Genomic DNA, 56,582 nt, shown 5'->3' with positions numbered 1-56,582 from the left:
TTTCGACGCGCAGCGGCTGATGAATCGGTGAAGGTTGCAGCGAGCGGGTTCGGCAGCGTGAGTGAGGCAGGCCTGGATCTCACGAACCAGCGGGTTTGCGCTGATGAGTCAGTTTCTCCGCGCTGCGAAGCGCGTCGACGATCGTGGCATAAACACGCTGACGGGTCGCCGGATCAGGCGCGCGCAATGCAAACGATGGATGATATGTCGCCACCACCAGATGCTCGCCGTGCTCGATCGCCTTGCCGAGCGCGTCCTGCAACCGTGCGTGTGAATCGTCGAGTACGGCTTTGAGTGCAGTGGCGCCCAATGCGACGATCACACGCGCCCCTATGCGGTGAAGTTCCTGTTTGAGCCAGTATTCACAAGCATCGATCTCCCTTTGCCCCGGCGTCTTGTGCATACGACGCTTGCCACGCGGGGTCCACTTGAAATGTTTGACCGCATTCGTCACGTAGACCTCATTGCGCACGAGGCCCGCTTCTTCGAGCGCCTTGTCCATCAACGCGCCGGCCGGTCCGACAAAGGGCCTGCCCTGACGGTCTTCCGCGTCGCCCGGCTGCTCGCCGACCAATACGATCGCCGCGTGACGTGGCCCTTCGCCTGGCACCGCTTGCGTTGCATTGCGCCAAAGCGCGCAGCGTCGGCAATCGTCGAGGGTTGCAGGCTGCTGATCGCGCTCGACATCCGCGTCGGGATGCGTGTCGCCGCGCGTGCGCCGAGGGGGCTTGTCGTCTGTCGTGGACCGCATGTCTGCGATGCCTATGAATGACGGGTCGAGTCGGGCGGGATCGGGTTTTTGTCCTGCGAAGACTGCAACGCGTTTTCTGAGCGGCTATGTTTGCGTTTCTCTTCGATATCTCGCGCGTTCTGCGCGGTATCGGGTGGCGTGTTCGTGTTAGCGGCGCTTGCGCGCTTACTGGGGTTGCCATCCACAGTGCTCTGCGCCGGATGGTCTGCTGTGGGTTTCATCATGCCCTCCGCGGGGTAGAGTTCGGGGACGCCGGCGGCGTCAGCGCAACGTAGTCAGTCGCGACAGGCCACGCATGCGCATGGGGTCTTACCGTGGACGCCGCTTGCGAACGGTGCCCACGGTATCTCGTCACGACATGCCATCAAGGCTGCCGCTGACCGCCTTGATGCTGCGGCGTCTTCTGCTGATTCTGCTGTTGCTGGCCCTGCTGTTTGCCCGCGTTCTTCGGATTGCCGGGCTGTGTATTCGATTGCTTCGTATCAGTCATCTTCCACTCCTTTCGCCGGTTGAGCCGGCAGCTATTGAGGTCTTGCAGGCAGCGTTGCGCAATGCTCTAAAACCGTAAAGCGACGCTTGCTACCCCGGCCTACCCTCGTTGTATTCGACCCGTACACCGGCGGGCAGCCAAGGCTCCTTGTGACGACACCACAACTCGTAGCTCGGCTCATAAATGCCCACGCGATCGAACGCACCCAATGGCAAGTCGAGCTCGTCGCCACCGACATACTCCATGAACGCGACCGACCCGCACGTCGGGCAAAAATGCCGCCGCGCGCCGGGCGAACTCGGCCAGGCCTGAGTAGACCCCGAGAATTCCACCGCGCTGCGTTCGAACATCGCGTAGCCGCCAAAGACGTTGCCATGGATGCGCCGGCAAGTCATGCAATGGCAGAGCGACACCCGCCGCGGTCGCGCATTGACGCGAAAGCGCACCGCACCACACGCACATCCTCCGGTTTCCTCAACCGGTTCGCTACTGGTTGACATAGCTGACATAGGTTCCTCGCTGGCGGATTCCCCGTAACCGCCATCCACTTGCGCTACTTGTCGCTCTTCTTCGGGATCTTCGCGCCCGATTTGCGCGCCTGGTTCAAAGCGATCGCCACGGCCTGCTTGTGCGGCTTGCCGTGCTTCGTCTCGGTCTTGATGTTGCGCGACACCGTATCTTTCGAGGTTCCTCTTTTCAGCGGCATGATCTTCTCCTTTCGCTGTCAGTGAGAAATGCGGCGACGTGACAACGCGCCGCCATAGCAAGCGAGCATACGATGTGCCCAGCGCCGAATTGGGCAGGAATGACACTTGCTGTGAACCTGCGCGCAGACCACCGGGAGTACGTCATGAAGCAAATCGCGCTGGAACGGCTGCGGCCTTCACAGATGACGCACGGTATGCGGGAAGTCGCAAAGAAGTCCGAGCAATATCGAAGCCTGTCGGAGCACGACCGTCAAATGGCCATCGCAGAAAAGCCCGTGCCGATCGTGCTGGGTCCAAACGCAGTGCCGTATCTGACCGATCATCACCATATCGTCGCCGCGCTCCACGCGCTGCGGATAGCGGCAGTGCCGGTTGTACTGCTTGAAGACCTATCCTCGCTGACGCCCGAAAAGTTCTGGCTGACGATGGAAGACCGGCGCTGGACATACCCCTACGATGAACAAGGCTGCCGCCGGCCTTTCAGCGACATGCCGCGACATGTCTGGGAACTGCCGAACGATGAATATCGCAGTCTCGCCGCTTTTGCCCGCGACGCGGGAGCCTTTGAAAAAACCGACACACCGCTGGCGGAGTTTCGCTGGGCCGATCTTCTGCGCAGTCTGCTGCCTGCGCCGACCAACGCTGACGAGTTCGACGACGCGCTTCGCAAGGCGATCCAACTCGCTCGCAGCGATTTAGCGACCGGGCTACCGGGTTTTCTCGGCAAGTCATAGCGGAGTCTGGCGTAGAAAGGATCAACTGCCGAAATAGATCGGACAGAAGCTGACCGGACCGACACAAGCTGACGTCGAGGCAACGAACCAGCATCGCCATCGCCGATGTCATCGACGCGAAAATCAACGACTCGCAGCCGTCGTTGCAGACTCCGTTGCGCGCCATCAGACGCGGGCGTTGAAAAAGAAGAGCAGCGATCCTACCAGTGCATCATACGGGGCCCGAGAAGACTGCCAAGAAGCGCCGGCGCCGCCATGCCGAGCAGGTACCACGCCGCCCAGAACGGCACGTTCATCTCGGGGCAACGCAGGCAGTAAGCCGACGCGCCGATCGCGCCGGCAAGCAGCCCGGTCGCGGCCCCGGCGAGTTGCGGACGGGTAGGCGCCAAGCCACGCATTGCCCACAGCAATGCGCCGAGCGCCGGCATCGACAGCAATACGATGTTGAGCGAGCAGGTGCGCCACGTGTGTCCCAAAATCAGCTCCCCGCGCACTTCGGGAGCCGCCACCGCGAGCACCAGGAGCGCGGCGAGGCATACCATGCCCACGGGAAGCGCCAGCGCAACCCACGCGCGGCCGACGCGCACGCCGGGTTGTGACAGACGCGACGTCACACACACGGCGGCTGGCGTCATCGTGAGTGGCAATGCGAGCTTGGCCCAGAACGCGGGCATCGTCACGCGCGTCATGAGGCCTGCGGCGGCGCCGGGCAGGAGCATGAGCAGCAACAGCGCGGCGGCGAGGCTGATCGCGAAGCCAAGGCCAAGGCGGCTCGCCACCGCCGCACGCGACGGGGGGCGGGGGCTGTCCACCAGCATCGTGATGAGTTCGTCAGTCTTCATACGATTTTCCCCGGATTTTTGCCGCGAGTGCTTTGAGCGCGCGATGCACGCCGACCTTCACCGCCGATTCGGACAGGCCCGTTGCCGCCGCGGTCTCCGCCACTGACAAGCCCAGCACCTTCATCTGCTCGACCAGCCCACGCTGCCGCGGCGGCAAAGTGGCCAGCAACTGTTGCAGATCGCGCTGCGCTTCGAGCGTGTCGATCTGCGATGCCGCCTCGGGTTCGGTCGTGTCGCCTAGCGGCTCGAAAAGCGCCCCGTGGCGCAAGAGCGAACGGAAATGATCGGCGAGTTTGTAACGCACAATCGCGCTGATCCACGCGGTCAACGGTACGTCCGGCCTGAATGTGTCGAGCCCGTTATGCACGGCGATCAGGATTTCCTGCACGAGGTCTTCGATGTCCGCGTCCTGCTGATGCAGACGCTTGCGCAGACGCACGCGCAGATGACGCGCGAGCTCTTCGAGAAAGCGCTGATACGCGCGCTTGTCCCCGTTGATCGAACGCACGAGCAGCGCCGTGAGTCGGCGTTCGGCTTGCGACATCATCGACTTCGCGCCGTCGTCCAGCGGCGTGGACGACGGCTTGCGGCAACCGGCGCAAGGGGGCAATGTCATCGCCGGAAGGTCGCGGTTTTGCACGTCACGCTTGCAGTAATCCTTCCGTGCGGCGCGCGTACCAGCGCGCCAGCATGCCGTCCACGGCGAGCGGCCCCGAGCCGCCGAACACCAGCGAGATCAACCCGGCAACGTATAGCAGGTCGGTTTCATAGCCCGGCGCCCCGAATTGCGGCACCCCGCCCACTGCCGACATCAGCTTGATCGATGTGAATCCGTAGGGGAGATGCACGGTGAAAGTCGCGACGAGCAGCACCGCGATCATCGGTATCGTGACAAGCGGCACGAAGGCGCCGGCGAGAATGGCGCAGCCGCCAAGCAGTTCGATGACGATGGTGCTCCACGCCATCAGGTGCGGAGCCGGCACGCCGAGCGCGTGGAGGATCGCGACGAAGTTATCCGGGTGCTTGACGAGTTTTGCATAACCATGCGCCATAAAACCGTAGCCGACGATCAGACGGATCGGCAGCGGCGCGAAACGGCCAAAGCGTGGCGTAAGCCAGGATGGATTAACGAAGGCGGACAGCGCGCGAAGGAGGTTCATAAGCGGTCAACGTCACGATGATCGAGAGAACGGACGCACCGCCGCCATGCAAAACGGCGGACAGTTGCGGCGATTAACTGATAGATCGTCGCTGACCGGCAAACGGTTACAGCAGGCGCGGATTTTTATCGTGCCCGTGGACTTCGCTGCTGTTCGCGCACCTCATTCACATGAGGCTTCGCCGCGCAGCTCTTGCCTCACTCGGCATGAACGTGACGTGCCCCGGGGCGGCTGCGCCCCCTCTGGTCGCGCCCATTACCCACGCAATCGCACCTTCAATCGCGCTGACTCCCCGGCAACACCACACCCAGCACCTGCTTTGCCGTCTCGACAAGGACGCTCCCCTCATCGGGATCGCCCTCGAAAAGCGTCGACGCAAACGCCTTCGCTTGCGCGAGCGTCACATGAGGCGGCAATGGCGGTACGTTGGGATCGCTCTTCACTTCCAGCACAACGGGCCGGTCCGAGGCCAGCGCTTCGTCCCACAGGCCGCCGAGCTTTTCATCGTCGTCAGCGTAAAGCCCACGCAAGCCGATCAGTTCAGCAAAACGGTGATACGGCACGTTCGGTATCTGCTGCGATGCCTCGTACTTCGGGTCGCCCTCCATCGCGCGCTGCTCCCATGTCACCTGATTCAGATCCTCGTTGTTCAGCACCATGCAGATCCAGCGCGGGTTCTTCCATTGCTTCCAGTACTTCGCGACGGTGATCAACTCCGCCATGTTGTTCATCTGCATCGCGCCATCGCCGACGATTGCAATCACCGGCCGCTGCGGATGCGCAAACTTCGCGGCAATCGCATACGGAACGGCCGCGCCCATCGACGCCAATCCACCCGATAACGAACACATCATGCCGCGCCGTATTTTCAGGTCGCGCGCATACCAGTTCGCGCATGAACCGGAGTCGCTCGTGATGATCGCGTTTTCCGGCAAGCGCGGTGACAGTTCGGTAAAGGCCCGCTGTGGGTTCACGCCGTGCTCCGCCTTCTGCGCGGCACGCTTGTCGAGCGTGGTCCACCAATCCCCGGTCCAGCGCTCGAGCTTCATTCGCCAGGACTTCGCCGACTGTTCTTTTAGCAAAGGCAATAAAGCGCGCAATGTTTCCGCGCTGTCGCCGACGAGATTGACCTCCATCGGATAGCGCAAGCTGAGCATGTCCGCCTTGATGTCGATCTGCACGCCGCGTGCTTGTCCGTCCTTCGGCAGGAACTCCGCATACGGGAAGCCGGAGCCGATCATCAACAACGTGTCGCACTCGGCCATCATGTCGTAGCTCGGCTTCGTGCCGAGCAGCCCGATCGATCCCGTGACGAACGGCAGATCATCGGGCAGCACCGCCTTGCCGAGCAACGCCTTGGCGACGCCTGCTCCCAACCGGTCGGCGACGGCGATGACTTCATCGGTGGCGCCGAGCGCACCCGCGCCCACGAGAATCGCGACCTTTCTGCCCGCATTCAGGACATCCGCCGCACGCTGCAGATCTTCGCCGTAGGGCACGACTTTAGGCCTCGTATAGCCGACACCGGAATGCAGCGTGCCGTGCTTGCGAGCCGGCGGCTCGTATTCGAGTTCCTGCAGATCGTTCGGCAAAATGAGCGCGGTCACGTCGCGCCCGGCAATGGCGATCCGTACCGCGCGATCGACGAGATGGCGAACCTGGGCGGGCACACTCGCCTGCTGCACAAACGACCCGGCGACGTCCTTGAACATGGCGGCAAGATCCAGTTCCTGCTGATAGTGGCCACCGAGCGCGGCGCGCGCCTGTTGCCCGACGATCGCGAGCACCGGCATATGGTCCATGCGCGCGTCGTAGAGGCCGGTGATCAGGTGCGAGGCTCCCGGCCCCGACGTCGCGATGCACACGCCGAGTTCGCCCGTAAATTTCGCGTGCGCGCATGCCATGAAGGCAGCCATTTCTTCATGACGCGCCTGAATGAATTCGATCCCGCCTTCCTTCGACTTCGAAGCCCGGTTGAGCGCGCCGAACACGCCGTTGATGCCGTCGCCCGGATAGCCGAAGATGCGCCGCACACCCCAGTTGCGCAGCCGTTCGACGACGAAATCCCCTACCGTTGCAGTCATGAGCGTTCTCCAATGTCTGAGCCGTATACGCTCCGTTGCAAAAAACAATCCTGATGGAGCCACGCGAAACACGACGGCAGGTGGCTAATGCCAGCCGGGTAAGCCAAATGCAAGGCACGCTCGTTGCGGGCAGTCGTACAGGTCGTTCATCTCGGGGAGGCAGCCATGAGCACCGCACACAAGGACACGGACCCCTATCAGCACGCCAGCGGCGGGTGGGGATCGGTCAAGGCGGTCGCGGGCGCACTGGTTCAGGAAGGCGCGCCGGTTGGCACGAGCCGTGTGCTCGTGCATCAGAACAAACCGGACGGCTTCATGTGTGTGAGCTGTTCGTGGGCCAAACCCGCGCATCCGCATCCGCTCGAATTCTGCGAGAGCGGCGCGAAAGCGACCGCATGGGACACCACCTCGCGCCGCGTCGACCCTGAATTCTTCAAAGCCCACACACTGGCGGAACTGGAGCAATGGCACGATCACGCGCTGGAAGATGCCGGCCGCCTCTGCGCGCCGATGCGATGGGATGCGACACTTGATCAATACGTCGAAGTGACATGGGAGCATGCGTTCGGAGAAATCGGCCGCGAACTGCGCGCGCTTCAGCCCGATGAAGCCGTGTTCTACACGTCCGGCCGCGCGTCGCTCGAAACCGCCTACATGTACCAGCTTTTCGCACGCATGTACGGCACCAACAACCTGCCGGACAGTTCGAACATGTGCCATGAAAGCACGAGCGTCGGGCTGAAGGAAGCGATCGGCGTGGGCGTCGGCACGATCACACTGGACGACTTCAAGCATACCGATCTGATGTTCTTCTTCGGCCAGAACGTGGGCACGAACAGTCCGCGCATGCTGCATGACCTGCAGGAAGCGAGGGAGCGCGGCGTGCCGATCATCACGTTCAATCCGATTCGCGAGCCGGGCCTGGTGAGCTTCGTGAATCCGCAGTCGCCCGCGCAAATGCTCAAGCCGGGCGCGACGCAAATCAGTACGCAATATCATCAGTTGAAAGCGGGTGGCGATTCGGCGGCGATCGTCGGCATCTGCAAGGCCGTGATCGAAGCGGACGACCACGCGCGAGCGACCGGTGCAGCGCGTATCGTCGACGCTGCGTTCATCGCGCAACATACGACCGGCTTCGACGAATTCGCGGACTATGTGCGCCGCGCCAGCTGGGACGAACTCGAGCGTCTATGCGGCCTCACGCGCGCCGCGCTCACAGCCGCGGCCGACGAATATATCCGCGCGAAGGCGGTCATCATCCACTACGGCATGGGCCTCACGCAGCATCGGATGGGCGTGCAGAACGTGCGGATGGTCGTGAATCTGCTGCTGTTACGCGGCAATATCGGCAAACCCGGCGCGGGGCCGTCGCCGATTCGCGGACATTCGAACGTCCAGGGACAGCGTACGGTGGGCGTCACGGAGAAGCCGGAACTCGCGCCGCTCGACAAGCTCGCCGAGCAGTACCACTTCGATCCGCCTCGCACGCAAGGCATGGCGACGGTCGATGCATGCAAGGGCGTGATAAACGGCAAGGTGCGCGCCGTGTTCCAGCTAGGCGGCAACCTCGTACGCTCGGTGCCCGACCGCTACGCAATCGAGCCGGCGTGGCGCAAGCTGCGGCTGACCGTCAACATCGCGACCAAACTCAATCGCAGCCATCTCGTGCATGGCGAAGTGTCTTATCTGCTGCCTTGCTTGAGCCGCATCGAAATCGACGAGCGCATGGGCAAGCCGCAGGCGGTCTCGATGGAAGACAGCACCGGCTGCATGCACGGCTCGCACGGCGTCGCGCAGCCGGCAAGCGACCGGCTGTTGTCCGAGCAGGCGATCGTCGCGGGCATCGCGAAAGCGACGCTCGATTCGCAGTTGGTCAACTGGGACGCGTGGGGCAACGACTATGCGCTGGTGCGCGACGCCATCGCCGAAACGTATCCGGACATTTTCCACGACTTCAACGCGCGGATGTGGACGCCGGGCGGCTTTCATCGCCCACTGCCCGCACGTGAGCGTCAATGGAAAACGAAGAGCGGCAAGGCCGAATTCATGGTGCCGACCACGCTCGACGAAGACCCCGACATGCCCGCTCGCCAGCCCGACGACCTGCGCCTCTTCACGCTGCGCAGCGACAGTCAGTTCAACACGACGATCTACACGCTCGACGACCGCTTTCGCGGCGTACGGGGCTCGCGCATGGTGCTGTTGATGAACGCGCGCGATATCGAGCGGCATGGGCTCGAAGCGGATGCCGAGGTATCGCTTGAGGCGGTGTCTCCGGATGGAATGGAGCGCCGCATCGATGGATTGCGCATCATTCCGTTCGACTTGCCCGAGGGTTGCATCGCGGGTTACTACCCGGAATGCAATCCGCTGATTCCGCTGTCGCATCATGCGAAAGAGAGTAAGGTGCCCGCGGCCAAGGCGATTCCGGTGAAGGTGGTTGCCGCTCGTCGGCCCGCCTGATTGCGCACATGCCCGGTCCATGCCGGGAGAGAGGGGCGACAGCGCGCCGAAATGAATGCTGTCGCCGTTTTATTTATGCAAGGCCGCGCGCACGCTCGACACATCCCTCGCGGTCACCGGCGCCGCCGCATTGCCCCACGTGTTGCGGATGAACGTCAGCACGTGCGCGATTTCGCGGTCATTCAACTTCCCGGCGAAAGACGGCATCTCGCGAGGCTCCGGGCCGCCGTCAGTATGCGGGCTCGCGCCCCCTTCCACCAGCAAGCGCACCAGCGATGTCGTCGAAGGTGACAACACCGCTGGATTGCCCGCCAGACGCGGATACTTTTGCGGCACGCCCGCGCCATCCATCTGATGGCAACGCGCGCAATAACTCGCGTAAACACCCGCGCCGGGCCGTTCGACGTTGCCCGTTTTGAACGCCTGCGCAGTCTGCTGCGCGGCGCGTGACTGGCCGTTGAAATGGCCGCTTGGCGCGCGCGCCGGCAGGCTCTTCAGATAGACGGCAATCGCATCGAGGTCGGTATCGTTCAGATATTGCGTGCTGTCTTCGACGACTTGCACCATCGAGCCGAACGTAACCAGTCCGCCGCCGTGGCCATGCTTGAGGAAAGCGGCGATATCGGCCGCGGAGCTTCGGCCGAGCCCTGAGCCGGGATCGCCGGTCAGGTTCGGCGCGAACCAGTGGTCGTTCGTGCCGCCGGTCAGATAGGCCGCGCTCGACTCGCTGTAGCCGCGCTCCTCGTAAGCGGGGCCGCGCGGCGTGTGGCACGCGCCGCAATGTCCGAGCGATTGCACGAAGTAAGCACCGCGATTCCATTGCGCATCGCGCCCGGCTTCCGGTTTGAACACGCCGCGCGGCGCAAAGACCCAGTCCCAGAACATGAGCGCCCAGCGCTGGTTGAACGGGAACGGCAGTTGGGTTTCGGGCGCGGGCGTGGCTACCGGCGGCACCCCGTGCATGAAGTACGCGTACAGCGCGTGCATGTCGTCGTCGGTGATTCGGGCGAAAGAGGGGTAAGGCATCGCCGGATACAAGCGCTTGCCGCCGGGCGCGACGCCGTCACGCAACGCGCGTGCGAAATCGTCGTAGCTATAGCGGCCGATACCGGCATGGAGGTCGGGCGTGATATTCGACGAATAGATCGTGCCGAACGGCGAACCCATTCCGAGCCCTCCGGCAAAGGACGGCGACAAGGTCGGCGGGGCGCCCCGTCGGGTCACGTGCGGGGCGGCCGTGTGGCAACCGGCGCAATCGGCCGCCTTGGCAAGATACGCGCCGCGGGCGATTTCGGCGGCGTCAGCCGCACCGGCTGCCCCACCGGCCTGGTCCGCCGCGTCGACCCGCTCGACGCTCAACGCAAGCGCCAAAGCCGTCAACGGGCCGAGCCAGGAACGGCGCGTCATTCGCCGATGAATCGTCCAATATCGCCGTACGGCGCAATGAATGAATGGATACATCGCCATCACCACCACCTGCACGGTGACACGATTGCCAAAGCGACATCGGTCGCGATCAGCGCGAACAGGAACAGTGCGCTGCACATGGCCGCTACGCGACTCACGAACCATACGAGTTCAGTCCGCTTACGGCTCGCGCCTCTCATCTCCCGCGCGAGCCGCCGCAGATTGCGCCACGCGATAACGCCGCCGAATCCGCCCGCCGCGAGACACACCGCGCTGATCACGACGAGCGCAGGACGCATCCACGGCACGAGCGGCGCGGACAGCGGCGTGTCGAACGGATAGCAGCTTTGCGCAGCCACTGTCTCGGCGATCACCACTTGCAGAAGCCATGCGAGCGGCGCGATCAGGAGGCCGGCCAGGGCGTATCGCATCGGTGAATATGACGCTTCTGATGGCTTCATCTGCTCTGCCATGACCACCCCTGAAACAGGTAAGGCGTCAGATACAGCGTGCTGAAAATAAAGAGCCACACGACATCGACGAAATGCCAGTACAGACCGCCGATCGTCAAGGCGGCGCAGCGCTTGTCGTCGAAATAACCGAGCGCGGTCCACAGCAGCAGAAACAGCAGCACGACGATGCCCACGGCAACGTGCGCCATATGAAAGCCCGTGATGGTGAAGTACAGCGAGCCGTAAAGATGCGTGGTCACACCATACGGATGATCGCGCCATTCGAGCAATTGAACCCCCATGAACACGCCGCCGAGCGCGACACCCGCCGCCATCGACGCCACGGCCCAGCGCAGGCGCCTGCGCCGCACGCAGCGCTCGCACCACCATACGAACACGCTGCTCGATAAAAGAATCAAGGTGTTCGCGATGCCCAGGCCGAGCTTCGGCAGTCCTTCGGGTGGCCAATGCTGCGGGCTTTGTGAGGCGAGATACAGATACGAAAAGATCAGATAGCCGAATAGCGACCCTTCGGTGACGATCAGCATGAGACAGCCCCACCAGCCGCCCGAGCGCTCGCCAGCGCTGCCCACCGGCAAGCACAGCAGCGGTTCAACGGGCTCGCCCGACGGCTGATTCAGATCGATGGCGTCGCTCATCTCAGACTCCTGCGTCTTGCACGGCAACCGGCTCGCGCTGGACTAATGCACGTTCCGGCCACAACCAGACGACGATCGACACCGCGCAGCCCGCCAGCATCGCGCCTGCAAAGGTCCATGCACCCAGTGCGAGTCCCGTGAACACGAGTGCCGCGAATACCGCCAGCCAGAACGGCGCGTACGAATCGCCGGGCATCTTGAGAATCACGTCCGGGCGCGCTTCGAGCGCGGTGGTGCCGAGCGCTTCGCGGCCTTCGGCGAGCAGATAGCCTTCGTCGAGTTGCGAGTGCGCGTGCGACGCCATGCCCGGCTCGTCGATGCGGCCTTCCCATAACGGATGCCGGCTCGCCAGCGACGGCACGACCGCGAAGTTATACGGTGGCGGCGGAGAACTGATCGACCATTCGAGCGTGGGCGCATCCCACGGATTGTCGCCGGCGGGTATGCCGCGTTTCAGGCTTACCACGAGATCGACCAGAAAGATCAGCACGCCCGCCGCGAACAGGAACGACCCCACCGACGTGACGAGATTCACCGCATTCCATCCCATGTCGCCGGAATACGTGTAGATGCGGCGCGGCATGCCGAGCAGTCCCGCGATGTGCATCGGAAAGAAAGCGACGTTAAAGCCGATGAACAACACCCAGAAGCCGAGCTTGCCCAGGCGTTCGCTCATCATCCGGCCGGTGAATTTCGGAAACCAGAAATAGATGCCGCCGATCACGGGGAATACGTTGATGCCGAGCAGCACGTAATGCAGATGCGCGACCACGAAGTACGTATCGGTGAGTTGCCAGTCGAACGGAACAGCCGCCGTCATCACACCGGAGACGCCGCCGATAACGAACAGCAGCACGAAGCCCGCGAAAAACAGGAATGGCACGCGCAACACCGGCCTGCCCGTCCAGATGGTCGCGATCCACGCGAAGGTGGCGACTGCGCTCGGGACCGCGATCACCATGCTCGCCGCGCCGAAGAACGATAGCGCGAGCGCCGGGATGCCGGTCGCGAACATGTGATGAATCCACACGACGAAGCCGATCACCATCGTCGCGACGGTGGACAGCGCGACCGGCCCGTAACCGACCAGCGGACGCCGGCAAAATACTGGCAATGCGTCGGATACGATACCCATGGCCGGCAGCACGACCGCATAGACCCACGGATGCGCGAAGATCCAGAACAGGTGTTGCCAGAGAAGCGGACGGCCGCCGTTCAATACGTCGAAGAAATGCGTACCGATGCGCCGGTCCATCCACAGCAGAAAAAATGCGAGGCTCACTGAAGGCACCGCCAGCAGATTTCCACCCGACGCGGTCAGCGTGCCCCACACCAGAACCGGCATCCGATCGAGCGACATGCCCGGCGCGCGCATGCGCAACAGCGTGACGATGAAGTTCATCGAGCCGACCGTCGTCGAAATGCCGAGCAGCACCATGCCGAGCGCATACACGTCGATGTTCGGGCCGGTGCTGTATTCGAGGCCCGACAGCGGCGCGTAGTTGAACCAGCCTGCGTCGGGCGCCTGCCCCGCCGGAAAACTCGCGTACAGGAAGATGCCCGCGAACAAAAATATCCAATACGAGAGGGCGTTCAAACGCGGGAACGCCATATCGCGCGAGCCGAGTACGAGCGGCCACAAATAGTTCGAGAAGCCCGACAGCACCGGCAGCGCGTAGAGAAAGATCATCGTCACGCCGTGCATCGTGAAAAGCTGGTTGTATTGCTCGGGCGTCAGCACTGTTGCATCGGGACGCGCGAGTTGAATGCGCATGACCAGCGCTTCGATGCCGCCCATCAGCAGGAAGATGAAAGCCGTGACCAGATAGCGCAAGCCGATGGTCTTGTGGTCGACCGTCGAGAGCCATCCACGCCACCCGGGGGCCGCTTCCCAGATTTCACGCAGATGCCTTTCCTCGGGGCTCCCCGTGGCGAGGCGGCCACGCTGCGGCATGCGCGCAAGCGGCGGCGCAGCGCGCTCTGCGTTTTGCGTCACGGCGGTCACAGCAGGTTCGGACATCGAACACACTCCGTGCTTCAACAGGGTTTCAATGCAGCGTCGCCAGATAGGCCGACAGCGCGGCGGCCTCGCCCGCGCTCAGCGCGATATCCGGCATCAACGCATCCGGTTTGATTCGTTGCGCGTGCTCGATCCAGTCGAGCAGGTGATCGGGCGTATTGCTCAGCGCACCCGCCGCGATTTCGCGGCGCGAGATCAGATGGGTGAGGTCCGGTGCTTGCAGACCGTCGGCGTCGGTACCGCGAACTGTGTGGCACCCCGCGCAGCGCTCGGCGAACAGACGCCGGCCGGCTGCGACCGTGGCATCGCGCGCGGCTTCGCCCGCGGCGCGTCCCTGTGCATCGCGCCATGCGCTGAATTCCGCGGCGCTCTGCGCGATCACTTCGAAGGCCATATGGGCATGTTGCGCGCCGCAAAACTGCGAGCATTGCCCGCGATAGATGCCGGGCCGATCCGCCTGAAGCCACTGCTCGTTGGTTTGTCCGGGAATCGTCTGGGTCTTTCCCGCCAATTGCGGCACCCAGAACGCGTGGATCACGTCCGCGCTTTTGAGCTCGATCTTGACCGGTTCGCCGACAGGGATATGAATTTCATTGGCGGTGCTGAAGTTGCGGGCCGGGTCGGGGTCGTCGGCATAGTCGATCTTCCACCACCAGTCGTAAGCCGTCACGGTGATCGTCAACCGCGGATGCGTGGCGGGCGAAGCGACCGACTCGAGCGTGACAAGCACGTAGACCAGCATGGCGAGCAATGCGACCGAAGACACGCCCGTGCCAATGTAGATCCAGCGCATGCCGCCAGACTCAGCACTGAGCGACTGCATCGGTGCCGATGGGCGTCGACGGGTAATCGCGCCGAATAGCAGCGCGGCAATCATGAGCGTCACCCCTATCGCGATAGCGGCCAGCACCCAGCCCAATTGCCGGGTCGGCGTAGCTGCCGGGCCGGCCGCGTGGAGAAAATAGTTCAGCGGGGCTGAGGGTGCTGCGTCAGGTCCGGCGGAGGTCGATGCAAGGGCGGGGATCAGGTTGGAGGCGAGGATGGCTGCGAGTGTGAATTTGCCGAAGCCGGTGCGTAGATCTCGCCTGGCGGTCGATATCCCTGCGAACACTTTCCTCTCTCCTCGCATGCGCTGCTCTGAGTAGCGTGCGGCCGTTTGCAAGCGAGCCGACGCGATAACGCCGCAGCAAAAACCGGACCTCGCCCGCAAGGACGTCACCAGGATCATGACCGGCGGTCAGTTTTATTGCCTTTAGATTCGTGGTCCGAATTCAGACGGGAAAGATCGAGCAGATCGACCTCGCAGACTTTACGCTCCAAAATCTGCCGCTGAATTTGTAGGGACGGGCGAGTGAAGCGTCTTCGGCCCTGAACGCCGGGTCGCATAAGCGGGCCGTGAAACGGTCGCGCAACGCCTCACGCGACATCTTTTCCGTCACCTGCCCTTGCGGACTTCGATCGCCTCGTAGCCGGGGGATTGCCGAATTTGAACTCATGACGCGTCACCCGGCGCACGGATTGGTTCGAAATTAGCAACCCTCGTACCTGTGGTTTTGCGGCGGCGCGTCAATAGCGGTGTCGGCTGGCGGGCGTCGGCCCGATTCGGCTCAATTCCGTTCGGTGGGTCGCCATGGCATGAGCGCATTCCAGCGCAGTTTGACGGCGCTCCGTCGACGTCGGCGGCAGTTCACCGGTTCCGGGGAGACACGCCGGCACCATAAAAAAAGCCGCAGACAGCGCTGCGGCGAGAACACACACGCCGCGCGATGAGGCGCTGACGTTCCGTCAATGTCTCACGCTCGAACGCGTGAAACAATCCGGTTTTTCGTCTGACGTTATGGCGCTGCCCCGCGGGCCGCGTCCACGCTTGCATTGCAGATCAGAGGAAAATTGATGTGTTGCAAAAACCCCAAAAGATATTGATTGGCGGAATTTTGGCGGTTATATGTCCGAGGTCGCATGACGATATGTGCATACAAATAATTTGCTCACACCGTGACATATCGTGGGCAGGCGCGTGAAGACGTAAAAACCATGACCTGGCCAGCCGTTGAGTCCCCCTCATGACGCGCTACGAGGAGTGCTACGATGAGGTCCGCCGATCCCGACAGGTGGCGGGAAAGCGTCGCGACATTGACCAGCATTCTTTGGAGACTTCATCCCGAAGTAGCCAGCCTTCTTGAAGCAAGCTGAACCCGTTCTTTCGTAGTGAAGTAGTCAGGCAGTTCAATACTCGAATAACAAGGAGATGTTCAATGAAATTGTCGAAGCGCGTGCTCATCAGCCTGTTGGCTCTATCGGCCGCCGGTTTGGCCTCCGTTGCCGCCCATGCTGAAGATCTGCTGGACACCGTCAAGCAGGCCGGGGTACTCAAGGTGGGTCTGGAAGGCACCTATCCTCCGTTCGACTATCGGAGCAGCGACGGCCAACTCGAAGGCTTCGATGTCGATGTCGCGAAAGCGGTTGCCGCCAAGCTCGGCGTCAAGCCGCAGTTCATTCCCACAGAGTGGAGCGGTATCATCGCGGCGCTCCAGACCGGGAAGTTCGACGTCATCGTGAACCAGGTGACGATCACCCCGCAACGCAAGCAGGCCCTGGACTTCAGTCAGCCCTACACCTACTCGGCCGCGCAATTGATTCAGCGCGCGGACGACAAGCGCGAATTCAAGTCCCTGGACGAGTTCAAGGGGGACAAGAAGCTGGGGGTGACACTCGGGACCAACTACGATCAGATGGCGCGAGCCGTCCAGGGCATTAACGTGCAAACCTACCCCGGCGCGCCCGAAAAGCTGCGTGACCTCGCTAGCAAGCGTATCGATGCGACGATCGACGACCGGCTGATGCTGCCGTACATCATCAAGACCTCACAGCTGCCGCTTCGCCCCGGTGCGGTACTCAAGGGAGCCGATCAGGAGATGGGCATCCCGTTCCGCCAGAACAATCCCAAGTTTGCGAAAGCCATCAACGACGCACTCACTGAATTGAAGCAGGACGGCACGCTGAAAAAGATATCCGTTCATTGGTTCGGCACCGACGTGACCCAACCCGTTGCGCAGTAATTCCGCGGCTTTTCTGCATAGCCACGCCGATCCGCTGGTTTGATTGGCGTGGCGGATTGCACACTGATCGCGCGGCGACATCCCTCGATGTCGTGACTCATCACGCGGTCATATTAGCCAGCCCGCCGCGCAATCGGACCCGCCGTCCACCCATCACCGGCCGCACCTGGTAAGCACTGCGCGAAAGCCGGAAGTACCAGCGCAGCGCGCCTGACTCGCCTCCTCTCCGCCATTTGAAACCGATCGCTCGCTCGCACAAAGGCGACTGCCCCACGCCCGCCACTCAGCGCCCGTTCTCTTCGCGCACTCACGTGCGCCCCGCCGCCAATTCCCGCGCACTTTACCTGGGGCAGAACTCGGGCGCACAATCTGTCCGAATATCGCGGCCCGCGTGACTCTCGCCAGTTCCAACCGGCCACCGCCCACAGACTCACTCCCGCACGCACCGTGCGCCTATCCCTTCGGAACGCGTCCATGAGCAATAAGTCTTCAGGCAAACTGGAAGAGCTGCTGGCAGGCGGCAGCCGCCACTACCAGATCTTTCCAAAGCTGGATGAGCGGCAATTCGCACTTCTGGAACGATACGGCGAACGGCGCAAGCTGATCACCGGCGACGTGCTGTTCTCCGAAGGCGAGCGCCATATACCCATGTTCGCCATCGTCTCCGGCACCATCGAGGCGACGAGGGGCACAGGGGAGAACCTGCACGTTCTGGGCCTGCACGGCCCCGGCAGTTTCACTGGCGAAGTAGGAACGCTTGCCGGTCGCGCCGCGGTGGCGAGCGCCCGTGCCACCAGCGACTGCGAAGTGATCGTGATCGATGAGGAGTCGCTCCGCGCGCTCGTCATCGCTGAAGCGGAATTGAGCGAAACGATCATGCGCGCCTATATCCTGCGGCGCGTCGCGTTCATTCAGGATCAGAACGGCGGCGTGCTGGTCATCGGCAGTTCGGCTTCGCTGGATACGCTCAAGCTGCGGCATTTCCTGAGCCGCAACGCTCATCCTTTTGCTTACTTCGATATCGTCGAACACGAGGAAGCGAAAGCACTCCTTGAGCGCTATGGCACAACCGAAGCCGATTTGCCAGTGGTGGTCACGTTGCAAGGCAACGTGCTAAAGCAGCCGACCCATCGGGCCGTCGCCGACGCGATCGGGCTCAGCCCCGACCGCCTGAACGGCGAGCGGTTCGACGTGGTGGTAGTCGGTGCGGGACCGGGCGGTCTTGCGGCTGCGGTCTATGCGGCTTCCGAAGGATTGAGAGTGGCCGTGCTGGACACCAAGGCGCCGGGCGGCCAGGCGGGCACCAGTTCGAAGATAGAAAATTACTTCGGCTTCCCAACGGGTATATCGGGGCAAGCGCTTGCCGGGCGCGGCCTGTCGCAATGTCGTAAATTCGGCGCCGAGGTCGGCGTGCCAATCGAAGTACTCGGCATCGAATGTCACAACGGGCCGCCCTTTCACCTCCGGCTCAATTATGACGAGCATCTGTATGCCCGCTCGGTCGTGATCGCGACCGGCGCACGCTATCGCAAACCCTTGCTCGACCGCCTCGAGCATTTCGAGGGACGCGGCATCTATTACAGTGCCACGTATATGGAAGCCGCATTCTGTCCGCAGCAGGAGTTGGTCATCGTCGGCGGAGGCAACTCGGCGGGCCAGGCTGCGGTCTTTCTCGCGGGATTCGCCCGTCACGTGCACGTCGTGATCCGCGGTGACGCACTCAATGCGAGTATGTCGAATTACCTGATCAGGCGCATCGAGGCAGCCGCGAATATCACCGTTCATACGCGAACGCAGATCGTGGAATTGAACGGCGACACACAGCTCGAATCGATCAAATGGAACCGGCAAGGGCAGATCGAAGAAAAAGCGATCCGCCATGTCTTCCTTTTTCTCGGCGCACAGCCCAATACCGCGTGGCTCGGCGATTGCGTCGAACTGGACAGGAATGGCTTTGTGCTCACCGGGCCCGATGCAATCAACACGTGGTCGTCGGAGCGCCCCGCTCATTTTCTCGAAACGAGCCGGCCCGGCATCTTCGCGGTGGGTGACGTTCGCAGCGGGTCGGTCAAGAGAGTGGCGACGGCTGTCGGGGAAGGCGCTGCCGCGGTTCAGTCGCTGCACCAGTTTCTGGCGCTCGATGGGTAATCTCAGAAAGCTCACACCGAAATGGTTGAAGCCGGCCTCTGTGCGAGGCCGGCTTCAATGCCAGTGCTTTCCTGGCTGTCTATTTGCGCTGCTGCATGTTTGCCAGTTCTCCCGGTCCAGGCGCAACCTGCGTTCCATCGACTTGTCTTCGTCAATGCGCCTGGACGCAGTCAAACTGGCGGGCGTAATTTAGCACGTGACTATGCCGGATAGCTGTTTCCAAAACCGAGAAAGAGTCAACAATTGTAATTTCGCGCGGGACGCCCGCCGCCATCGGCAACGCGCAATCCCACGGCCTTCGTGCCCTTAAAACGCGTGCCTTAGCCCCACCATCCCGACGAATTGCGAAGGTCCGGACGACGGCGTCGTATTCTGCGAGTCGCCGACCACCGCGACCGCATCGACGATACTCGTCGCGCCGGCACCTGTTGCGACCAGCGACTTGCCACGCGCATGCTGATACGCCTCCAGCGCATAGAGCGTCGTGCGTGCGGAGAGGTTGTACGTCTGTTCGAGTGAAATCTGGTGATAGCGTGCGGGATCGCTGATGCCATTCGCCTTGCTGGCCTGCGTATAACTGTAGCCCGCGCCGACCGTCACGCTGGACGTGACCCGGCAGGTCGAAATTGCGCCGTACGTATTGAACACGGCCTTGCTCGTAAACAAGGAACCATTGCCCGGCGCGTATTGCACGTTCGAATAGTTGATACCGACCATCAGGTCCTGCAAGCTATAGCGCGCCGCCGCGGCAAACAGTTGTGCGCTGCGCGCGGTGGCGTAGCCGTTATTCACCGGCGAGTTGATCGCAAAGCTGCCGAGCGCCGCGCTCGTCGCGATGTCTTTCAGCTTCACGTAACCCGCTGCAATTGCGAATGGCCTGTAGTCGTAGCGAAACGCCGCGCTGAAATGGCTGCCGTTGGCAATGCTGCCCGGCGCGCCACCCAGGCCGTATTGCGCGCTCATCTGCAAGCCCGCCATAGCCGGCGATAGATAGGTAACCGAATTATTGAAACGCAGCGTCGTGTCGAGCGCGTCGATATCGCCGGGATGCGCGCCGGTCGCACCGGTGAGCACGCCGGTCGGGCCGAGTCCACCGACCATCTGGAAGTAAGGCGTGTATTGGCGGCCGAGCGTCACCGTGCCGTAGCGGTCATTCGCCAGACCCACATAAGCTTGTCGGTTGAACATGTAGCCAGCGCTGCTTTGCGCGCCGGTCAGTGAATTAAAGCCGCTTTCGAGCCGGAAAATCGCCTTCGTGCCGCCGCCGATGTCTTCCGCGCCGAGCAGGCCGAACTTGCTCGCCTGCAGGTTGCCCTGGCTCATGTAGAAGTTGGAGTGGCCGTTCTGGTTGCTGACATAGGCGAACGCGTTATCGACAACACCGTACAACGTCACGCTGCTTTGCGCCGATGCGCTGCTCGACACCACTGCGCCCGCCAACGGCAGGCAGGAAAGGACGAACGCGCGGGTTCGCGCGCGCTTCAAAGAGTTCATCGCTTGCTGGTCTCCGGATTGAATATCCGGCCTGATCCCTCAGGCCGGTGCTGGATGCTTTTTTGAGGGGTTCAGTGGGACAGGGAGATCCTCAGGCAGCGCCAGCCTTCGGCCGTGTGGTCGGCTGCGAGCGTGGCGCCGATACACTCGATAGCGCGCGCTTCATGCATCGGCATGTAGAGGCGGACTTGCGTCTGCGGCTGTTGCATCCAGCCTTCACGTTCGACCGCAATGCGCAACGTGTGCGCGTCGCCCTTCATCGTGACGTTCCAGCGGCCTTGTTCGCCGGTGCGCCAGGCTTCGCTCTCTCCGTCGTCCTCGACGCAGCCGCCGCGCGTCACGCCGGTGCCGGCGTGCGGCACCGCGATGAATGCGCGTTCGTCCGCGGGGTGGCCGAAGTGCTGTTCGGCGATATTCAACGGCACCACGCTGCCTTCACGCAGCAGGAACACGGGTTGTTCGAACGGCGCCGGCAGCGTCACCGTCTGAGCGCCGTCGAACACTTCGCCGCTCCAGTACGAGACCCAGCGCGTGCCCGCAGGCAGATACACGTCGCGCGTCGACTGGCCCGCATCGACCACCGGCGCGACCAGCACCGACGAGCCGAGCATCATGTCGTCGCCGTCTTCGAGGCAGCGCGGGTCGTGCGGAAACTCCGCGAACATCGGCCGCAAAACGGGTTCATAGGCGCGGTGAGATTGCCACAGCAGTTCGTACAGGTACGGGATCAACCGATAGCGCAGCTTGATCAGATCGGCCACGTGCTGCGTGACCTCGGGGTACATCCACGGTTCGTTGACGGTGCCGTCGTCATTCCACGAGTGGATGCTAAAGCGCGGCAGGAAGATACCGAACGCGACCCAACGCGCGAACAGCTCGGGGCCCGGCGCCGGACCCGAGAAGCCGCCGATGTCATGGCCGCTGTTCGACACGCCGGACATCGCGAGTCCAAGGCCCATTTTCAGGTTGAAGCGCAACGTCTCCCACGACGTGTAGTTGTCGCCCGACCAGGTCTGCACGTAGCGGTGCATGCCGACGCCGCCCGAGCGCGACACGAGGAATGGCCGCCGATCGGGCGCATGCTCGCGCTGCGCATCGTGCGACGCGCGCATCATCATTTGCGTTTGCAGCACCTTCGCCTCGCGCGCCGGATACGGTTTGCCGAAGCCGCGCGCCATCGCGTCAGGCGACCAGATCTCGAACTCGTTGTTGTCGTTCCACGTCGCCGCGATGCCGTGCTTCAGCAGGCTTTCTTTCACGCGCGCCTTCCACCAGTCGATGGTGTCGGGATTCGTGAAGTCCAGATACGCGCCGACTTCGTCCCAGTACTGCACCCATGCCGGGTCGCCGTCGCGCGACTCGATCAGCAGACCCGCGCGGGCCGCGTCTTCGAATGCCGGATGATCCTGCAGCAGACACGGCTTGATGTTCGCGCACAGTCGCACGCCGTGGTCGAGATAGCTCTGCACGAAGCCGTCGATATCGGGAAACTTCTCGTGATTCCAGTTGAACACGTAACGCTTCGGACCGATCGACGTATAGCCCGACGACAGATGGAACGAATCGCACAGCACGTCGTGCTCGCTGCATCGTTCGATGAATTCGCCCATGCGCTGCTGCGCGTCGGGCGCGTCGGTGTAGCTCATGGTCGAGCCGGAGTAGCCCAGCCCCCACTTCGGCATCCAGGCGGGGCGGCCCGTCAGCCACGTGAAGCGGCGTACCGCATTCAACGGCGTGCCAGCGGACGCGATGAAGTAATAGTCGAGGTCGCCATGCTCGGCGATGAGATGGCGGTAGTGGCCGTGGTAGTTGTCGAGCTCGCGGCCCATGTCGAAGCGGCAATCGGCGAGCGTGTCGTAGAACAGGCCGAAGCCGGTCGACGTTTGCGGCTGCCACGTCACGTAGAACGGAATGTGCTTGTAAAGCGGATCCGTCGTGCGCGCGCTGTAGCCCATCGCGTCGATATTGCGCATCTCGTAGCTCTGATGCGCACGATCGAGCGAGCCGGCGCGCTCGCCGAGGCCGACGTACATCTCGTCCTTGCGACGCTCGATGTAGTGATACACGCGCTTGTCCCACCAGCCGAAGTTGTAGGACTGCGTCTTGCGATCGCTCATCACGCGATGCCAGGCGCCGTCGTGCAGGATGTCCCACGCGCACAGGCCGCCGTCGAGCGTGACCGTCAGGCGCACGCGCGCCGTCTCGACCACGAGGTGCTGCGCGTCGTTCGACACCGCGAACGGCGGCGGCGTGAAGCCGTTGAGGTCACGACGCTCGCGCCCTTCCAGCGCGACATCGTCGGTGCCAGGCGCAATTGCCCAGGTGCGCGGGCCGTGCAATTCGCCGTCGGGCAGCACAAGCACGCGGATGATGTCTTCCGCTAGAACGAACAGCTCGATACGGCAGTTTTCCTGCGCGGTCAGAACAAGGTGGTTGTCGAGCTGGGACGACAACGCAAAACGTGGCGGGTGTTTCAGATTCGTCAGTGAACGCATGATGGGTCTTCGAATGAGGTCACGCAGGAGTGCCGGCGCCGGTGGCGATCGGACGCGGACGGCCGTCGGGAGAGACGCCGCGCATCAGGATGATCAGCAGCGTCGCGCCGATCAGGTCGAAAGCGCCGAGGGCGCCGAATAGCGGTGTATAGCCGATCGAGTCGGCGAGCGCGCCGACGAGCAGCGAGAAGCCGAGGCCGCCGATCCAGGCGGCCATGCCCGCAAAGCCGGCCACGGTGCCGACCTCGCTCGGGTCGAACACGTCGGCGGCGAGCGTATTCACGAGCGCCGAGATCATCTGATGCGCGAAACCGCCCACGCAGAAGAGCGCGATGGCCTGATACGGCGAAGCGACGAGGCCGATGGCCGCCGGCCCGAGCATCATGAAGGCGCCGAGCACGACGCCCGCGATGCGCGACCAGACCAGCGGCACGCGCAGGTGTTTCATCAGGAACGGCGACAGATAGCCGCCGAACAGCCCGCCCAGATCGGCGGCGAGAAAGGGCAGCCACGCGAACATCGCGATCTGCTTCAGATCCATGTGACGCTGGGTGGCGAGATAAAGGGGAATCCAGAAACTGAAGGTCTGCCACGCGGGTTCCGCGAAAAAGCGCGCTTGCGCAATCGCCCAGAAGCGGCGCGTGCGCAATACCTCGCGCACGCTGCGGCGGCGCGGCGCGGCAGGCGCCTGCCCGCTGACGATCTTTTCGCGCTCCACCTCGCTGATGCGCGAGTGATCCGCCGGCGAGCGGTACAGCAGATACCACGCGGCGGCCCACACGAAGCCGAGCGCGCCCGTCACGGCAAACGCGCTTTGCCAGCCATAGCGCAACGAGAGGAAGACGACCAGCGGCGGCGCGAGCAGCGAACCGAACGACGTGCCCGCGTTGAAATAGCCGACCGCAACGGATTTCTCGCGATCGGGAAACCATTCGGCAACCACCTTCATGCCTGCGGGGATGGCGACCGCTTCGCTCAGGCCCATGAGCCCGCGCAATGCCGCGAGCGAGAGCCAGCCGCTCGCGAAACCGTGGAATACGCCCGTCAGCGACCAGAGGCAGGCGAACAGCGCGAAACCGAGCCGCAGGCCGATCAGATCGATGATCACGCCGCACACCGGCTGCATCACCGTGTAGCCAATCTGGAAGGCGCCGACGACGTACGAATACTGCTGGGTGCTCATGTGCAGCAGTGTCATCAATTGCGGCGCCATCACGCCGAGCGAATTGCGCGAGAGATAGTTGACGATCGTGCCGAGGCACACGAGCGCGATGATCCACCAGCGCAGTCCAACGATTGTTTTCAAGGTATCTCCGAATTGTCGATGCCGCGAGTTGCCTCGAGCGGTATACGCGAATTCGAACTTTTCCTGTTCGTTTCGCGTCAGTCATCGTATCACTCGTCGCTTGACATCACACCAGGGAAAACCATGTGTGAGATTTACACTATTGATTATATTGAGATATCTACCTTATAAACCCGGTGTGCCGCAGGAACGAGATGTCTGATGACAAACACGATCATGCGCGAATTTGTTCCTTCAGATTCGCAAATGTTCACATTTGCGATGATTTGAGCGATCGGGCGTTGAGCGAGAGTCGTCTGGGGTCGGCATTCGCCAGCGACATTGGCGAGCGTGCCGCCACGCGGCCTGGCGCGTCGGAGAGATCGAGCGGGGGACGTCGGCGGCGTGCAGGCCGCCTACTAAGTGATCAGCCGCTCACGTCGCGACCGGTTGGCGTTCGGCGCAGCATGGCGCCATTGCCGTCGAGGCGGACGTGAGCGATTGCATTGGCCGGAACACGCGGCAAGTTCGCGACGCACGCGCCGGTAATGCAGCGAGCACCGCAGGATAAGCGAGGCTTTACTTTTCATACGGACAGCGAATCTTTAAGCAATCGAAGAGACCGCCGCTGCTCAACAAAGGCCGTTATGTCGGCCATGCCAACCCCAACGCTAACGCAAAGTCTCCTTATCCCCCGACTCCCGTTTGAACCCCGACAGCATCGAGCCGATGAGATTTTCGTGCGTCCATACGCTCATCACGAGCGCCGCCAAAATATGCACGCACACGCAGACCTGCAGCGCGATCGACAGACAGGTGTGAAGGTCCTGCGGCCAGTCCTCTCCCCAGAATGCGTCGAGGCGCATCATCCAGCCGCTCACGGCCAGCGCCAGAATCAGCAGCCATAACGTCAACGCCATCACGCCGCCAAGCGGATTGTGCGACAGATGATGCTGCGGCCTGCCAACGGCAAGCGAGCGAAGATATTCCATGAGACGCGAGTGCGTCGGCCACCATGCAGAAAACCGCGCGTTCATCGTGCCGATAAAACCCCACACGATGCGCGACACGACGAGCCCCGCGGCAACATAGCCGAGAATTCGATGCATCTGATCGGTCGAGCCGAACAGATTCCACACGACGATGCCCGCGACGCTCCAGTGCGTGAACCGCACCCAGATGTCCCAGATCTTGACGGGCATCGCGTACCGCCTGCGGTTAGTCGATTTCCGACTTCACGACATCCAGTGTCTTGGCGTCGAAGTAAATCTCGACCTTCTTGCCCTCTTTGTTGTGGCCGTAGATTTCATAGCAGTTGCCGTCGACCTTGAACTTTTTGATCTTGTAGCCCTGCCCTTCCAGTTGGGCGCGCGCATCCGACTCCTTCATCCATTCGCTCTTCGGATGGGCCACACAATCGGCCTTCGCGAATACTGCACCGGAAATGCCGAACGCCGCCATCAACACCAGAAACTTGAACATCGGTCACCTCGCCCGCTGATTTGTCGAGCGGTCAGCCTACTTCAAACGAGAATCGATCGCAAGTAAACTGTAAGGTTGAGCGGAGCGCGGAACGAAGGTGCCGCTCGCGATTGTCCCTGCCCAATAGAAGGGGAAAGGATACGAAAGACTGGGAAACAATCTGCTGGCGGCTAACAATAAACTCGAAAAAATGAAATCAAGCTTCGCCGACATTCGCGAGTAGGTGCCGGCGAATGTCAGCTTTCGTCATTGACGAATGCGTCGTCTCGACCCGGAACGGTCTGCGAATCTGTTCGATCGCATATAACCGCTACCACGGCTGACTGGAGCGGCCCCCTGAAACTCCGGACACAGTCTCCCACTTACAATAGCGGGTAGGCATACGACAGTGTTTTTGACTAACAACAAGCAAGAAGTGATGGAAGTGTTGACGGGACCGGAGCGCCGTCGTCGACGTTCCGTCCAGGAGAAAGTGGCCATCGTGCAGGAAGCCCTGGAGCCGGGAGCAACGGTTTCAGCGGTTCCCGACGACACGGGCTGAACCGAAACCAGGCGTTTGCGTGGCGCAAGCAATACGAGGAAGGCAGCCTGGCTGCGGTGAAGGCGGGGGAACCGTGGTGCCCGCCTCGCAGTTAGCCTCAGCGATGAAGGAAATCAGGGAACTCCAACGTCTGTTTGACAAGAAGACGCTGGAGGAAGAAATCCTGAAGGAAGCAGTCGAATATGGCCCCTCAAAAAAACTGGATTGCGCGCTCGCCCTTACTGCCCGGGGACGACCAACGAAAGCGGTCTGCGATGTTCTCGGCGTGGCGTGCTCTGCTCTGCCAGTCAGAAAAGCCCGTTCGCCGGACTGGCAGGACGGCCGCCGCGCCCGACAGACCGACGACACGGAGCTGGTCGCTGCAATCACGAGCACGTGGCGGGGCTTGCCGACGTATGGAGACCGGCGAGTCTGGGGCACTGCTGCGACATAGTCACGAAATGACTGGTGCGCCGTGCGTGAACGCCAAGCGGGTCTATCGCGTCATGCGCGACCATCAGTTGCTGCTTCGGCGTGTTGGCCAACGTTGCGATGCCCGCAGACCACAGACAGATGCTGCACATCCGCACGGCTATACTAAAAGGCGGCAAGCTGCCAGACATGACTCGCCGCATTCACCAGGAACATAGTCCTCATCTTGCGTGATTCACTTCACCACAACGAATCCCGAACCAACCAGATCTTCGATGAAGCGCACTCCCTCCTCCCTCGACACGCCACATCAGGAGCCCGCCCAGATGGATGACGCGACCCGCATCTTCGACAGGCTTCGCCCTCGTTTGCAGGGCATCGCGTACCGGATGCTGGCGTCGGTTGCGGAAGCCGAAGACGTGGTGCAGGACGCATGGCTGCGATGGCATGGCGCAGACCGCGCCACCATCGACACTCCGGAAGCGTGGCTCGTATCGGTCACCACGCGTCTGTCGATCGACCGGCTGCGCGCCGCCAAGGTGCAGCGCGAGCACTACGCAGGTATCTGGCTTCCAGAGCCGCACATCATCGAGTCGCCGGTCACCCCCGAGGAGATCAAGGAGCGAGCGGACGACGTGTCGGTTGCGTTCCTGATGCTGCTCGAACGACTGACGCCCGAGGCGCGCGCAGCATTCCTGCTGCGAGAAGTTTTCGATGCCGACTACGATGAAGTGGCCGACGCCATCGGCAAAAGCGAAGCCGCTTGCCGCCAGTTGGTGAGCCGCGCGAAGACACAGTTGCGCGATGAACGGCCGCGTTTCGCGGTGTCGCGCGAAAGCCATCTGCGGTTGCTGCAAGTGTTCGCGCAGGCGTTGGAGCGCGGCGACTTCGCGGCCATCAACGGCATGCTCGCTGAAGACGCCGTGCTCGTCGGCGATGGCGGCGGCCGCGTGCCGAGCTTCCCCAGACCGATGGTCGGCGGCAGGCGCATCGCGCAACTGTTCTACGCCGCAAGCCGGCGCTTTGGCAGCGAACTGCGCATCGAACTCGCGGTGCTCAACGGACAGTGGGCGCTGTTGCGCTTCATCGAAGGCACCCTGGAATCCGCGCAGTCGTATGAGATTGATGGCGCGCGGATCGTGCGCATCCAGGTGCAGCGCAATCCGGACAAGCTCGTGCGTCTCGCGGCCGCATTCGGAGCTTGCTGAAGATTTTCTCCACGGCAGGAGGCGTCCGCGCGATTGGTGTCGAGCGGGCAACAGCGTGAGCACCCTGGCATGTCTACCGGGCCCGGGCGGCGGAACCTACCATGGTTTCCGTACGGCAGATCGCCGACACCGCTGCTCCGGTCGCCGAAGGGCGCCGGCTTCATTCCCGCCAGGAGAAAATCATGAGCCAACGCATCAACTACATCCAGCAATCGCCGGAACTGTTCAAGAAGTTTCTCGAGTTCAGCAACCTGCTGGGCGACAGCGCCATCGAGGAATCGGTCCGCGATCTCGTCGCGATCCGCGCTTCGCAGATGAACGGCTGCGGCTTCTGTGTCGACATGCACGTGAAGCAGGCAAAGATCCACGGCGAACGCGAGTTGCGTCTGCACCATCTGGCCGTCTGGCGCGAATCGACGCTGTTTGCGCCGCGCGAACGCGCCGCGCTCGCGTGGACCGAAATCCTCACGCGCCTGCCCGAGCAAGGCGTTCCCGACGACATCTACGAGCGCGTACGCACGCAGTTTTCGGAGAAGGAACTGTCGGATCTGACTTATGAAGTGATGGCGATCAACGGGTGGAACCGCGCGAACGTCGCCTTCAAGACCGTGCCGGGCTCGTCGGACAAAGCGTTCGGTCTCGACAAGGCCGGCCTTGCATGAGTAACGGCCGCGCACCGCGTGGCCTTTGCAGGAGAAACATCATGTCGAGATCGAAAAGACTCGCGTTGCTGGTGCCGCTGCTCTGCACGGCGTGGTTTGCGGGACCGGCCAGCGCCGCGCCCGAGGCGATCGTCACGCCCGTGATGGAGCAGCCGCTCGCGGACTATCCAGGCAAGGAAGCGCTGATGATCACGGTCGTCTACCCGCCCGGCGGCGCCGATCCCGCCCATCGGCACGATGCGCATGGCTTCATCTATGTACTGGAAGGGTCGATCGTGATGGGCGTCAAGGGCGGCAAGGAAGTGACGCTCACGCCTGGGCAGAGCTTCTACGAAGGGCCGAACGATGTTCACACGGTCGGCCGGAACGCCAGCGCCACGCAGCCGGCCAAGTTTCTTGTCCTGCTGCTGAAGAACAAAAATGCGCCTGTGCTGACGCCGGTGAAGTGAAGTGATCCACCCGCCTGTGACATCGTCCGCCGAAAAAAATGGCGGATCGTGTCACAGCGCGCGCGCGTCGCCCGTCTTGGGGATATGCACCTCTTCGACCCGAGCCGCCATGCCTGACATGCACGCGTTCCGCCGACCAGCGGCACCCTCTTCCATTTCCGCCCCCGCTAGCGAGGATTCGCTCGCCAGCAGCTTCGCCACCAGCTACGCGGGCGTCATCGCGTTTCTGGCGGTCGCCAGCGAAGGCAGCTTCGCCAAGGCCGGCGACCGGCTCGGCATCGGCCGCTCGGCCGTGAGCCGCAACATCCAGAAACTCGAAGCGCAACTGGATGCGCGCCTCTTTCTGCGCACCACCCGCAGCACGTCGCTCACGCGGGAAGGCGAACGCTTCTACGAGAACTGCCATCCCGGTGTGGAGCGCATCGTGCAGGCGTTGGAGGAAATGCGCGAGCTTCGCAGCGGACCGCCACGCGGACAATTGCGCATCTGTTCGACGAGCGGCTTCGGCCGTGCGATCGTCGCGCCGCTGTTGCGCGGTTTTCACGAACGCTATCCGGATATCGCGCTCGACCTGCTGCTCAACGACAGTCCGGCCAACTTCACGGCCGACCGCGTCGACGTCGCTTTCCGCGACGGACGCATGGAGGACAGTCAGGTCGTCGCCAGGCAGTTGATCCCGATGCAGATGATCGTCTGCGCGTCGCCCGCCTATGCACGCGAGCACGGCTTGCCGCGCAGCGTGGCGGATCTGGGGGCGCATCGCTGCATCAACTTGCGGGCGGCGTCGGGGCGCATCACCGAATGGGAGTTCAAGGTGAACGGCCTGCCGCACAGGATGACGCCCAACGCCCCACACACGTTCAACGACCCGGACCTCTTACTGCAAGCCGTGCGCGACGGTTTGGGCATTGCGCAGCTCGCCGCGTACCAGGTCTGCGACGCTCTGCGCGACGGGCGGCTGCGGTCCTGTCTCGAGCAATACGCGCCCGACGACCGCGGCCACTACATCTGCTATCTGAGCCGCAAACATCTACCCGCGCGTATCCGTGTATTCGTCGATTACATGACGGAACAAACGCGCGCGCTCGACCTCGACTGCATGACCTCATTCCCCGTACTTTCCGCCTTGCCCACGGCGCGCGCGCGCTGATTGGTGTCGTCGCGGCAACAGTGCGAGTTCCGCCGCGGGCCTACTGGGAGCCGCGGCCGACGCCTACTATTGAACTCGTACGGCGGCCACATCAATCAGGTTTCCGATACAGCCCCCCTGCGACGCGCCGTGTGCGATGCGCGCGCCAGGCCCCGAGACACATCCGGCGGCCTCTACGGCTGCACGAACACTCATCGAGAGGACATCATGAAAATCGTCGTCATTGGCGGTAGCGGACTCATCGGCAGCAAAGTCGTCAACGACCTGCGGACGCGCGGTCATGACGTGATCGCGGCATCACCGGCGTCGGGTGTCAACACGATCACCGGCGAGGGACTTGCAGACGCACTGAGCGGCGCGCAAGTCGTCGTCGACGTGGCCAACTCGCCGTCGTTCGAGGACAAGGCCGTGCTCGAATTCTTCGAAACGTCCGGCCGCAATCTGTTCGCAGCCGAAACTGCCGCGGGCGTCACGCATCACGTCGCGTTGTCCGTGGTCGGCACCGAGCGGCTCGCGGAAAGCGGCTATTTCCGCGGCAAGATCGCGCAGGAGAAACTGATTCGCGCATCGGGCGTGCCGTACACGATCGTCCAGTCGACGCAATTTTTCGAGTTCGTCGGCGGCATCGTGCAATCGGGCACCGAAGGCGACACCGTACGGCTTCCGACCGCGTACATCCAGCCGATCTCCTCGGACGACATCGCCCTCGCGGTCGCGGACTATGCGCTCGGCAAGCCGCTGAACGGCGTCGTCGAAGTGGCGGGGCCGGAGCGGATTCGGCTACCCGAACTCGCGGAGCATTTCCTTAGCGCGACGCACGATCAGCGCAAGGTGGTCGCGGATCCGCACGCACGCTACTTCGGCGCCGAGTTGCACGACGACACGCTGGTGCCCGGTGCGAATCCACGCCTCGGTTCGGTGAAGTTCGACGCGTGGTTCAGCCAGTCGCAAACGGCTCGTTGACGCCGGAGTCGGGGGCACCTTGCGCCCGCCGCGCCGCTCACGATTGCTGGATGCGTATCACGGCCGGGACCGTCGTGAACTGCATTCAACCACCGTCACAGTGAGCGGCGTCCGTCCCCGCGCGGCTAGCCTTTTCGAGTACGATTGGCGGCATCCATGGGTTTTCCCTGAGGAAACCCATGTCGATACCCGCATTGCCGGTTCGTCGTAGAAGTAAGTCCAACTTCTCTAGTGAAAGGCGAGCACATCATGTCTACCGGAACCATTCATCTTCACCGCGTTTTGCGCTCCACGCCCGAGCGCGTCTACCGCGCCTTCCTCGAACCCGATGCAATCGTGCGCTGGCTGCCGCCCTACGGTTTCACCTGCCAGGTCCACCACATGGATGCCCGCGTCGGCGGCACCCACAAGATGTCTTTCCGCAACTTCGGCACCGGCCATAGCCACTCATTCGGCGGCGAGTACATCGAACTGGTGCCGAACGAGAAAATCCGCTACTTCGACCGCTTCGACGATCCGAACCTGCCCGGGCAGATGCACGTCACCATTTCATTGCGGCAGGTGTCCTGCGGCACCGATGTCACCATCGTGCAGGAAGGCGTGCCCGAGGTCATTCCGGTGGAGATGTGCTACCTCGGCTGGCAGGAATCGCTCGCTCAACTGGCGAGGCTCGTCGAGCCGGAGATACCTGACTGAGCACGTCTGGCAGGCAAGCGTGCGCCGCGTTGCCCGAAGCGCGTCGCGTAAGACGCTTCGGGCATCGGGGCATCGTTCACATGTCCGACGACTACTTCGTCCGCGCCGGCTTTTTCGTTGCCTTTGCCTTTACACCAGCCGTATTGAGAGCGATGGCGGCGCGGATAAGCGTCTTGAACGCCGCCGCGTCGACCTGCTCTCCTTCATGGATGTCGATCGCGCGTCGAACATTTCCGTCGAGACTAGCGTTGAAGAGGCTGGACGGATCTTCCAGCGAAGCCCCCTTGGCGAAGGTCAGCTTCACGACCGACTTGTACGACTCGCCGGTGCAGATGATCCCATCATGCGACCACGTGGGCGTGCCCATCCACTTCCATTCCTCCACGACCTCAGGGTCCGCATCCTTGATGAGCTTGCGCATCCTGCTCAACGTCTCTCCGCGCCAGTCTCCGAGTTCGGCGATTCTGTTGTCGATCAATTCAGATGCCGGCTGACCTTCGGTCGGCTCCGCCTTTTTCATCTTCTCCTCCTGATCTTTCGGACATCGTAATGATTCGGGGCAAGCCTTCTTTTTTGGCTACGACGCCGGTTTTTCCTCTTACCGTGCGCCCGTTTCAGAGACCGAAGCGCTTCGTGTACTCGGTGTTCAGGCGCGGCCAGCCGAATTGCATCGCGTCGCCGCCGACGATACGCCCGATCGGATCACCCGCCACGAGCCTCTCGAGCACGTCGAGGCAAATGTGCCACCCGGCTGCGCCCATCGAGATGAAGTTGCGATCGATGTTGTGCCAGAGCGTGAGACGCGTGCCGTCGCCGAGCGGTTCGAGTGTCCACCGCATATCGTTGCCGCCCCAGCGGTATTCGAGCAGATTCGGCGCGTCGGCGCGCGTCACCTCGGTCTCCGAGATCTGCGGCGCCGGCGTTCCGACCGTCGAAAGCCTGACGGGCCCGACGCAGGCGAGGCTACGGTCGGCATCGAACGGCGCCCATTCACGCAGACTGGCCGGATCGGTCAACGCCGTCCAGACTTGCTCCGGCGAATGGCGCAACTCGCGGACGACAACGAGCGTCCACTTTTCCCCATCCTGTCTGACTTCGGCGCCGGCGGCAGGGCCCGGCATGTATTCGTCGCGATTGCTCATCGTTTCTTCCCCTTGCTGCGCGGTGCAGGATCGACCTGATCGAGGTGACGCTCCAGAGCGTCGAGATGGACCGACCAGAATCGGCGGAATGGAGCGAGCCAGGCGTCTATCTCCATCAACGGTTCCGGATTGATCCGGTATAGACGCCGTTGTGCATCAACGCGCGCCTCCACGAAACCGGCCTCCCGGAGCACCCGCAGATGCTTCGAGACAGAGGGTTGCGAGAGGTTGAGCTTCTCCTCGATTTCACCCACCGACTGCTCCGAAGCTGCAAGCAGACTCAGGATGGCGCGGCGGTTCGGCTCGGCGATGATGGCAAATGTCGACTCCATACCTCTTATATACCTCTTTAGGCATATACAAGTCAAGCTGTGCGAATGGACGCTGCGCCGCACGACGTGCGGTCCCCCAACCTGTTGCACGTTCTCATCGACGAGCATCGCTAATTCGATCGTGTCCGCAAAATTCAAGTCGATGCCGGTAGAATCCGCATCGCCTTCCATATGCGCCGATCGCATGAACCGATTTATTTAATACATTTGTCTGTTCGGGCTATTTGCGCTCGAATGGCGGGTTTGCGCGCCGCTTGCGACTCGTCCAGCTGGTCCCGGCGCAGCAACAGCGTGCCTGACGTCCATTTGCGGTCGTTCATTCACGTTGCGCGGTTTTTAAAAGAGTGATGAAAGGAGAAACATGAAAACCATGCTTGCAACGCTGACGATGGCGCTACTCGCCGTATCGTCCGGCAGCGCCATCGCAAAGGAGTGGTCGACCGTGCGCTTCGGCGTCGATGCGAGCTATCCGCCGTTCGAATCGAAAGCCGCCGACGGCCAGCTCGTCGGCTTCGACATCGACCTGGGCAACGAGATCTGCCGCCGCCTGAACGCGAAATGCGTGTGGGTCGAAAACTCGTTCGACGGCATGATTCCCGCGCTGAAAGGCCGCAAATTCGACGGCGTACTCTCGACGATGTCGATGACCCCGGCGCGCCAGGCGCAGATCGCGTTCTCGTCCAAGGTATTCCGCATCCCCACCCGCCTCGTCGCGAAGAAGGGCGCGCCGATCGTACCGACACCGGAAGCGCTGAAAGGCAAGCACATCGGCGTCGAGCAGGGCTCGATTCAGGAGACGTACGCGAAGACGTATTGGGAGCCGGCCGGCGCGGTTGTCGTGTCGTATCAGGATCAGGATCTCGTCTACACGGATCTGATCGCCGGCCGTATCGACGCATCGCTGCAGAACGCCGTGCAGGCCGAAGTCGGTTTCCTGCGCACACCGAGAGGCAAGGACTTCGCATTCGCCGGCAACGCGCTCTACGACGCGAAGACGCTGGGCAGCGGAACCGCGATCGGTTTGCGCAAGGACGACACCGAATTGAAGGAGAAGATCGACAAGGCGATCGCCGACACGCGCGCGGACGGCACGTATGACAAGATCGCGAAAAAGTATTTCGACTTCGACGTCTACGGTCAGTGAACTCGGCCCGGCTCACCCCATTGCGTGGTGAGCCGAACCGCTACAGCATTGCGCGCAACGCGCATTCACATGACAACCGGCAGCAAGCTTCGCCCGACTCAGAAGAGATAGGTGCAGAAGAGGCCATACGATATCTGGCTCGTCTTCTCGGTGATCGGACTGTCGGTTGCGTCGCCACGCAGCCACGCGAATGCGGCATTGGCGCCGACATTCCAGTGCCCCCCAATCCGATACACGCCACCGACCGAAAAGCGCAACTGGTTCAAGCCAGAACTCGCCGAAAAGCCCGGCAAACCAGAGCGGGCACTCTGCTGCGCGTTCACGCCGAAATAGGTTTCGTTATAGTCGCTGCTCGCCCACGTGAGTCCGGGTCCGGCACTCAGCGTCAATCCCGGCATCGGCTCGTATTTGCCCAGCACATCGAAAGTCACCACGGTGCCGCGGTCGTTGCCCCCGATATCGGTCAACACGCTCGCGCGCGCCGTGACGAACTGATAGGTATAGACGCCGAATAGCTCCGCATGCGTGGTGCGCTTGATATCGCCGAGGCCATGCAGCCGCGAGTCGTCGGATTCGTTACGCGGCTCGATGAAGTCGTAAGTGATGGCCGCACCCACGCGCCAGTTACTGTCGCGATAGAAGTAAGCACCGAGCGACAGGAACGATGCGGCATCCGGATTGGCGCCAATGAAGAAGCGGTCGTAGCTGGCGCTCACCACTGGCACGCCCTCCCATTTCGTGCCGCTCGCGCCTGGAAATTTAGGCATGTTCACGACGCCGGCGCCCACGGAAAAGCGCCATGGACTGGGCGTACCGGACGGGCCGGCTTGGACCTCCGGAGCGGCAAGGGCGAACGCGCTCTCGGAGAGGCTCAGCGTATCGTCCGCCATGGCCGTCACGGCACACAGCGATAGCGCAGAGCCCGCAAGCAGCTTGGTCATGCACCGCATTGACACTTCGATCATTTCGGCTTCTCCGTCGGCAAAGTGAAGGGATCGGACCCGGCGGGCGTGAGTCATGAAGTTCAACAGGCAGTCTTGATGCTGAATTTCAGACTCAATACCGCACGGCCTATGGTTGTTCGAACGACGGACAACCCAGCGTATCGATCACATGAAATGGTTCATGTCCTGTTGCGTTCGGAGTTGCGATGGAAAGTGCCGCCGACACCTATGAATGGATCAACTTGAGCACTCATCCGGTCCATCTCGCTCTCCGAACTGTTGATTTCTGTCTTATTCCCACGGATCTGTCGACGCAGTTACGTGCCATGAGAATAGCCCCTTTTTTCCGGCTGTCGCAAGCAAATTTTGCCAGGTGTTTTTTTTGCAACAGGCAAGCATCCATTTCTATTAGTACTGCGTTGCTCACCGCCGCACTCGTTTTGCACCGAATGAAGCCGGAATTTGCCAGAGCTTTCCATAGAAAATAACCTGAAGGGCCTTCACTTTTCTTAGATGCCGGTCGGCTTCGGCGGCGGCATTTTTTTGCACGCGGCGATCTACGCTTATGGCGTGATCTATGCCTTCAAGAAAGTACAGTGACAAGACAATCGGTACGTCATATTCATGCTTTTATGATAAGTCGCAGAAACAGTACGCTAACCGCCGTATCAGTGCCGACCTGTCGTGGCGGGGGTGCGTTGCCGGCCTTGCGGCTTCGCTGCCGAGTCTCGTCCTGCCCAGCATCAGCAGCGCGCAAAACGCCACGCCGCCGGGCGCGCCTGCGAAGTTGGTGATCGTCAGAACTTCCGGCTTTTTGACGGCAGATCAGCGCCGCAGGGCGAGACGGCGGCAGCGCCATCGCCGCTTCGGAAGACGAGGCTCGGATGCGCGTGCGCGAACAGTTCATCCAGTGCGCATCCCAGATAAAGGCTCGTGGGATGCGCAGTCGTCTCCACACCACTCAGTCCCCTGGACATGCTTGCGTTCACTGAAAGGCATTTGCATGCCACCATCGAAACTGCTGCGGACTGGGGCACGTATGGCCTGGTGCATGCGTACACCCGCTGGTATTCGGCCGCGCAGGCGCGAGGCATGGCGACGGGCATGAACGGCCAATTGCTTGGACTCTCCGGCAAGCGCGATTCCTATCCGCGTAAACTGGGTTTGCTCGAAGAAGCCGCGTACGCGGATCTATTGCTCGTCGACGGCAATCCACTCGAGAACATCGATCTGATCGCCAATCCGGACCAGAACCTGCGCGTCATGATGAAAGACATAAAATTCTATAAGAACCAGATTCAGGCATAAGGAAAGCCACCCATGCATTGCAACATCTGTTTCGCAGCAGGTGTTGCAATTCCAAAGAGAATCGGCGGCACTCGTGTCATGCCGGTTAGCGTATTCCCGAAGATCTTGCCGTCTTTCATGAATAGGCCGAGGTTGCTCGCGGCGTCAGCCGGAAACCGACTATTCGCGATTGGAGCGCATGCCCAGACGCATTGCATCGGCTGGCGTCGTGGTAGTCGAGCGCGCTGATGTATTCAGGCGTAAGCCGCGCGTGTCCGCATCGACAACGTCTACATAAGACTACTGACTGCCGCGTCCGATGATTTCATTGCGAACCGCTAGCCGGCTATTGACGGACTGCACACCGGGCACGCCCTTCGCCGTGTCGATCGCGAGATCGACCTGGCTCGCCTCGGGCACGCTGCCGCTCAACGACACGACGCCATCATTCGCACGCACTGTAATGTTCCGAAAGCGCAGTCCCCGATGCCTCGCCTCCTTGAGTGCGCGGCGCACGTCTCGGGCAAGCTGCCTGTTCGCGGCCTTGGCATCCTTGGTGACCTGCACCGGATATGATGCCGCTTGCGCTGACGAGGCAGGTTGCGCCTGCGCGTCGAGACATGCCAGTACGATCACCGCGCCGCCAACCCGTTTGATGAACTGAACCGCTTTCATGCATTTTTCTCCTTTGTCTGGCTCCTGATGACCTTTCGTTCATCAGGAAGCGAGGCTCATCAGATAGCCTTGTGATGGTTTAAACAATGTGCTTCCAGAACTGCATAATTCCGCAGCCAGCCGCTTTGCTGTACGCAGCACGACGATCAATCGGTGACGACCTCATTGAACATCGGCAGCGCGGCGAGACTGACCAGACTGCATACGGCCATGTACCAGACCGGCGCATACGGACTTTGGGTGACATTGAGCAGCCACGTCACGATGAACGGAGCAAAGCCACCGAAGAGCGTCACGCCGACGCTGTAGACAATGCCCAGCGAACGTCCGCGGATTTCACGTGGAAAACCCTCGAGCAGCAGAAGAAAGCCCGTCGGATTCGACACTGCCCGAAGACCGACGATCACGGTTACGCTCAACAGAATCGTGATAAGGCTCGGAATCCGAAGCATTAGCGCGAAGACCGGATAAAGCAGCAGAACGCCCGCTACGCCGGTCACATATAGCATGGGTTTGCGCCGCTTCAGCCGGTCGGTGAGCTTGCCACCCACCGGCGACACGAACGTTAGAATCAGACCTGCGACGCCGCTAGGCAGAAGCGCCGCAACGCCCGACAGATGTGCGACGTTCATCAGCCAGGACGGAAGATAAAACACCATCACGTACATCGAAGACGTGCCACCGATCATCAGCAACGTGCCAAGCACGATACGGCGCACATCGTATTTCACGTCGCCCGTGGGAATGCCGGGCGCGCGAGGCGCGGCATGCAGAGTCTCGTGAAGATGGTTGCGGATATACAGGCCGACGGGACCGATCAACAAGCCGAGCAAAAACGGCACGCGCCAACCCCAGCTTTCGAGTGCAGCGGGCGATAACGACCGGGTCAACAGCACCCCGCATAGCGCGCCCGCCAAGGCCGAGGCACCCTGACTGGCCAGCTGCCAGCTGACCAGATAGCCGCGCATACCCGGCGCGGCCGATTCCATCAGAAAGGTGGTCGATGCGCCAACCTCGCCGCCCGCCGAAAAGCCCTGAATCAAACGGCCCGCGACGATCAGCAACGGCGCGGCGATACCGATTTGCGCGTAAGTCGGCGCGAGCCCGATGATCGCCGTGCCGAGCGTCATCATCAGGATGGTCAGCATCATCGCCGCCTTGCGGCCACGGCGGTCCGCATAAGCGCCGATCACGATGCCGCCGATCGGCCGGACGACGAAACCGGCGCCAAAGGTCGCAAACGAGAGCAATAGCGGCCCATGCAGTCCGCCCACTGGAAAAAACAGCTTGCCGATCAGCGCTGCGAAAAAGCTGTAGACCGTGAAGTCGAAAAACTCGAGCGCGTTTCCAAGGGACGTCGCCAGGATGACGCGCCGATGTATAGCCGCTTCGGGAACAGCAACGGATTGCCGGTCGTCGTTAAAAGGTACGTCGGTCGCGCAAGTTGTCTTCATATCGCCACTTCAGGTGCAAGGAAACGCGGGTACCCGGCTGACGGCGAGTTATCGTCAGCCGGGTGTTGCGAGCCTCAGAACAGGTGATAGATGCCGACCGATGCGGTCAGCGGCGTGGTCCCGAGTTCGGGCGAGGCCGTACCCGTTTGCAACGGCAAAGGATTACTGTTCAGGATAACTGTGGAAATCCCGTAGTTACGGATAAAGCCGGCGCGAGCATATAGCGAAGTGCGTTTCGACAGCGAATAGTCGTAGCCGAACATCATGCCGAGCGCGGAATCTTTGGCCGGATTGCCGGCGGCGTCGCGAACGCCGGACGTATCGCGATAGACCACCGACGCGCGCAGTGCATTGCGCCCCCACGGCAAAGTTGCGCCCACCAGATAGGAACGCGCGATGCCGTTGGCCGCGAGATTCGGCGCAACCTGGGCGAACGCGGCCGACAGCACGTAGCTGCCCACGTCGTAGATCGCAGAGACGCCGTAGATATCGTTGCGAACGGTCTGCGACGTGCCCTCGATCTCGACCGGCGAACTCCAGACGCGGTTATACGCGCCTGCCAGATACAGCGAGCCGTTGGTCCACGAAGCGACGACACCCTGGTTCGACGCATACGGAGAAACGCCGTTCGTACCATTGAATGCATACATGAACGTCGCGCCAAAGCCGGCGACACGCGGCGTCGTCCAGGTCATCGAATTGCTTTCGCGCACGAGAATCTGACTCGATCCCGGACCCAGGTCCGCGTTGTAGCCGACGCCCTTCGGTGTCTGCACTGCGCCGCCCGCGAGCCAGGTGACCACCGAGTTGGTGGTCACCTCGCCGAACGGATCGATGAACTGCGGCAGATTCGCAGTGGGCTGAAGACCGAAGCGCACCACGCCCCAGCTAGCCGAATTGAGCCCCACCCACGCGGCGCGATCGAACAAGGTGTTGCTGGTGCCGAAGGTGCCGGTGTTGGCCATGAAGCCGCTTTCGAGGTTGAACTCCGCCTTCAGGCCACCGCCGAGATCTTCACGACCGAAAAGCCCGAACTGCGAAGTATGGACACCCCCGCTCTGCGTCTGCCAGCGCGACGTCCCGCTCACGCTCTGATAGTTGAACCCCATGTCGACCGCACCGTACAGCGAAATGCCGCTGCGCTGCGAACTCTCGATCTGCGGCCACTGGGACAGCTCGTTTAGCAGATAGGAGTCCGCGAATGCCGCGTGAGAAAGCAGCGCCATACCCGCTGCGCAAACAGTCTTCTTATAGTTCATCTGCATCCCCGATATGGACTTGAATTGTGCGAGCCAGCCGGGCGCGACACCCGGCGTGCAATTGCGAATCTCAGACGCTCTCAGACGCTCAGGTACTGCTCGACCAGGGTGGCCCAGTAGCTGACGCCGATCGGCAAGGCCTGATCGTTGAAGTCGTAGCCGGGGTTGTGGATCATGCAGCTGCCATGGCCTTGCGCCCCATTGCCGAGCGCGACATAGCAGCCGGGGACCTTTTCGAGCATCCACGAGAAGTCTTCACCGCCCATCATTCCGGGCGGCAAGGGCAGAATGTTGTCGGCGCCGACGACCGCGGCGATTGCCTGACGCGCCAGTTCGGTTTCTTTTGGCGTGTTCATCAGCACGCGTGTCACCGCCTGATAGTCGATGTGCGCCGTGACGCCGAAGCTGCGCGCCTGGCTTTCGACGATCTCGCGCAAGCGGGTTTCGATCAGTTGCTGGACCTTCGTATTGAGCGTGCGCACCGTCATCAGGATGGTGGCCGTCGACGGTACGACGTTGTGCGCCGTGCCGGCCTGGATCGCGCCCACCGTCACGACGGCGGCCTCGGCTGGTGGAACGTTGCGCGACATGATGGTTTGCAGCGCCATCACGATGCTGGCGGCTGCGACCACAGGATCGCGCGCGAGATGCGGCATCGCACCGTGCATGCCCTCGCCGGTCAGCTTGATCGTCACGAGATCGGCCGACGCCATCATCGCGCCGGGTTGCACGATGAACTGGCCGACCGGCAGGCCCGGCGCATTGTGCAACGCGTAGACAGCGTCGCACGGGAAGCGCTCGAACAGGCCTTCTTCCATCATCCGCGCCGCGCCGCCAAGACCTTCTTCCGCCGGTTGGAAAATCAGGTTCAGCGTGCCGTTGAATCGGCGGCTCTGCGCGAAGTAGTGAGCCGCGGCCAGCAGGATCGCCGTATGGCCGTCATGCCCGCATGCATGCATCTTGCCGTGCACCTGGCTTGCGTACGGCAGCCCCGTGTCTTCGATGATCGGAAGCGCGTCCATGTCCGCGCGCAGGCCGATCGAACGCGGGCCGTCGCCGAGCTTCAGGCGGCCAACCACACCTGTGCCACCCACGCCCTCGGTCACTTCATAACCCCAGGCGTTCAGTTTTTCCGCGACGAGGCGGCTCGTTTCGAGTTCTTCGAAACCCAGTTCCGGATGGGCGTGAATACGCTGGCGCAACTCGATGAATTGCGCCGCTTGCTCGCGAATCGCGGGATCGATATTTACAGTTTGGGACAACACCGCCTCCTCGGACAGACCCTTCAAACACACGCGCAATCAGGCTCAACGCGTTCTGGGAAGCGAGTCTACGAGGTCGTAGGCGGAGAAAAACATGATAAAGTTTTATACCAATAACCGTTGGTTATAGTATTTACCCTAAGGTAATAATGGCTATCAAGCTCCATCAGCTTCGAGCGCTGGTGGCGGTCGCCGATCATGGCAGCGTGATCGGCGCGTCACGCGCGCTGTTCGTCAGTCAGCCGGCCGTCACCAAGGCCATTCGTGAACTGGAATCCGATCTGGGCATCACCCTCCTCGGCCGCACGGTCAGTGGCGTCGTGCTCACGCCGAGCGGCGAGTCGCTGTTGCAGCGCGCGCGGCTGATCGTCTGCGAACTGGAGCGCGCCGAGCAGCAGATGGCGACGGAGCGGGGCGCGCTGGAAGGCAAGGTCACAGTAGGTGTGTCGCCGCTCGCCGCGCTGACGCTTTTGCCGGATGCCTATGCGCGGTTTCGCCAGGACATGCCGCAGGTCAACGTGGAGTTTCTCGAACAGACGGCCACGCGGCTGCTGGACGGTCTGCGCCAGGGCTCGCTCGACTTTGCGCTGGCCGCATCCTACGAGGGCGTGTCGGACGCGTCGATCGAGTGCACCGAAGTCTTGACGGTTCCATTGGCGTTTGCCGTGCGCAAGAGCGGCAAGCTGGCCAATGCCACCTCACTGGAAGATCTGCGCGACGCGGAGTGGATTCATTCCGACACGAGCAACGCGTACCCGCAGTTCATTGCCACGCTGTTCGACCAGCACGGTTTGCCGCCGCCGCGCCGGATCACGCGCTGCACGTCGCAATCCCTGCTCTACAGCCTCGCCATTTCGCTCGACACGGTCATGGCATGGGCGTCGCACACGCTCGAACTTGCCAATGCGAACGGCCAGTTCCGCAAGCTCGATTTCATCGAGACGTCGCATCACGCCAGGCTGCAATTGATGCGTCGCGAAGGTGCGATCCTCACTCGCCCCGCCGAGTATTTCATTCGCTGCATCGTGAACACGAGTGCGATATTCGCGCATCCGGTGATCTAGCAGATACGCTTTAGCGCGATGCGCCTTGTCCGATTCAAGGGCGCGGCTTGTGCGAATCGTTGAGAAAAAAATCTCACACACTGCCATGGTGCACTGCAGTGTGATCTCCCACGGCACGCGTGCTAAAAAACGTCCTGTACGTTTCGGCAGCGCAGACATACGGCGCCACAAGTGGCGCACAATGCCTCCTGCACCCTGCTCGCGCTGAATTCGCCCGGAGGTTCGTGATGCCGTATGTTCCGTCGACCCAGCATATCGACCGCGTCTGCAACGTCATCGAAGGGCGGACGGTGCGGCCCGGCGTCGACGGCAAACGGCTCGCGTCGTCGTACCGGCGCTCGCTCGAGCAATATCATCTCGACCCCGGCGCAACCGCCGGTCCGCGCGTTCTCACGGTTCCCGAATTGCGCGACGTGCAGCATCGCGAAGAAACCTTCCTGCGCGCCTCGGGCCAGTGTCTGTCGCGGCTGCATGAAATGGTGCGCGAAGCCGACTACTGCGTGATGCTCACCGACGCGCAAGGCGTGACCATCGACTACCGGGTCGATCGCGACCGTCGCCACGACTTCAAGCGCGCGGGCCTCTATCTCGGTTCGTGCTGGTCGGAGAGCGAAGAAGGTACATGCGGTGTCGCCTCCGTGCTGCTCGACGCGGAACCGATCACCGTTCACAGAACGGATCACTTTCGCGCGGCGTTCACCACGCTGACTTGCAGCGCATCGCCCATCTTCGGCTTGCACGGCGAACTGCTCGGCGTGCTGGATGCGTCGGCGGTGCGCTCGCCCGACGAGCGCGAGAGCCAGCGGCTCGTCAATCACATCGTGCGGCAAAGCGCGCTGTTGATCGAAGACGCGTACTTCCTCAACGCGGCGACCGACTGCTGGGTGCTGCTCGCGCACCGCAATCGCCACTACGTGGAGGCCCAGCCGGAAATCCTGATCGCCATCGACGCGTGCGGCAACGCGATCGCCGCGAACCGGCGCGCGCGCGAATGCGTGCCGGCCCTCACGCGGTTGCCGCGCCACGTCACCGAGCTTTTCGATGTCCCGGCGGAGCGTCTGTTCGAAGCCAAGGCGAGCCGCGGCCTCGTCTCGCTCAGATTGAACGACACCGGTTCGACACTGTATGCGCGCGTGCGGCCGCCGCCCGTCGCGCGTATGCCGAAGCGACCCGCACCGCCGCCGCGCGGCGCCGCCGCATCACAGTCCACGCCCGCGCCGCCTTCCGCCATGTCCGAAAGCGACGCGCTCGAACGCAGCCGCATCGTCGCGGCCATGGGCGAGGCGAAGTGGCGCGCGGAGCAAGCCGCGCAAGCGCTGGGCATGTCACGCGCGACGCTGTACCGGCGCATTGCCAAGCTCGGCATCCTGCCGCCGCACAAGTGTTAGCAACGCCGCATCGATTCCCTTAGCGGGCGCAGAACCCGCCTGTCCATCGAAGTTAGATATCCGTATTGTATGGAGGAGCAACCATGTCTGAAAACAACGCCAACCGGCCCATCTCCAGTGTTCTGGAATCACTCGAAGCCGCGCTGAAACGCGGCGATACGGCAGCGGCCGTCGAACTGTTCCAACCCAATTGCTATTGGCGCGATCTGGTCGCGTTCACCTGGAACATCAAGACCATGGAAGGCCGCGAGCAGATCGCCGCGATGCTGGAGGCGCAACTCGGCGCGATCAAGCCATCGAAGCTGAAGCTCGCCGAAGGCGAGCCCGAGCCGCAAACCGATGCGAACGGCGTGACCCAAGGCTGGATTACGTTCGAAACCGAAGTGGCGCGCGGCAGCGGCTTCATTCGTCTGAAGGACGGCCGGATCTGGACCCTGCTCACGACAATGGCCGAGCTCAAAGGCCACGAAGAACCCAAAGGACCGAAGCGGCCGATGGGCGCCGAGCATGGCGCGCGTCCCGAGCGCACCAGTTGGAAAGAAAATCGCGAGGCCGAACTCGACGCGCTAGGCAACTCGTCGCAGCCTTACTGCCTGATCGTCGGCGGCGGGCAAGGCGGGATTGGTCTGGGGGCGAGACTGCGGCAGCTCGGCGTGCCGACCATCATCGTCGATAAGAACGAAAGACCCGGCGACGCCTGGCGCAAACGCTACAAAACGCTTTGTCTGCATGATCCGGTCTGGTACGACCATATGCCGTATCTGCCCTTCCCCGACAACTGGCCGGTCTTCACGCCGAAAGACAAGATCGGCGACTGGCTCGAGATGTACACGAAGGTGATGGAGCTGAACTACTGGGGGTCGACCACCTGCAAGTCCGCCCGTTATGACGAAACGAAAGGCGAATGGATCGTCGAAGTCGAACGTGACGGTCGTGCCATCACATTGCGGCCCAAGCAACTCGTGCTCGCCACTGGGATGTCGGGCAAGCCGAACGTGCCGAACTTCAAGGGCATGGACGTGTTCAAGGGCGAGCAGCATCATTCGTCCAAACACCCTGGGCCGGACGGGTATCGCGGCAAAAAGGTCGTCGTGATCGGCGCGAACAATTCGGCGCACGACATTTGCGCCGCGCTGTGGGAAGCGGGCGTCGACGTGACGATGGTGCAGCGTTCGTCCACTCACATCGTCAAGTCGGACTCGCTGATGGAACTGGCGCTGGGCGATCTGTATTCGGAGCGCGCAGTGGCGGCCGGCATGACGACGCCGAAAGCGGATCTGACCTTCGCCTCGATTCCGTACGCGATACTTCACGAATTCCAGATCCCGGTATTCAACGCGATCAGGGAACGCGACGCCGAGTTCTACGACCGGCTGGAAAAGAGCGGCTTCATGCTCGATTTCGGCGATGACGATTCCGGGCTCTTCATGAAGTACCTGCGGCGCGGCTCGGGATACTACATCGACGTCGGCGCGTCGGACCTGGTGGCCAATGGCCAGATCAAACTGAAAAGCGGCGTCGACGTGGTGGAGTTGAAGGAGCACTCGGTGCTGCTGAGCGACGGCAGCGAACTCGAAGCGGACGTGGCCGTGTACGCAACGGGATATGGCTCGATGAACGGCTGGGCCGCCGACCTGATCTCGCGCGAGGTCGCCGACAAGGTGGGCAAGGTCTGGGGACTCGGTTCGAACACGACCAAAGACCCGGGGCCATGGGAAGGCGAGCAACGCAACATGTGGAAGCCGACGCAGCAGGCGGCGCTCTGGTTCCACGGCGGCAATCTGCATCAGTCGCGTCACTACTCGCAGTACCTGTCACTGCAACTGAAGGCTCGGATGGAGGGTATCGCGACGCCGGTGTTCGGGTTGCAGGAGGTTCATCACCAATCGTAGTGGGCCGGATCGCGGGATGCGGCCAGATGATGGCCGCCGCGATCGTGACATAGCCCTTGGTGAAAAGCATTGGGTGCAGCGGCACGTTGCCAATCGCAGCGCCGCTGCGCCCAATCGCCGCCCCATCGCGCGAGCCGTGAACCGGCGTCGATGGGACCGGCTGACACTACTGCGCCGCGTCGCGCAAGTCCCTGATGTGCTGATAGACGGTGGCGCGTCCCATCCCCAGGACGTTCGCGACATAATTCGCCGCGCTCTTGCCCTTGAATGCGCCCTCCTCCCACAGCGCGGCGACGAGTTCGCGCCGATGATCCCGCGTCAGCGAATTGAGCGCCAACTGGCGCTCCTGAAGCCAGCCATGGAGGAATGTGTTGATCCGTTCCTGCCAGTCGTCCTTGAACAGTTCCTCCGGTTGCTTCACCACACCGACGCCCGAAATCACGAGGTCGATCACGTGCTTCACCTCTTCGAACACGGCGATGTTGTAGTTCACGCACATCACACCTGAAGCGACGCCCTCGTCGTCGAGCAGCACCGTGCTGACGCAACGCATGCGCCGGCCGTCCCAATTGATCTTCTCGTACGGACCGATCGTGCCGGGCTGCGCGACGTGATCGATCTCTTCCAGCGCGGAGTCGTCGCCCAACTCCCGCTTCGACAGATTGTTGGCGATGTACGCGATGGTCTGGCTGTGAAGGTCGTGAATGACGATTTCGACGTAGGGAAAAAACAGAAGCGCGATACCGTCGGCGACGCGGCTATAGCGGTCGAGCAACTGTCGGCGAGCCGGGGTGGATTTTGTCTTTCGCATGAAGGTCGGGGAGGTTCCTGGGGCGCGGCGTGCCGGGCATGGTGCTGCGCGACATGCCGCCGCCCCTATTGGTCCGTACTATTTTGCCATGGGGCGCCGCGCGCTCAGATATCGAAACAGCTCATACGCGATCGCCACATCTTCCAGGCCGAGTCCGATCGAACGGAAGAATGCGTGCCGCTGGTACGACGGCTTATCCGCTTTGCCGCTCGCCAGCTCGGGCAGGTCACCCACGACGCTCTGCGGCGACCATCCGTGCAGTTCGGCCGCCAGCTTCATGTCTCCGGCACTCGCGGGCGTGGTGCGGCGATAGTCGCAATACACGTCCATCCGCGGCAACCACGCGGGCGGAATCTCATGCGCGTGGGCGGCGTTGGTGCTGATCGACGTGATCAGCGCCGGCTTCGTCAGCATGCCTTCGGCCAGCACCGGCGTGCCCGACGAGGTACACAAGGCCACCACGTCCGCGTCGCGGACGCACTCTTCGAGCGTCGCGCAGACACTCATGCGCGGGTCCAGCGCGGTGACGGCGGCACGCTGTGCCGCGTTGCCGTGCAGATTCGGCGAAAAAACGTGGATCGAATCCCACGGACGCAACGGCGCAATGTGGCGCAGATGCGCCAGACCGACGGCGCCGGCACCGACGATCGCGAGCCGGCGCGAGCCGGGTGCCGCGAGATGTTCGACGGCGAGCGCGGTAGCGCCAGCCGTACGCTCGACAGTCAGCAGACCCGCATCGCACCACATCAACGGCTGGCCGCTTTCCATCGACATCAGCGCGGTCCAGGCGGTGATGATCGGCTTCGCGCCCGTGACGATGTACGGCGACATCTTCGCCCCGAACACCTTCGCGTCTGCAATCGCGCCAAGGTACGTGATGAAATCGCCCGCGTTCGCGGGAAACAGCGTGAGGCTTTGCGGCGGCTGCACTGCCTGCTCGCCATGCAGTGCGCGAAACATCTCAGTCAAGGCGCGGCGCACGTCCAGCTCGGGCAGCGCGTTGCGCACCGCCTTCTCGTGGACGATGAGCGGGGTTGTCGTTTCGCTGTGGTTCATGTGTCTGCTCTCCAGGTCGGTGCCAGCGGTCCGGCATGGGCTCAATTCTAAATTTAAAGTCCAGTCTGGATTATTTTTTTTGAAATGCCTTGCAATTATCGCCGTCCAGAATAGACTCATGTTCCAGAACAGCGACAAGGCCGCGTCCACGCGATGGCTCAGCGGCAAGCTCATGCTGTTTCATTTGGCCCCTTTCTAGCGATCTCAACCACGCCTGGACCCATCATGATTCTCAAGCTCTCGCTTTCCGTTTGCCTTGCTGCCGCCCTGGTCAGCGTGGCAGGCGCAGCCAATGCCGAAACCGCCGGCACTTTGCGTTTCGGCATCGAGGCAGCGTACCCGCCGTTCGAGAGCAAGTCGCCGGCCGGCCAGTTGCAGGGCTTCGACGTCGATGTCGGCAATGCGGTCTGCGCGAAGATGGGCGTGAAGTGCGTCTGGGTGGAGAACTCGTTCGACGGTCTGATTCCGGCGCTGCAGGCGCGCAAGTTCGACGTCATCAACTCAGCGATGAACATCACCGCGAAGCGCAAGCAAAGCATTGATTTCACGCCACCGATCTATATCGTGCCCATCGTGATGGTGGTCAAGCACGGCTCGCCGTTACTGCCCAACGTGAAGAGCTTGCAGGGCAAACGCGTGGGCGTTCTGCAAGGATCGTCGCAGGAGGACTTCCTGAAGCAGCACTGGGCGAATGCGGGCGTGTCGATCGTCTCGTATCAGGACCAGGATCAGGTGTATAGCGATCTCACGGCGGGTCGCCTCGACGCCGCGGTGCAGGAAGCACAGACGGCTCAGGATGGATTTCTCGACAAGCCGGCCGGGCGTGACTATATGATCGTCGGCGAGCCGCTGAAAGACCCGGCGACACTCGGCGAAGGCACCGGCTTCGGGTTGCGCAAGGGCGACAAGACGCTGGAGAGCAAAGTCAACGCCGCGCTCGACGCACTGAAGAAAGACGGCACGCTGAGCAATCTGTCGGTCAAGTATTTCAAGCGCGACATCATTGCGAAGTAACGCGTGAAATAAGCGCCTCCCGGCCCGCGAGCAGCGGGCCCCTCCCGCGCGAACCGGCGCGGGGAACAGAGCCAGTCTATGGATTTCGATGTAATCGTATTGGGTGCCGGCATCGTCGGCGTGTCGTCCGCCCTGCATCTGCAGGATCGCGGACGCCGCGTCGCGCTGATCGATCGGCGCGGGCCCGGTGAGGAAACCAGTTTCGGCAACGCGGGGCTGATCGAGAGTTCGTCGATCGTGCCGTACGGCTTTCCCCGCCGTCTGGGCACATTGCTGCGCTACGCGCGCAATCAATCGACCGACCTTTACTGGGACTACCGCGCGCTTCCCGCATTCGCCGCATGGCTCGGCCGTTTCTGGTGGGAGTCGTCACCCGCACGGTTGGCGACGGCGGCGCGCGATATGTTGCCGCTGATCCGGCACAGCGTCGCCGAACACGATGCGCTGATCGCGCGAGCGGGTCTTGAACGACTCGCGCACGACGGCGGGTGGATCGAAGCATTTCGCACGCAAAGCGAGTTGGACCATCAGACGAAGGTGGCCGAAGCCGCCGCGCGCGACCACGGTCTGCGCGTGCAACCCCTCGATGCGGCTGCATTGCGCGTCAAGGAGCCCGGCATTGGCGCAGGATTTTGCGGCGCGTTGCATTGGCAGGATCCGAAGAGCATCTCCGATCCGGGCGCGCTGACGAAAGGGTATGCGCGTCTATTCGAACAGGCCGGCGGCACGCTGCTGAACGGCGACGCCACCACGCTGCGCGCGCGCGGCGACACGTGGACCGTTCAGAGCAATGGCGGAGAAATCAGCGCGAAGGAAGTGGTGGTCGCGCTCGGACCCTGGTCGGACACGGTGTTCGCGCCGCTCGGCTATCGCATTCCGTTGCGCGCGAAACGTGGCTATCACATGCACTATCGTCCCACGCAGACGATCCTGTCCGTGCCCGTGGTCGACACCGAAGAAGGCTACGTGATTGCGCCCATGCGCGGCGGCTTGCGGCTCACTACCGGCGTCGAAATTGCGCGGCGTGAAGCCGCGCCCACCGGGATTCAACTCGCGCGCGCCGAACGCATCGCCAAACCGGCCTTCGGCCTGGGCGAGCGTCTGGACGACGCGCCGTGGCTCGGGCTGCGGCCCTGCACGCCCGACATGCGGCCTGTGATCGGGCGCGCGCCTCGACATCGAGGCCTGTGGTTCGCGTTCGGCCACAATCATCACGGCTTGACGCTCGGCCCCGTCAGCGGACGTTTGCTGGCGGAGATGATGACGGGCGCGGCGCCGTTCATCGACGTGCGTCCGTTCCGTCCCGAGCGGTTCCGATAGACAGGGCTGGCGGCGAAAACTCGCCCTGTACCCGAAAGAACTTCTTCCGAATGAGCACCCGGCCATGCCTTTGAACGGCATGGTCGTCGCACTTGCGCAACCCCACACGCGCTCGCAGGGGTGTCGCCGACAAGGCGCCTGGTGGTTTCCCGAACACGGCTGAATGCGGCTCACCGCATGGCGGTTTACCCTTTACGTATTTATTTTGAAATATTGGATACAAAAATCCAATCGATGTAGACTGCGTCAACGGTAGGCACACCAGGCGCTGATCTAACTCATCGAATCCCATGTCGACTCCCGCAGTGACCGCAGAAGAAGAAGCGTATCGCTACCTGTTCGACGCGATTTGCCAGGGCCGCTACACGACGGGGCAGCGCATCGTGGCGGAAAGCATCGGCGCGGAATTGTCGATGAGCCGCATGCCCGTGCGCGAAGCATTGCGCCGCCTGCATAGCGAGGGCCTCGTCATTCTGCGTCCGAACCGGGGGGCGATCGTCAAAGGGCTCGACGTCGACGAGCTTCGCGATATCTTCGACATGCGCGCGGCGCTGGAGGGCCTAGCGATCCGCGTCGCGGCGCCGCGCTGCACCGACGCGCATCTGTCGACGCTAGAGCGCATGCTTGACGACATGGACGCCTGCGTCGACAACACCGAACTGTGGGTCCAGCGCCATTGCGCGTTTCATCAATACGTGTGCGGCATCAGCGGCCGCCCGCGTCTGATCCGCGAAATCGCATCGCTCTACACGTTGATTGAGGGGCCGATGCGGCTGTGGATGGAACAGGTCACCTCCAAACGACGCCGCGCGCGCGACGCACATCAGGAAATTCTCGACGCGCTACGCGCGCGCGATCCCGTATTGGCCGAACAGGTCCTGCATGAGCATGCGTCATCCACCGTGTCGCGCCTGATCGCCTTCATGGAGAGCTCGCCTCCTGCGCCGCCTCACACGTGAGCCCCTTTTCCCCATCGATTTCATATTCAGCACAGGCTTTCGTCTGTCGTTGCTGCATGTCATTACAAATAGGAGCACGTCTATGCCGGGTCGTCACATCAAGCGCCTTCGCTTCGGATTCCTTTTCACCGGACTAGTGCTTGCCCTGCATACGGGCGCGAGCGCCGCAGCGGATACCCGGCAGCTGGGTCTTCTACAGGAACACACCCTCACCTACTGTTCGAGCATGGACGCGCCGCCGCTGGCTTCGTTCGATCTGGAGCAACGTCCTCAAGGGTTCTCCATCGATGTCGCGCAAGATGTCGCGAAGTCGCTCAACCTGAAGATCGACTGGCGCATCGTGCCGTTCAGCGGCATGATCCCGGCGCTCAAGGCGCATCAATGCGATCTGATCATCAGCCAGCTCTTCGACAAACCGGAGCGCCGCGAGGTCATCGACATCATCGACTATATGTATTCGAGCCAGTCGATTCTGGTGCCGCACGGCAATCCGAAGAACATCAAGGCGCTCACCGATCTCGCCGGCATGAAAGTCGCAGTGATCAATGGGTCCACCATTCGCAGCCTGCTCGAAAAGGAAAATGCGACGCTTACCGCGGCCGGCAAAGCGCCGATGAACATCGTCGTATTCGGTCAGGACGCCGACGCTTTCCAGGCCTTCCGTCTGCAGCAGGTCGACGCCTATGGCACGACCGCCGAGAGCGCCGCGCACTTTCGCAGCGTCACCGGCGACACGTTCCAGGAAGCCCTCCCCTCTTTCAACCGCATCCCGACCGGCATCGGCGCGCGCAAAGACGAACCGTTGAGCAGCGCCGTCAAACAGGCTGTCGCCGACCTGGTGCACAGCGATCGCTACACGCAGTTGCTGAAAAAGTGGAAGCTCGAAAACGACCGTTTCTAAACGTGGAATGACGCCATGAATTTCAGCTGGGAAATTTTTCGTCAATTCCTTTTGACACCGAGTTCGACGTATCTCCATGGACTGTGGCTGACCTGCGCCATCAGCGTGCTGGCAGTCTTGCTGGGCGTGGTTCTTGGGCTATGCGTCGCACTGATGCGGCTGTCGTCGAAGGTGCCGTTGCAGTGCGTGGCGCGCTTCTACATCTGGATGATTCGCGGCACGCCCCTGCTCGTACAGATCGTTTTCCTGTACACGGCGTTCGCGGCCGCCAACATCTTCCGCTTTCATGACATCGTGGTCGGTCCGTTGACGCTGCCGGCGAACATTCAGGCCGCGATACTCGCGCTGGGCATGAACTCGGCCGCCTATATGGCCGAAATCATCCGGGCCGGACTGAGCGCCGTGGATCGCGGGCAATACGAGGCTTCGCGTTCGCTCGGCATGACGACCCCACTCCTCATGAGACGCGTTGTCTTGCCGCAGGCGCTGCGCGTCATCATTCCGCCGATGGGCAACGAGTTCAACGTGATGCTGAAGAACACCACGCTCGTCAGCGTGATCGGCGTACAGGAACTCATGCTGAGCACGCAGATGATTACCTCGGTGAATTTCCGCGTGTTCGAGTTGTATCTCGTGCTGGCGATCTATTTCCTGTTGCTGACGACGCTGTGGGGTTTCTTCCAGCGCTGGCTCGAGTCTCACTTCGGCCGGAGCGAACAGCACACGAGCACCAGCGGTCGTCTGTTCGGTTTGCAAACCATGAAAATGCTGCGGGGGCGCTGACGTGACCAATCAGAACGAAGCGATCATCGAAGCGTCGGAGATTCATAAGTCCTTTGGCGCCAACAAGATCCTCAACGGCATTTCGTTGAAGGTATCGAAGGGCGAGGTGGTCGTACTCATCGGCGCGTCCGGGTCCGGCAAGACGACTTTCATTCGCTGCCTCAATCTGCTCGAAACGTTCGAAAGCGGCCGCGTGCGGGTCAACGGGCATACGCTCGGCTATGTCGAGCGTCCGGACGGCAGTCTCGCGCCCGACTCCGGGCGCGAGATTGCCCGCAAGCGCCGCGATATCGGCATGGTGTTCCAGCGCTTCAATCTGTTTCCTCACATGACCGCGCTGGAAAACATCATCGAGGCGCCCATTCATGTGCTGAAGATACCGCGCGCCGAGGCAATCGCCCAGGCAAGCAAGCTGCTGTCGCGTGTCGGTCTCGCGGATCGGGCCGGCCACTATCCGTCGCAATTGTCCGGCGGGCAGCAGCAACGTGTCGCCATCGCGCGCGCGTTGGCGATGCAACCCAAAGTGCTGCTCTTCGACGAGCCCACCAGCGCGCTGGACCCCGAGACAGTCGGCGAAGTGCTGCAGGTCATGAAGGAACTGGCCAGCGACGGCATGACGATGATCGTCGTGACGCACGAGATGGAATTTGCGCGCGAAGTGGCGAACCGTGTGGTCGTGCTCGATCAAGGCGAACTCATCGAGCAAGGCGCCCCGGAACAGATCTTCACCGCGCCGGAGCATCCGCGTACCAGGGCTTTTCTGCGCCGGATGTTCAAGCCGCTGGAGACTGCTGAAAGTCTTCAGCCGACCTAGCAGTCAAGAGAGTCGAACAAGTGCCGCCGGTCTTGCCGATGCGCTGCCCGGCAGACGACGTCACGCCTGAAAGTCCAATCCACGAACGCGGCAGCGGGCGCAGAGGGCACGGCTGCGATGCGTCGACTCGTTTCCCACACTGACAAGACACTCTTCATGCGCAATTTCGAGGCCCCTGGCCGCTCAATGGTTGTCGCCCGCAACGGCATGGCCGCGACATCACATCCGCTCGCGACGCTGGTCGCCATCAACACGCTCGAAGCCGGCGGCAATGCAATGGACGCCGCGATCGCCGCTTGCGCGGTCCAATGCGTGGTCGAGCCCGGCTCGACCGGTGTCGGTGGCGACTGCTTTGCCCTGTATTCCCAAGGTGGCGTGGATGACATCGTCGCGTATAACGGCGCCGGCTGGGCGCCCGCGGCCGCGTCGATCGACACGCTGCAGAAGCTCGGGGTCAATGCAATCGAACGAGACTCGGCGCACGCGGTAACGGTACCGGGCGCGGTACACGCATGGACGACACTGCATCGCGACCATGGCCGCCGTTCGCTCGGCGAAGTACTGGCGCCCGCCATCCGCTACGCCGACCAGGGTTACGCCGTCGCTCCGCGCACCGCGCTGGACTGGAGCAATGAAGCGCAACTGCTTCGCCGGGACCGTAACGCTCGCGCGGCGATGCTGGTCGACGGCAACGCGCCGCTGCCCGGCACCACGCATCGTCAGCCGCTTCTGGCGAACACGCTGCGCGCGATCGCCGAGGGCGGCCGCGATGCGTTCTATCGCGGCGACATCGCAGCCGACATCGTCGGCCATCTGCAACGCCATGGCGGACTTCACACGCTGGACGATTTCGCGGACTACCACGGCGATTATGTGACGCCGATCCGCTCGACGTTTCAGGGCTACGAGATTGTCGAGTGCCCTCCCAGCGGCCAGGGGATCATCGCACTCATGCTGCTCAAGATCCTGCAGAAGTTCGATACAAAAGGCGACCCGCTCGACGTCGATCGCATCCATCGCGAAATCGAAGCAACGAGGCTGGCTTATTCGGTTCGTGACGCTTTTCTGGGCGACCCTCAGGGTGGAAAGCCCGATGTCGACTGGCTGCTTTCCGACGAACTCGCCGACCGGCTACGCGACCAGATCGATCTCGACGGCGCATTGACCGACCTGCCCGCGTTCGCTACCGCGGAACATAAGGACACCGTGTATATCACCGTGGTCGATCGCGACCGCAACTGCGCGAGCTTCATCAACTCGTTGTTTCACCCGTTCGGCAGCGGTCTGATGGCGCCGAAATCGGGCGTGCTCATGCACAATCGCGGCCAGAGCTTCTCTTTGGAAAAAGGCCACCCCAATGCCATTGGGCCGCATAAACGGCCGATGCATACGATCATTCCCGGCATGGTCACTAAAGGCGGGCGCGTGCAGATGAGCTTTGGCGTCATGGGCGGCCACTATCAGGCAATGGGCCACGCGCACTTTCTGTCCAAAGTGCTGCACTACGGCATGGACATGCAGTCGGCAATCCAATTGCCGCGCATTTTTCCACGGCCCGGCACCCATACGGTCGAGTTTGAAGAAACGATGCCTGTCGAAGTCCGCGCCGAACTGACGCGACGCGGATTCACGCTGGCGAGGCCGAATTCGCCGATCGGCGGCGCTCAGGCTATCTGGGTCGATTGGGAAAATGGCACGTTACTGGGTGCGTCGGATCATCGTAAAGACGGTTGCGCACTCGGCTATTGAACTGACGATGGCGGCCGCGTGCGATGAAGGCGCACGTGGCCGCCATGTCCGGTTTTCATACGCGCTCGTCAACCTCGCGCCCGGTCGATCGCGCTGGTCGCCAGCTCCCGCGCAAGGTCCGCGTATAGCTCCGCCCACTTGCCCAGCAAGGACGAGTCGTCGGTCAGGAACAGTGGATGCTCGGCCCATGCACTGACATTCTCACCCTTCCAGGCCATTTCGAACACGCGCAGATCTTCATCCTCGCTGACGCCGATGTCGATCAGCTCGCGAAACGAGGCCAGTTTGCAGAGCGACACCTCGTGGGTCGCGACGCCATGAATCGCGGCCAGCGCGATGGTCGCGCGCTTTCGGGCGTCGTCGCGGTTGCCGGCGATCAGGAATACGATCCGCTCATCGTGGCCGCTGCCGAACACGGCCCGATAGAGTGAGGTTTTGCAGCAATGGCTCAGTTGCGTGCCCATCAGCGCCTCCTCGTCCGAAAACGATTCCCTGTTCGACCCGCTCGTCTGAACGCCGCTTACGTGCGTGTCGGATCGGCGTTTGCGGTTGCGCCAGGTATCGCTGCTCCGGTACACATACAACCCGCATACGAACAGACAGGCCAGAGCGAGAATCCCGACGCCCACGAGTACCGCCAGATCGTCGTGCGCCATTTCAGGGCTCCTTCAGTCTCGTGCGTGCTTCGGCGGCCCTTTCGGGGGGCTTTCCCGCAAGCTTCGACGGCGGTGGAATTCCCCGGCATTGCACGCCGCAAGGCGCTTCGGTCCAGATGACGATTTCGCGGATGAGCGTCTGTTGCAGCCCGGTGTGCCGTGCAGATGCACCTCGCACCGCCATATCCACCGGAACACGGCGGCTACCCCCGATGCGTCGCGCGGTCCCACACGCGAGCTGGGGAAGGAGGGTGGCAAACCGGTCTGCTCCCATAGTCCACGTTGCCATGATTTTTGTGAGCGTGGGGACGATGTTCCGAGTATCGGACGGGAGTGGCTATTGTTCAACAGAGCACACTTCTCTATTGACCAATCGGTTCCGCTATAGGACGCTATGGGGCTTCGGCTGCGCTTTCCGTGATCGTAATAGTGGGAGCGGGCAATTGTTCGCCTGCCGGCCGGCGAAACCGGAAACGGATTCCGCCTCAGGCAGCCGTCGAACTTCCACCATAAGTCAGCCTGCCGTTCTTCGAGAGCAGGATCGCGACCGGCCTCGTCATCTCGAACTCCGAGAAAATAATGATCACGATGACGGTAATCGGCACGGCGAGGAATGCGCCGGAAACACCCCAGATCGCCGACCACACCGCCATGCTGGCGAGGATCGCGAACGGACTCAGGTTCAGCGAGTTGCCCATCAGATACGGGTCCAGGATGTTGCCGATCACGAACTGAATCACGCTCAGCGACACCAGCACGATGAGCACCTGGTTGACCTCTCCAAACTGCAGCACCGACATGAGCGTCGGAAAGACGATGCTCAGCACCGAACCGATATAGGGCACATAGTTGAGCAGCGCAATC

At 62.2% G+C, this 56,582-nt stretch carries 53 protein-coding genes and 2 pseudogenes (2 of these 55 cut by a window edge); 24 read left to right on the top strand and 31 right to left on the bottom strand.

Annotation, left to right across the window (positions count from 1 at the left end; genetic code table 11):
- Positions 1-31, top strand: a pseudogene (locus ACZ9H4_RS30325) (DUF72 domain-containing protein) (its annotated part extends 95 nt beyond the left edge of the window); the annotation flags it as partial.
- Positions 32-79: 48 nt separating this feature from the next.
- On the opposite strand, the gene ACZ9H4_RS30320 reads toward ACZ9H4_RS30325, so the two are convergent.
- The 4 genes from ACZ9H4_RS30320 to ACZ9H4_RS30305 all read right to left on the bottom strand — a co-directional run bounded on the left by ACZ9H4_RS30320 (position 80) and on the right by ACZ9H4_RS30305 (position 1,947).
- Complete coding sequence (locus tag ACZ9H4_RS30320; RefSeq protein ID WP_408152197.1) at positions 80-751, bottom strand: UdgX family uracil-DNA binding protein; 672 nt, start codon at positions 749-751, stop codon at positions 80-82.
- 364 nt (positions 752-1,115) lie between these two features.
- Positions 1,116-1,241: a hypothetical protein gene (locus ACZ9H4_RS30315; protein ID WP_408152196.1), complete on the bottom strand. Its 126-nt coding sequence runs from the start codon at positions 1,239-1,241 to the stop codon at positions 1,116-1,118.
- 89 nt (positions 1,242-1,330) lie between these two features.
- Entirely contained in the window at positions 1,331-1,750 is a 420-nt protein-coding gene (locus ACZ9H4_RS30310) for a GFA family protein (RefSeq protein WP_408152195.1), read from the bottom strand.
- A 44-nt stretch (positions 1,751-1,794) separates the two neighbouring features.
- On the bottom strand, positions 1,795-1,947 hold the full coding sequence (locus ACZ9H4_RS30305) for a DUF6496 domain-containing protein (protein ID WP_199731465.1): 153 nt from the start codon (positions 1,945-1,947) through the stop codon (positions 1,795-1,797).
- Between the two features lie 144 nt (positions 1,948-2,091).
- On the opposite strand from ACZ9H4_RS30305, the gene ACZ9H4_RS30300 reads away from it, so the two are divergent.
- Positions 2,092-2,682: a ParB-like protein gene (locus ACZ9H4_RS30300; protein ID WP_408141109.1), complete on the top strand. Its 591-nt coding sequence runs from the start codon at positions 2,092-2,094 to the stop codon at positions 2,680-2,682.
- 200 nt (positions 2,683-2,882) lie between these two features.
- Here the strand turns inward: ACZ9H4_RS30300 and ACZ9H4_RS30295 are convergent, their stop codons facing one another.
- The 4 genes from ACZ9H4_RS30295 to ACZ9H4_RS30280 form a co-directional block, all read right to left on the bottom strand.
- The gene (locus ACZ9H4_RS30295; RefSeq protein ID WP_408152194.1) at positions 2,883-3,524 is read right to left on the bottom strand and encodes an NrsF family protein; all 642 of its coding nucleotides are present in this window, start codon (positions 3,522-3,524) and stop codon (positions 2,883-2,885) included.
- The gene (locus ACZ9H4_RS30290; protein ID WP_408152193.1) at positions 3,514-4,140 is read right to left on the bottom strand and encodes a sigma-70 family RNA polymerase sigma factor; all 627 of its coding nucleotides are present in this window, start codon (positions 4,138-4,140) and stop codon (positions 3,514-3,516) included. Before ACZ9H4_RS30290 ends, ACZ9H4_RS30295 begins: the two co-directional genes overlap by 11 nt.
- A gap of 25 nt (positions 4,141-4,165) precedes the next feature.
- Entirely contained in the window at positions 4,166-4,684 is a 519-nt protein-coding gene (locus tag ACZ9H4_RS30285) for a DoxX family protein (RefSeq protein ID WP_408141106.1), read from the bottom strand.
- Between the two features lie 275 nt (positions 4,685-4,959).
- Entirely contained in the window at positions 4,960-6,768 is a 1,809-nt protein-coding gene (locus ACZ9H4_RS30280; RefSeq protein ID WP_476122375.1) for a thiamine pyrophosphate-requiring protein, read from the bottom strand.
- A gap of 165 nt (positions 6,769-6,933) precedes the next feature.
- On the opposite strand from ACZ9H4_RS30280, the gene ACZ9H4_RS30275 reads away from it, so the two are divergent.
- Positions 6,934-9,231: an FdhF/YdeP family oxidoreductase gene (locus ACZ9H4_RS30275; RefSeq protein WP_476122374.1), complete on the top strand. Its 2,298-nt coding sequence runs from the start codon at positions 6,934-6,936 to the stop codon at positions 9,229-9,231.
- Between the two features lie 69 nt (positions 9,232-9,300).
- Here ACZ9H4_RS30275 and ACZ9H4_RS30270 read toward each other — a convergent pair whose 3' ends face one another.
- From ACZ9H4_RS30270 to coxB, 5 genes are read right to left on the bottom strand one after another with little or no spacing between them, the layout of a single operon-like run.
- Positions 9,301-10,638 carry a c-type cytochrome gene (locus tag ACZ9H4_RS30270; RefSeq protein ID WP_476122373.1) on the bottom strand — a complete coding sequence of 446 codons (1,338 nt, stop codon included), beginning with the start codon at positions 10,636-10,638 and terminating at the stop codon, positions 9,301-9,303.
- Between the two features lie 59 nt (positions 10,639-10,697).
- Positions 10,698-11,069 carry a hypothetical protein gene (locus tag ACZ9H4_RS30265; RefSeq protein WP_476122372.1) on the bottom strand — a complete coding sequence of 124 codons (372 nt, stop codon included), beginning with the start codon at positions 11,067-11,069 and terminating at the stop codon, positions 10,698-10,700.
- Positions 11,070-11,095: 26 nt separating this feature from the next.
- Positions 11,096-11,749 carry a cytochrome c oxidase subunit 3 gene (locus ACZ9H4_RS30260; protein WP_408141101.1) on the bottom strand — a complete coding sequence of 218 codons (654 nt, stop codon included), beginning with the start codon at positions 11,747-11,749 and terminating at the stop codon, positions 11,096-11,098.
- Position 11,750: 1 nt separating this feature from the next.
- Entirely contained in the window at positions 11,751-13,769 is a 2,019-nt protein-coding gene (ctaD, locus tag ACZ9H4_RS30255) for a cytochrome c oxidase subunit I (protein ID WP_408323328.1), read from the bottom strand.
- 28 nt (positions 13,770-13,797) lie between these two features.
- A complete protein-coding gene (gene coxB, locus ACZ9H4_RS30250; RefSeq protein WP_476122381.1) occupies positions 13,798-14,796 on the bottom strand; it encodes a cytochrome c oxidase subunit II in 999 nt (332 codons plus the stop codon).
- A 1,228-nt stretch (positions 14,797-16,024) separates the two neighbouring features.
- Here coxB and ACZ9H4_RS30245 point away from each other — a divergent pair.
- On the top strand, positions 16,025-16,828 hold the full coding sequence (locus ACZ9H4_RS30245; RefSeq protein ID WP_476122371.1) for a transporter substrate-binding domain-containing protein: 804 nt from the start codon (positions 16,025-16,027) through the stop codon (positions 16,826-16,828).
- Between the two features lie 474 nt (positions 16,829-17,302).
- The gene (locus ACZ9H4_RS30240) at positions 17,303-18,976 is read left to right on the top strand and encodes an FAD-dependent oxidoreductase (protein WP_408141098.1); all 1,674 of its coding nucleotides are present in this window, start codon (positions 17,303-17,305) and stop codon (positions 18,974-18,976) included.
- A gap of 306 nt (positions 18,977-19,282) precedes the next feature.
- On the opposite strand, the gene ACZ9H4_RS30235 is transcribed toward ACZ9H4_RS30240, so the two are convergent.
- The 5 genes from ACZ9H4_RS30235 to ACZ9H4_RS30215 all read right to left on the bottom strand — a co-directional run bounded on the left by ACZ9H4_RS30235 (position 19,283) and on the right by ACZ9H4_RS30215 (position 25,732).
- Positions 19,283-20,470 (bottom strand): porin, encoded by a 1,188-nt coding sequence (locus ACZ9H4_RS30235; RefSeq protein WP_408141097.1) that lies wholly within the window; start codon positions 20,468-20,470, stop codon positions 19,283-19,285.
- Positions 20,471-20,541: 71 nt separating this feature from the next.
- Complete coding sequence (locus tag ACZ9H4_RS30230) at positions 20,542-22,965, bottom strand: TIM-barrel domain-containing protein (RefSeq protein WP_476122370.1); 2,424 nt, start codon at positions 22,963-22,965, stop codon at positions 20,542-20,544.
- Positions 22,966-22,984: 19 nt separating this feature from the next.
- Positions 22,985-24,271 (bottom strand): MFS transporter, encoded by a 1,287-nt coding sequence (locus ACZ9H4_RS30225; RefSeq protein ID WP_408141095.1) that lies wholly within the window; start codon positions 24,269-24,271, stop codon positions 22,985-22,987.
- 650 nt (positions 24,272-24,921) lie between these two features.
- Complete coding sequence (locus tag ACZ9H4_RS30220; RefSeq protein WP_408152184.1) at positions 24,922-25,452, bottom strand: cytochrome b/b6 domain-containing protein; 531 nt, start codon at positions 25,450-25,452, stop codon at positions 24,922-24,924.
- 16 nt (positions 25,453-25,468) lie between these two features.
- Positions 25,469-25,732, bottom strand: coding sequence for a PepSY domain-containing protein (locus ACZ9H4_RS30215; protein ID WP_408141093.1), 264 nt, complete (start codon positions 25,730-25,732; stop codon positions 25,469-25,471).
- Between the two features lie 418 nt (positions 25,733-26,150).
- Between ACZ9H4_RS30215 and ACZ9H4_RS30210 the strand changes: the two are divergent.
- The 7 genes and pseudogenes from ACZ9H4_RS30210 to ACZ9H4_RS30180 form a co-directional block, all read left to right on the top strand.
- Positions 26,151-26,788 (top strand): annotated as a pseudogene (locus tag ACZ9H4_RS30210) (transposase); the annotation flags it as partial.
- A gap of 222 nt (positions 26,789-27,010) precedes the next feature.
- Positions 27,011-27,892 (top strand): RNA polymerase sigma-70 factor, encoded by an 882-nt coding sequence (locus ACZ9H4_RS30205; protein ID WP_476122369.1) that lies wholly within the window; start codon positions 27,011-27,013, stop codon positions 27,890-27,892.
- Positions 27,893-28,074: 182 nt separating this feature from the next.
- Positions 28,075-28,554, top strand: a complete 480-nt coding sequence (locus tag ACZ9H4_RS30200) for a carboxymuconolactone decarboxylase family protein (RefSeq protein WP_408141087.1) — start codon at positions 28,075-28,077, stop codon at positions 28,552-28,554.
- A 41-nt stretch (positions 28,555-28,595) separates the two neighbouring features.
- A complete protein-coding gene (locus tag ACZ9H4_RS30195) occupies positions 28,596-29,003 on the top strand; it encodes a cupin domain-containing protein (RefSeq protein WP_408141085.1) in 408 nt (135 codons plus the stop codon).
- 118 nt (positions 29,004-29,121) lie between these two features.
- Positions 29,122-30,153 (top strand): LysR family transcriptional regulator, encoded by a 1,032-nt coding sequence (locus ACZ9H4_RS30190; protein WP_408152345.1) that lies wholly within the window; start codon positions 29,122-29,124, stop codon positions 30,151-30,153.
- Positions 30,154-30,360: 207 nt separating this feature from the next.
- Positions 30,361-31,116 carry an SDR family oxidoreductase gene (locus ACZ9H4_RS30185; RefSeq protein ID WP_408152183.1) on the top strand — a complete coding sequence of 252 codons (756 nt, stop codon included), beginning with the start codon at positions 30,361-30,363 and terminating at the stop codon, positions 31,114-31,116.
- A 249-nt stretch (positions 31,117-31,365) separates the two neighbouring features.
- A complete protein-coding gene (locus tag ACZ9H4_RS30180; RefSeq protein WP_408141081.1) occupies positions 31,366-31,812 on the top strand; it encodes an SRPBCC family protein in 447 nt (148 codons plus the stop codon).
- Between the two features lie 91 nt (positions 31,813-31,903).
- Here ACZ9H4_RS30180 and ACZ9H4_RS30175 read toward each other — a convergent pair whose 3' ends face one another.
- The 3 genes from ACZ9H4_RS30175 to ACZ9H4_RS30165 all read right to left on the bottom strand — a co-directional run bounded on the left by ACZ9H4_RS30175 (position 31,904) and on the right by ACZ9H4_RS30165 (position 33,457).
- A complete protein-coding gene (locus tag ACZ9H4_RS30175; RefSeq protein ID WP_408152182.1) occupies positions 31,904-32,332 on the bottom strand; it encodes a DUF1801 domain-containing protein in 429 nt (142 codons plus the stop codon).
- 94 nt (positions 32,333-32,426) lie between these two features.
- Positions 32,427-32,954, bottom strand: a complete 528-nt coding sequence (locus tag ACZ9H4_RS30170; RefSeq protein WP_408141078.1) for an SRPBCC family protein — start codon at positions 32,952-32,954, stop codon at positions 32,427-32,429.
- Positions 32,951-33,457, bottom strand: coding sequence for an ArsR/SmtB family transcription factor (locus ACZ9H4_RS30165; protein ID WP_476122368.1), 507 nt, complete (start codon positions 33,455-33,457; stop codon positions 32,951-32,953). The genes ACZ9H4_RS30170 and ACZ9H4_RS30165 overlap by 4 nt, the downstream gene beginning before the upstream one ends.
- Positions 33,458-33,647: 190 nt before the next feature.
- Here ACZ9H4_RS30165 and ACZ9H4_RS30160 point away from each other — a divergent pair, with 190 nt between their 5' ends.
- Positions 33,648-34,430 carry an ABC transporter substrate-binding protein gene (locus ACZ9H4_RS30160; protein WP_408141074.1) on the top strand — a complete coding sequence of 261 codons (783 nt, stop codon included), beginning with the start codon at positions 33,648-33,650 and terminating at the stop codon, positions 34,428-34,430.
- Positions 34,431-34,528: 98 nt separating this feature from the next.
- Here the strand turns inward: ACZ9H4_RS30160 and ACZ9H4_RS30155 are convergent, their stop codons facing one another.
- Positions 34,529-35,395, bottom strand: coding sequence for a MipA/OmpV family protein (locus ACZ9H4_RS30155; RefSeq protein WP_476122367.1), 867 nt, complete (start codon positions 35,393-35,395; stop codon positions 34,529-34,531).
- A gap of 978 nt (positions 35,396-36,373) precedes the next feature.
- Here ACZ9H4_RS30155 and ACZ9H4_RS30150 point away from each other — a divergent pair.
- A complete protein-coding gene (locus ACZ9H4_RS30150; protein ID WP_408141070.1) occupies positions 36,374-36,682 on the top strand; it encodes a hypothetical protein in 309 nt (102 codons plus the stop codon).
- On the opposite strand, the gene ACZ9H4_RS30145 is transcribed toward ACZ9H4_RS30150, so the two are convergent.
- From ACZ9H4_RS30145 to ACZ9H4_RS30125, 5 genes are all read right to left on the bottom strand, one after another.
- Positions 36,673-36,801, bottom strand: a complete 129-nt coding sequence (locus ACZ9H4_RS30145) for a hypothetical protein (protein ID WP_408141068.1) — start codon at positions 36,799-36,801, stop codon at positions 36,673-36,675. The genes ACZ9H4_RS30150 and ACZ9H4_RS30145 overlap by 10 nt on opposite strands.
- A gap of 160 nt (positions 36,802-36,961) precedes the next feature.
- Positions 36,962-37,336: a BON domain-containing protein gene (locus ACZ9H4_RS30140; protein ID WP_408141066.1), complete on the bottom strand. Its 375-nt coding sequence runs from the start codon at positions 37,334-37,336 to the stop codon at positions 36,962-36,964.
- Positions 37,337-37,482: 146 nt separating this feature from the next.
- Complete coding sequence (locus ACZ9H4_RS30135) at positions 37,483-38,790, bottom strand: MFS transporter (RefSeq protein WP_476122366.1); 1,308 nt, start codon at positions 38,788-38,790, stop codon at positions 37,483-37,485.
- A 74-nt stretch (positions 38,791-38,864) separates the two neighbouring features.
- Positions 38,865-40,049, bottom strand: coding sequence for a porin (locus tag ACZ9H4_RS30130; protein ID WP_408141062.1), 1,185 nt, complete (start codon positions 40,047-40,049; stop codon positions 38,865-38,867).
- A gap of 80 nt (positions 40,050-40,129) precedes the next feature.
- On the bottom strand, positions 40,130-41,311 hold the full coding sequence (locus ACZ9H4_RS30125; protein WP_476122365.1) for a M20 aminoacylase family protein: 1,182 nt from the start codon (positions 41,309-41,311) through the stop codon (positions 40,130-40,132).
- A gap of 149 nt (positions 41,312-41,460) precedes the next feature.
- On the opposite strand from ACZ9H4_RS30125, the gene ACZ9H4_RS30120 reads away from it, so the two are divergent.
- From ACZ9H4_RS30120 to ACZ9H4_RS30110, 3 genes are all read left to right on the top strand, one after another.
- Entirely contained in the window at positions 41,461-42,375 is a 915-nt protein-coding gene (locus ACZ9H4_RS30120; RefSeq protein WP_408323320.1) for a LysR substrate-binding domain-containing protein, read from the top strand.
- A gap of 227 nt (positions 42,376-42,602) precedes the next feature.
- Entirely contained in the window at positions 42,603-43,763 is a 1,161-nt protein-coding gene (locus tag ACZ9H4_RS30115; RefSeq protein ID WP_476122364.1) for a GAF domain-containing protein, read from the top strand.
- Between the two features lie 83 nt (positions 43,764-43,846).
- On the top strand, positions 43,847-45,655 hold the full coding sequence (locus tag ACZ9H4_RS30110; protein ID WP_476122363.1) for an NAD(P)/FAD-dependent oxidoreductase: 1,809 nt from the start codon (positions 43,847-43,849) through the stop codon (positions 45,653-45,655).
- Positions 45,656-45,821: 166 nt separating this feature from the next.
- On the opposite strand, the gene ACZ9H4_RS30105 is transcribed toward ACZ9H4_RS30110, so the two are convergent.
- A complete protein-coding gene (locus ACZ9H4_RS30105; RefSeq protein ID WP_408141055.1) occupies positions 45,822-46,466 on the bottom strand; it encodes a helix-turn-helix transcriptional regulator in 645 nt (214 codons plus the stop codon).
- Between the two features lie 78 nt (positions 46,467-46,544).
- A complete protein-coding gene (locus ACZ9H4_RS30100) occupies positions 46,545-47,522 on the bottom strand; it encodes an ornithine cyclodeaminase family protein (RefSeq protein ID WP_476122362.1) in 978 nt (325 codons plus the stop codon).
- A 225-nt stretch (positions 47,523-47,747) separates the two neighbouring features.
- Between ACZ9H4_RS30100 and ACZ9H4_RS30095 the strand changes: the two genes are divergently transcribed.
- The 7 genes from ACZ9H4_RS30095 to ggt all read left to right on the top strand — a co-directional run bounded on the left by ACZ9H4_RS30095 (position 47,748) and on the right by ggt (position 55,062).
- Positions 47,748-48,536 carry an ABC transporter substrate-binding protein gene (locus tag ACZ9H4_RS30095; RefSeq protein WP_408141051.1) on the top strand — a complete coding sequence of 263 codons (789 nt, stop codon included), beginning with the start codon at positions 47,748-47,750 and terminating at the stop codon, positions 48,534-48,536.
- Positions 48,537-48,614: 78 nt separating this feature from the next.
- Positions 48,615-49,856 (top strand): NAD(P)/FAD-dependent oxidoreductase, encoded by a 1,242-nt coding sequence (locus tag ACZ9H4_RS30090; RefSeq protein WP_476122361.1) that lies wholly within the window; start codon positions 48,615-48,617, stop codon positions 49,854-49,856.
- 290 nt (positions 49,857-50,146) lie between these two features.
- Positions 50,147-50,815: a GntR family transcriptional regulator gene (locus ACZ9H4_RS30085; protein ID WP_408141047.1), complete on the top strand. Its 669-nt coding sequence runs from the start codon at positions 50,147-50,149 to the stop codon at positions 50,813-50,815.
- 82 nt (positions 50,816-50,897) lie between these two features.
- Complete coding sequence (locus tag ACZ9H4_RS30080; protein ID WP_476122360.1) at positions 50,898-51,716, top strand: ABC transporter substrate-binding protein; 819 nt, start codon at positions 50,898-50,900, stop codon at positions 51,714-51,716.
- Positions 51,717-51,731: 15 nt separating this feature from the next.
- On the top strand, positions 51,732-52,499 hold the full coding sequence (locus ACZ9H4_RS30075; protein WP_408141044.1) for an amino acid ABC transporter permease: 768 nt from the start codon (positions 51,732-51,734) through the stop codon (positions 52,497-52,499).
- A gap of 1 nt (position 52,500) precedes the next feature.
- Positions 52,501-53,313 carry an amino acid ABC transporter ATP-binding protein gene (locus ACZ9H4_RS30070; protein ID WP_408141042.1) on the top strand — a complete coding sequence of 271 codons (813 nt, stop codon included), beginning with the start codon at positions 52,501-52,503 and terminating at the stop codon, positions 53,311-53,313.
- 156 nt (positions 53,314-53,469) lie between these two features.
- On the top strand, positions 53,470-55,062 hold the full coding sequence (ggt, locus tag ACZ9H4_RS30065) for a gamma-glutamyltransferase (protein ID WP_476122359.1): 1,593 nt from the start codon (positions 53,470-53,472) through the stop codon (positions 55,060-55,062).
- 68 nt (positions 55,063-55,130) lie between these two features.
- Here ggt and ACZ9H4_RS30060 read toward each other — a convergent pair whose 3' ends face one another.
- On the bottom strand, positions 55,131-55,718 hold the full coding sequence (locus ACZ9H4_RS30060; protein ID WP_476122358.1) for a hypothetical protein: 588 nt from the start codon (positions 55,716-55,718) through the stop codon (positions 55,131-55,133).
- Positions 55,719-56,203: 485 nt separating this feature from the next.
- Positions 56,204-56,582: the final stretch of an AI-2E family transporter gene (locus ACZ9H4_RS30055; protein ID WP_408141036.1), read on the bottom strand. It continues 695 nt past the right edge of the window; 379 of the gene's 1,074 nt are visible here — the last part of the coding sequence; the start codon falls outside the window, past its right edge; the stop codon is at positions 56,204-56,206.

Source organism: Paraburkholderia sp. TE9906 (genome assembly GCF_056279605.1).
The sequence above is the reverse complement of the archived record's forward strand: the minus strand, read 5'-3'. Positions and strand labels throughout refer to the sequence as shown.

Bases quoted from the DNA above. Each gene is read 5' to 3' on its own strand.
- ACZ9H4_RS30320 (WP_408152197.1), bottom strand. From the start codon at position 751: ATGCGGTCCACGACAGACGACAAGCCCCCTCGGCGCACGCGCGGCGAC.
- ACZ9H4_RS30315 (WP_408152196.1), bottom strand. From the start codon at position 1,241: ATGACTGATACGAAGCAATCGAATACACAGCCCGGCAATCCGAAGAAC.
- ACZ9H4_RS30310 (WP_408152195.1), bottom strand. From the start codon at position 1,750: ATGTCAGCTATGTCAACCAGTAGCGAACCGGTTGAGGAAACCGGAGGA.
- ACZ9H4_RS30305 (WP_199731465.1), bottom strand. From the start codon at position 1,947: ATGCCGCTGAAAAGAGGAACCTCGAAAGATACGGTGTCGCGCAACATC.
- ACZ9H4_RS30300 (WP_408141109.1), top strand. From the start codon at position 2,092: ATGAAGCAAATCGCGCTGGAACGGCTGCGGCCTTCACAGATGACGCAC.
- ACZ9H4_RS30295 (WP_408152194.1), bottom strand. From the start codon at position 3,524: ATGAAGACTGACGAACTCATCACGATGCTGGTGGACAGCCCCCGCCCC.
- ACZ9H4_RS30290 (WP_408152193.1), bottom strand. From the start codon at position 4,140: ATGACATTGCCCCCTTGCGCCGGTTGCCGCAAGCCGTCGTCCACGCCG.
- ACZ9H4_RS30285 (WP_408141106.1), bottom strand. From the start codon at position 4,684: ATGAACCTCCTTCGCGCGCTGTCCGCCTTCGTTAATCCATCCTGGCTT.
- ACZ9H4_RS30280 (WP_476122375.1), bottom strand. From the start codon at position 6,768: ATGACTGCAACGGTAGGGGATTTCGTCGTCGAACGGCTGCGCAACTGG.
- ACZ9H4_RS30275 (WP_476122374.1), top strand. From the start codon at position 6,934: ATGAGCACCGCACACAAGGACACGGACCCCTATCAGCACGCCAGCGGC.
- ACZ9H4_RS30270 (WP_476122373.1), bottom strand. From the start codon at position 10,638: ATGACGCGCCGTTCCTGGCTCGGCCCGTTGACGGCTTTGGCGCTTGCG.
- ACZ9H4_RS30265 (WP_476122372.1), bottom strand. From the start codon at position 11,069: ATGCGATACGCCCTGGCCGGCCTCCTGATCGCGCCGCTCGCATGGCTT.
- ACZ9H4_RS30260 (WP_408141101.1), bottom strand. From the start codon at position 11,749: ATGAGCGACGCCATCGATCTGAATCAGCCGTCGGGCGAGCCCGTTGAA.
- ctaD (WP_408323328.1), bottom strand. From the start codon at position 13,769: ATGTCCGAACCTGCTGTGACCGCCGTGACGCAAAACGCAGAGCGCGCT.
- ACZ9H4_RS30245 (WP_476122371.1), top strand. From the start codon at position 16,025: ATGAAATTGTCGAAGCGCGTGCTCATCAGCCTGTTGGCTCTATCGGCC.
- ACZ9H4_RS30240 (WP_408141098.1), top strand. From the start codon at position 17,303: ATGAGCAATAAGTCTTCAGGCAAACTGGAAGAGCTGCTGGCAGGCGGC.
- ACZ9H4_RS30235 (WP_408141097.1), bottom strand. From the start codon at position 20,470: ATGAACTCTTTGAAGCGCGCGCGAACCCGCGCGTTCGTCCTTTCCTGC.
- ACZ9H4_RS30230 (WP_476122370.1), bottom strand. From the start codon at position 22,965: ATGCGTTCACTGACGAATCTGAAACACCCGCCACGTTTTGCGTTGTCG.
- ACZ9H4_RS30220 (WP_408152184.1), bottom strand. From the start codon at position 25,452: ATGCCCGTCAAGATCTGGGACATCTGGGTGCGGTTCACGCACTGGAGC.
- ACZ9H4_RS30215 (WP_408141093.1), bottom strand. From the start codon at position 25,732: ATGTTCAAGTTTCTGGTGTTGATGGCGGCGTTCGGCATTTCCGGTGCA.
- ACZ9H4_RS30205 (WP_476122369.1), top strand. From the start codon at position 27,011: ATGGATGACGCGACCCGCATCTTCGACAGGCTTCGCCCTCGTTTGCAG.
- ACZ9H4_RS30200 (WP_408141087.1), top strand. From the start codon at position 28,075: ATGAGCCAACGCATCAACTACATCCAGCAATCGCCGGAACTGTTCAAG.
- ACZ9H4_RS30195 (WP_408141085.1), top strand. From the start codon at position 28,596: ATGTCGAGATCGAAAAGACTCGCGTTGCTGGTGCCGCTGCTCTGCACG.
- ACZ9H4_RS30190 (WP_408152345.1), top strand. From the start codon at position 29,122: ATGCACGCGTTCCGCCGACCAGCGGCACCCTCTTCCATTTCCGCCCCC.
- ACZ9H4_RS30185 (WP_408152183.1), top strand. From the start codon at position 30,361: ATGAAAATCGTCGTCATTGGCGGTAGCGGACTCATCGGCAGCAAAGTC.
- ACZ9H4_RS30180 (WP_408141081.1), top strand. From the start codon at position 31,366: ATGTCTACCGGAACCATTCATCTTCACCGCGTTTTGCGCTCCACGCCC.
- ACZ9H4_RS30175 (WP_408152182.1), bottom strand. From the start codon at position 32,332: ATGAAAAAGGCGGAGCCGACCGAAGGTCAGCCGGCATCTGAATTGATC.
- ACZ9H4_RS30170 (WP_408141078.1), bottom strand. From the start codon at position 32,954: ATGAGCAATCGCGACGAATACATGCCGGGCCCTGCCGCCGGCGCCGAA.
- ACZ9H4_RS30165 (WP_476122368.1), bottom strand. From the start codon at position 33,457: ATGGAAGGCGATGCGGATTCTACCGGCATCGACTTGAATTTTGCGGAC.
- ACZ9H4_RS30160 (WP_408141074.1), top strand. From the start codon at position 33,648: ATGAAAACCATGCTTGCAACGCTGACGATGGCGCTACTCGCCGTATCG.
- ACZ9H4_RS30155 (WP_476122367.1), bottom strand. From the start codon at position 35,395: ATGATCGAAGTGTCAATGCGGTGCATGACCAAGCTGCTTGCGGGCTCT.
- ACZ9H4_RS30145 (WP_408141068.1), bottom strand. From the start codon at position 36,801: ATGAAAGACGGCAAGATCTTCGGGAATACGCTAACCGGCATGACACGA.
- ACZ9H4_RS30140 (WP_408141066.1), bottom strand. From the start codon at position 37,336: ATGAAAGCGGTTCAGTTCATCAAACGGGTTGGCGGCGCGGTGATCGTA.
- ACZ9H4_RS30135 (WP_476122366.1), bottom strand. From the start codon at position 38,790: ATGAAGACAACTTGCGCGACCGACGTACCTTTTAACGACGACCGGCAA.
- ACZ9H4_RS30130 (WP_408141062.1), bottom strand. From the start codon at position 40,049: ATGAACTATAAGAAGACTGTTTGCGCAGCGGGTATGGCGCTGCTTTCT.
- ACZ9H4_RS30120 (WP_408323320.1), top strand. From the start codon at position 41,461: ATGGCTATCAAGCTCCATCAGCTTCGAGCGCTGGTGGCGGTCGCCGAT.
- ACZ9H4_RS30115 (WP_476122364.1), top strand. From the start codon at position 42,603: ATGCCGTATGTTCCGTCGACCCAGCATATCGACCGCGTCTGCAACGTC.
- ACZ9H4_RS30110 (WP_476122363.1), top strand. From the start codon at position 43,847: ATGTCTGAAAACAACGCCAACCGGCCCATCTCCAGTGTTCTGGAATCA.
- ACZ9H4_RS30105 (WP_408141055.1), bottom strand. From the start codon at position 46,466: ATGCGAAAGACAAAATCCACCCCGGCTCGCCGACAGTTGCTCGACCGC.
- ACZ9H4_RS30100 (WP_476122362.1), bottom strand. From the start codon at position 47,522: ATGAACCACAGCGAAACGACAACCCCGCTCATCGTCCACGAGAAGGCG.
- ACZ9H4_RS30095 (WP_408141051.1), top strand. From the start codon at position 47,748: ATGATTCTCAAGCTCTCGCTTTCCGTTTGCCTTGCTGCCGCCCTGGTC.
- ACZ9H4_RS30090 (WP_476122361.1), top strand. From the start codon at position 48,615: ATGGATTTCGATGTAATCGTATTGGGTGCCGGCATCGTCGGCGTGTCG.
- ACZ9H4_RS30085 (WP_408141047.1), top strand. From the start codon at position 50,147: ATGTCGACTCCCGCAGTGACCGCAGAAGAAGAAGCGTATCGCTACCTG.
- ACZ9H4_RS30080 (WP_476122360.1), top strand. From the start codon at position 50,898: ATGCCGGGTCGTCACATCAAGCGCCTTCGCTTCGGATTCCTTTTCACC.
- ACZ9H4_RS30075 (WP_408141044.1), top strand. From the start codon at position 51,732: ATGAATTTCAGCTGGGAAATTTTTCGTCAATTCCTTTTGACACCGAGT.
- ggt (WP_476122359.1), top strand. From the start codon at position 53,470: ATGCGCAATTTCGAGGCCCCTGGCCGCTCAATGGTTGTCGCCCGCAAC.
- ACZ9H4_RS30060 (WP_476122358.1), bottom strand. From the start codon at position 55,718: ATGGCGCACGACGATCTGGCGGTACTCGTGGGCGTCGGGATTCTCGCT.